General features: G+C 63.5%; 55 protein-coding genes (2 of these 55 cut by a window edge). 18 read left to right on the top strand and 37 right to left on the bottom strand.

Annotated elements, in window-relative coordinates; all coding sequences use genetic code 11:
* Positions 1–386: the end of an IscS subfamily cysteine desulfurase gene (locus tag AWB70_RS12080; RefSeq protein ID WP_053570089.1), read on the top strand. Its footprint begins 826 nt before the window's first position; the window shows 386 of its 1,212 coding nt (coding positions 827–1,212); its start codon lies off the left edge, out of view; its stop codon occupies positions 384–386.
* Between the two features lie 20 nt (positions 387–406).
* Here the strand turns inward: AWB70_RS12080 and AWB70_RS12085 are convergent, their stop codons facing one another.
* Positions 407–949 (bottom strand): MarR family winged helix-turn-helix transcriptional regulator, encoded by a 543-nt coding sequence (locus tag AWB70_RS12085; RefSeq protein ID WP_014193075.1) that lies wholly within the window; start codon positions 947–949, stop codon positions 407–409.
* 81 nt (positions 950–1,030) lie between these two features.
* On the opposite strand from AWB70_RS12085, the gene AWB70_RS12090 reads away from it, so the two are divergent.
* Positions 1,031–1,576, top strand: a complete 546-nt coding sequence (locus AWB70_RS12090; protein WP_053570088.1) for a nuclear transport factor 2 family protein — start codon at positions 1,031–1,033, stop codon at positions 1,574–1,576.
* On the opposite strand, the gene AWB70_RS12095 is transcribed toward AWB70_RS12090, so the two are convergent.
* The gene (locus AWB70_RS12095) at positions 1,573–2,529 is read right to left on the bottom strand and encodes a LysR family transcriptional regulator (protein WP_053570087.1); all 957 of its coding nucleotides are present in this window, start codon (positions 2,527–2,529) and stop codon (positions 1,573–1,575) included. The genes AWB70_RS12090 and AWB70_RS12095 overlap by 4 nt on opposite strands.
* A gap of 141 nt (positions 2,530–2,670) precedes the next feature.
* On the opposite strand from AWB70_RS12095, the gene AWB70_RS12100 reads away from it, so the two are divergent.
* The 5 genes from AWB70_RS12100 to AWB70_RS12120 are packed head-to-tail and all read left to right on the top strand — an operon-like array spanning position 2,671 to position 7,888.
* Positions 2,671–3,336 (top strand): aspartate/glutamate racemase family protein, encoded by a 666-nt coding sequence (locus AWB70_RS12100; protein ID WP_053570086.1) that lies wholly within the window; start codon positions 2,671–2,673, stop codon positions 3,334–3,336.
* Positions 3,333–4,100, top strand: a complete 768-nt coding sequence (gene cuyB, locus AWB70_RS12105; protein WP_053570085.1) for a cysteate racemase — start codon at positions 3,333–3,335, stop codon at positions 4,098–4,100. The genes AWB70_RS12100 and cuyB overlap by 4 nt, the downstream gene beginning before the upstream one ends.
* Before the next feature lie 23 nt (positions 4,101–4,123).
* Positions 4,124–5,626: a dihydropyrimidinase gene (gene hydA / locus AWB70_RS12110; protein ID WP_053570084.1), complete on the top strand. Its 1,503-nt coding sequence runs from the start codon at positions 4,124–4,126 to the stop codon at positions 5,624–5,626.
* Positions 5,627–5,661: 35 nt separating this feature from the next.
* Positions 5,662–6,618, top strand: coding sequence for an N-carbamoyl-D-amino-acid hydrolase (locus AWB70_RS12115; RefSeq protein ID WP_053570083.1), 957 nt, complete (start codon positions 5,662–5,664; stop codon positions 6,616–6,618).
* 52 nt (positions 6,619–6,670) lie between these two features.
* Positions 6,671–7,888, top strand: coding sequence for an MFS transporter (locus AWB70_RS12120; protein ID WP_053570321.1), 1,218 nt, complete (start codon positions 6,671–6,673; stop codon positions 7,886–7,888).
* A gap of 60 nt (positions 7,889–7,948) precedes the next feature.
* On the opposite strand, the gene AWB70_RS12125 is transcribed toward AWB70_RS12120, so the two are convergent.
* The 8 genes from AWB70_RS12125 to AWB70_RS12160 all read right to left on the bottom strand — a co-directional run bounded on the left by AWB70_RS12125 (position 7,949) and on the right by AWB70_RS12160 (position 16,898).
* A complete protein-coding gene (locus AWB70_RS12125; protein ID WP_050878536.1) occupies positions 7,949–9,184 on the bottom strand; it encodes an MFS transporter in 1,236 nt (411 codons plus the stop codon).
* Between the two features lie 44 nt (positions 9,185–9,228).
* Entirely contained in the window at positions 9,229–10,260 is a 1,032-nt protein-coding gene (locus AWB70_RS12130) for a Rieske 2Fe-2S domain-containing protein (RefSeq protein ID WP_041732516.1), read from the bottom strand.
* 80 nt (positions 10,261–10,340) lie between these two features.
* Complete coding sequence (locus AWB70_RS12135) at positions 10,341–11,300, bottom strand: PDR/VanB family oxidoreductase (protein ID WP_063786713.1); 960 nt, start codon at positions 11,298–11,300, stop codon at positions 10,341–10,343.
* Between the two features lie 32 nt (positions 11,301–11,332).
* Complete coding sequence (gtdA, locus tag AWB70_RS12140; RefSeq protein WP_053570081.1) at positions 11,333–12,379, bottom strand: gentisate 1,2-dioxygenase; 1,047 nt, start codon at positions 12,377–12,379, stop codon at positions 11,333–11,335.
* A gap of 12 nt (positions 12,380–12,391) precedes the next feature.
* Positions 12,392–13,249 carry a fumarylacetoacetate hydrolase family protein gene (locus AWB70_RS12145; protein WP_053570080.1) on the bottom strand — a complete coding sequence of 286 codons (858 nt, stop codon included), beginning with the start codon at positions 13,247–13,249 and terminating at the stop codon, positions 12,392–12,394.
* A gap of 26 nt (positions 13,250–13,275) precedes the next feature.
* A complete protein-coding gene (locus AWB70_RS12150) occupies positions 13,276–14,502 on the bottom strand; it encodes a 3-hydroxybenzoate 6-monooxygenase (protein ID WP_053570079.1) in 1,227 nt (408 codons plus the stop codon).
* Between the two features lie 141 nt (positions 14,503–14,643).
* Entirely contained in the window at positions 14,644–15,828 is a 1,185-nt protein-coding gene (locus AWB70_RS12155; RefSeq protein WP_075644277.1) for a porin, read from the bottom strand.
* Positions 15,829–15,929: 101 nt separating this feature from the next.
* Entirely contained in the window at positions 15,930–16,898 is a 969-nt protein-coding gene (locus AWB70_RS12160; protein WP_053570077.1) for an amidohydrolase family protein, read from the bottom strand.
* Positions 16,899–17,011: 113 nt separating this feature from the next.
* Between AWB70_RS12160 and AWB70_RS12165 the strand changes: the two genes are divergently transcribed.
* A complete protein-coding gene (locus AWB70_RS12165; RefSeq protein ID WP_053570076.1) occupies positions 17,012–17,923 on the top strand; it encodes a LysR family transcriptional regulator in 912 nt (303 codons plus the stop codon).
* Positions 17,924–17,956: 33 nt separating this feature from the next.
* On the opposite strand, the gene AWB70_RS12170 is transcribed toward AWB70_RS12165, so the two are convergent.
* From AWB70_RS12170 to kce, 4 genes are read right to left on the bottom strand one after another with little or no spacing between them, the layout of a single operon-like run.
* Positions 17,957–18,748, bottom strand: coding sequence for an SDR family oxidoreductase (locus tag AWB70_RS12170; RefSeq protein ID WP_053570075.1), 792 nt, complete (start codon positions 18,746–18,748; stop codon positions 17,957–17,959).
* 33 nt (positions 18,749–18,781) lie between these two features.
* Positions 18,782–19,522, bottom strand: coding sequence for a 3-oxoacyl-ACP reductase FabG (gene fabG, locus AWB70_RS12175; RefSeq protein ID WP_053570074.1), 741 nt, complete (start codon positions 19,520–19,522; stop codon positions 18,782–18,784).
* Between the two features lie 23 nt (positions 19,523–19,545).
* A complete protein-coding gene (locus tag AWB70_RS12180; protein WP_053570073.1) occupies positions 19,546–20,889 on the bottom strand; it encodes an MFS transporter in 1,344 nt (447 codons plus the stop codon).
* Between the two features lie 47 nt (positions 20,890–20,936).
* Positions 20,937–21,875, bottom strand: coding sequence for a 3,5-dioxohexanoate:acetyl-CoA acetone transferase (kce, locus tag AWB70_RS12185; protein ID WP_053570072.1), 939 nt, complete (start codon positions 21,873–21,875; stop codon positions 20,937–20,939).
* Positions 21,876–22,015: 140 nt separating this feature from the next.
* On the opposite strand from kce, the gene AWB70_RS12190 reads away from it, so the two are divergent.
* A complete protein-coding gene (locus AWB70_RS12190; RefSeq protein WP_053570071.1) occupies positions 22,016–23,041 on the top strand; it encodes an AraC family transcriptional regulator in 1,026 nt (341 codons plus the stop codon).
* 10 nt (positions 23,042–23,051) lie between these two features.
* Here the strand turns inward: AWB70_RS12190 and AWB70_RS12195 are convergent, their stop codons facing one another.
* From AWB70_RS12195 to AWB70_RS12235, 9 genes are all read right to left on the bottom strand, one after another.
* On the bottom strand, positions 23,052–23,669 hold the full coding sequence (locus tag AWB70_RS12195; protein WP_053570070.1) for a DAK2 domain-containing protein: 618 nt from the start codon (positions 23,667–23,669) through the stop codon (positions 23,052–23,054).
* Between the two features lie 16 nt (positions 23,670–23,685).
* A complete protein-coding gene (locus AWB70_RS12200; protein ID WP_053570069.1) occupies positions 23,686–24,696 on the bottom strand; it encodes a dihydroxyacetone kinase subunit DhaK in 1,011 nt (336 codons plus the stop codon).
* Positions 24,697–24,736: 40 nt separating this feature from the next.
* On the bottom strand, positions 24,737–25,738 hold the full coding sequence (locus tag AWB70_RS12205; protein WP_014193057.1) for an ABC transporter permease: 1,002 nt from the start codon (positions 25,736–25,738) through the stop codon (positions 24,737–24,739).
* Complete coding sequence (locus AWB70_RS12210) at positions 25,735–27,270, bottom strand: sugar ABC transporter ATP-binding protein (RefSeq protein ID WP_053570068.1); 1,536 nt, start codon at positions 27,268–27,270, stop codon at positions 25,735–25,737. The genes AWB70_RS12205 and AWB70_RS12210 overlap by 4 nt, the downstream gene beginning before the upstream one ends.
* A gap of 68 nt (positions 27,271–27,338) precedes the next feature.
* Positions 27,339–28,445 carry a sugar ABC transporter substrate-binding protein gene (locus AWB70_RS12215; RefSeq protein WP_053570067.1) on the bottom strand — a complete coding sequence of 369 codons (1,107 nt, stop codon included), beginning with the start codon at positions 28,443–28,445 and terminating at the stop codon, positions 27,339–27,341.
* Positions 28,446–28,495: 50 nt separating this feature from the next.
* On the bottom strand, positions 28,496–29,161 hold the full coding sequence (locus tag AWB70_RS12220; protein ID WP_053570066.1) for a class II aldolase/adducin family protein: 666 nt from the start codon (positions 29,159–29,161) through the stop codon (positions 28,496–28,498).
* Entirely contained in the window at positions 29,158–30,237 is a 1,080-nt protein-coding gene (gene mtnA, locus AWB70_RS12225) for an S-methyl-5-thioribose-1-phosphate isomerase (RefSeq protein WP_053570065.1), read from the bottom strand. The genes AWB70_RS12220 and mtnA overlap by 4 nt, the downstream gene beginning before the upstream one ends.
* A gap of 11 nt (positions 30,238–30,248) precedes the next feature.
* Positions 30,249–31,517, bottom strand: coding sequence for an S-methyl-5-thioribose kinase (gene mtnK, locus AWB70_RS12230; RefSeq protein WP_053570064.1), 1,269 nt, complete (start codon positions 31,515–31,517; stop codon positions 30,249–30,251).
* Positions 31,518–31,562: 45 nt separating this feature from the next.
* Positions 31,563–32,258 (bottom strand): GntR family transcriptional regulator, encoded by a 696-nt coding sequence (locus AWB70_RS12235; RefSeq protein WP_014193051.1) that lies wholly within the window; start codon positions 32,256–32,258, stop codon positions 31,563–31,565.
* Between the two features lie 352 nt (positions 32,259–32,610).
* On the opposite strand from AWB70_RS12235, the gene AWB70_RS12240 reads away from it, so the two are divergent.
* A complete protein-coding gene (locus AWB70_RS12240; protein ID WP_045457757.1) occupies positions 32,611–33,321 on the top strand; it encodes a Crp/Fnr family transcriptional regulator in 711 nt (236 codons plus the stop codon).
* Here the strand turns inward: AWB70_RS12240 and AWB70_RS12245 are convergent.
* Genes AWB70_RS12245 through AWB70_RS12260 form a run of 4 tightly spaced genes read right to left on the bottom strand, consistent with a single transcriptional unit; the run spans position 33,318 to position 37,434 of the window.
* The gene (locus tag AWB70_RS12245; protein ID WP_053570063.1) at positions 33,318–33,977 is read right to left on the bottom strand and encodes an aspartate/glutamate racemase family protein; all 660 of its coding nucleotides are present in this window, start codon (positions 33,975–33,977) and stop codon (positions 33,318–33,320) included. The genes AWB70_RS12240 and AWB70_RS12245 overlap by 4 nt on opposite strands.
* A gap of 31 nt (positions 33,978–34,008) precedes the next feature.
* Positions 34,009–35,517 (bottom strand): sugar ABC transporter ATP-binding protein, encoded by a 1,509-nt coding sequence (locus AWB70_RS12250; protein ID WP_053570062.1) that lies wholly within the window; start codon positions 35,515–35,517, stop codon positions 34,009–34,011.
* On the bottom strand, positions 35,514–36,455 hold the full coding sequence (locus tag AWB70_RS12255; RefSeq protein WP_053570061.1) for a sugar-binding protein: 942 nt from the start codon (positions 36,453–36,455) through the stop codon (positions 35,514–35,516). The genes AWB70_RS12250 and AWB70_RS12255 overlap by 4 nt, the downstream gene beginning before the upstream one ends.
* 28 nt (positions 36,456–36,483) lie before the next feature.
* Complete coding sequence (locus AWB70_RS12260; RefSeq protein ID WP_041732863.1) at positions 36,484–37,434, bottom strand: ABC transporter permease; 951 nt, start codon at positions 37,432–37,434, stop codon at positions 36,484–36,486.
* A 291-nt stretch (positions 37,435–37,725) separates the two neighbouring features.
* Here AWB70_RS12260 and AWB70_RS12265 point away from each other — a divergent pair, with 291 nt between their 5' ends.
* The gene (locus AWB70_RS12265; RefSeq protein WP_053570060.1) at positions 37,726–38,619 is read left to right on the top strand and encodes an NAD-dependent epimerase/dehydratase family protein; all 894 of its coding nucleotides are present in this window, start codon (positions 37,726–37,728) and stop codon (positions 38,617–38,619) included.
* Between the two features lie 17 nt (positions 38,620–38,636).
* On the opposite strand, the gene AWB70_RS12270 is transcribed toward AWB70_RS12265, so the two are convergent.
* On the bottom strand, positions 38,637–39,524 hold the full coding sequence (locus AWB70_RS12270) for a dihydrodipicolinate synthase family protein (RefSeq protein ID WP_053570059.1): 888 nt from the start codon (positions 39,522–39,524) through the stop codon (positions 38,637–38,639).
* Positions 39,525–39,565: 41 nt separating this feature from the next.
* Positions 39,566–40,348: an aldolase gene (locus AWB70_RS12275; protein ID WP_053570058.1), complete on the bottom strand. Its 783-nt coding sequence runs from the start codon at positions 40,346–40,348 to the stop codon at positions 39,566–39,568.
* Positions 40,349–40,428: 80 nt separating this feature from the next.
* On the opposite strand from AWB70_RS12275, the gene AWB70_RS12280 reads away from it, so the two are divergent.
* The 4 genes from AWB70_RS12280 (at position 40,429) to AWB70_RS12295 (ending at position 44,529) form a co-directional block, all read left to right on the top strand.
* Complete coding sequence (locus tag AWB70_RS12280; RefSeq protein ID WP_014193042.1) at positions 40,429–40,995, top strand: helix-turn-helix domain-containing protein; 567 nt, start codon at positions 40,429–40,431, stop codon at positions 40,993–40,995.
* 144 nt (positions 40,996–41,139) lie between these two features.
* Entirely contained in the window at positions 41,140–41,757 is a 618-nt protein-coding gene (locus tag AWB70_RS12285; protein ID WP_053570057.1) for an amino acid synthesis family protein, read from the top strand.
* Between the two features lie 77 nt (positions 41,758–41,834).
* Positions 41,835–43,511: an MFS transporter gene (locus tag AWB70_RS12290; RefSeq protein ID WP_053570056.1), complete on the top strand. Its 1,677-nt coding sequence runs from the start codon at positions 41,835–41,837 to the stop codon at positions 43,509–43,511.
* 118 nt (positions 43,512–43,629) lie between these two features.
* On the top strand, positions 43,630–44,529 hold the full coding sequence (locus tag AWB70_RS12295) for a LysR family transcriptional regulator (RefSeq protein ID WP_053570055.1): 900 nt from the start codon (positions 43,630–43,632) through the stop codon (positions 44,527–44,529).
* Positions 44,530–44,553: 24 nt separating this feature from the next.
* Here AWB70_RS12295 and AWB70_RS12300 read toward each other — a convergent pair whose 3' ends face one another.
* The gene (locus AWB70_RS12300; protein ID WP_053570054.1) at positions 44,554–45,720 is read right to left on the bottom strand and encodes a mandelate racemase/muconate lactonizing enzyme family protein; all 1,167 of its coding nucleotides are present in this window, start codon (positions 45,718–45,720) and stop codon (positions 44,554–44,556) included.
* 112 nt (positions 45,721–45,832) lie between these two features.
* Here AWB70_RS12300 and AWB70_RS12305 point away from each other — a divergent pair, with 112 nt between their 5' ends.
* Complete coding sequence (locus AWB70_RS12305; protein ID WP_053570053.1) at positions 45,833–46,795, top strand: LysR family transcriptional regulator; 963 nt, start codon at positions 45,833–45,835, stop codon at positions 46,793–46,795.
* A gap of 14 nt (positions 46,796–46,809) precedes the next feature.
* Here AWB70_RS12305 and AWB70_RS12310 read toward each other — a convergent pair whose 3' ends face one another.
* The 5 genes from AWB70_RS12310 to AWB70_RS12330 form a co-directional block, all read right to left on the bottom strand.
* Positions 46,810–47,895, bottom strand: a complete 1,086-nt coding sequence (locus tag AWB70_RS12310; protein ID WP_143281632.1) for a porin — start codon at positions 47,893–47,895, stop codon at positions 46,810–46,812.
* A 96-nt stretch (positions 47,896–47,991) separates the two neighbouring features.
* Positions 47,992–49,242, bottom strand: a complete 1,251-nt coding sequence (locus AWB70_RS12315; protein WP_053570052.1) for an MFS transporter — start codon at positions 49,240–49,242, stop codon at positions 47,992–47,994.
* Between the two features lie 98 nt (positions 49,243–49,340).
* Positions 49,341–50,306: a PDR/VanB family oxidoreductase gene (locus AWB70_RS12320; RefSeq protein WP_053570051.1), complete on the bottom strand. Its 966-nt coding sequence runs from the start codon at positions 50,304–50,306 to the stop codon at positions 49,341–49,343.
* 11 nt (positions 50,307–50,317) lie between these two features.
* A complete protein-coding gene (locus AWB70_RS12325) occupies positions 50,318–51,097 on the bottom strand; it encodes an SDR family NAD(P)-dependent oxidoreductase (protein ID WP_053570050.1) in 780 nt (259 codons plus the stop codon).
* A gap of 10 nt (positions 51,098–51,107) precedes the next feature.
* The gene (locus tag AWB70_RS12330) at positions 51,108–52,379 is read right to left on the bottom strand and encodes an aromatic ring-hydroxylating dioxygenase subunit alpha (protein ID WP_053570049.1); all 1,272 of its coding nucleotides are present in this window, start codon (positions 52,377–52,379) and stop codon (positions 51,108–51,110) included.
* 159 nt (positions 52,380–52,538) lie between these two features.
* Here AWB70_RS12330 and AWB70_RS12335 point away from each other — a divergent pair, with 159 nt between their 5' ends.
* Entirely contained in the window at positions 52,539–53,297 is a 759-nt protein-coding gene (locus AWB70_RS12335) for an IclR family transcriptional regulator (protein ID WP_053570048.1), read from the top strand.
* A gap of 370 nt (positions 53,298–53,667) precedes the next feature.
* Positions 53,668–54,762, top strand: a complete 1,095-nt coding sequence (locus AWB70_RS12340; RefSeq protein ID WP_053570047.1) for a hypothetical protein — start codon at positions 53,668–53,670, stop codon at positions 54,760–54,762.
* Positions 54,763–54,826: 64 nt separating this feature from the next.
* On the opposite strand, the gene AWB70_RS12345 is transcribed toward AWB70_RS12340, so the two are convergent.
* Both AWB70_RS12345 and AWB70_RS12350 read right to left on the bottom strand, forming a co-directional pair.
* Positions 54,827–56,134 carry a chloride channel protein gene (locus tag AWB70_RS12345; protein ID WP_053570046.1) on the bottom strand — a complete coding sequence of 436 codons (1,308 nt, stop codon included), beginning with the start codon at positions 56,132–56,134 and terminating at the stop codon, positions 54,827–54,829.
* Positions 56,135–56,199: 65 nt separating this feature from the next.
* Positions 56,200–56,609: the 3' portion of a MarR family winged helix-turn-helix transcriptional regulator gene (locus AWB70_RS12350; RefSeq protein WP_053570319.1), read on the bottom strand. Its footprint extends 10 nt past the window's final position; only the last 410 of its 420 coding nucleotides appear in the window; its start codon lies beyond the right edge, outside the window; it ends in the stop codon at positions 56,200–56,202.

Here is a 56,609-nt window from a genome sequence, read left to right on the forward strand (position 1 = left end):
TGCTCGCGGGCCTTCTGCAACTGGACGAGGTCTTTGTCAACGGCGACCTGACGCAGCGCATCGCGCACAATCTGAACGTCAGCTTCAACTTCGTCGAAGGCGAATCGCTCATCATGGGCATGAAGGGCGTCGCGGTGTCGTCGGGGTCGGCATGCACGTCGGCGTCGCTGGAACCGTCATATGTGCTGCGCGCGCTCGGCCGCAGCGATGAACTGGCGCATAGCTCGATCCGCTTCACGCTCGGCCGCTTCACGACCGAGGATGAAGTCGACGAGGTGATCCGTCAGGTGCGCGAGACCGTGATCAGGCTGCGCGCGCTGAGCCCGCTGTGGGACATGCATCTGGAAGGCATCGACCTGAAGACGATCCAGTGGGCCGAGCACTGATCATGCAGGCCGCGGCGCGGTCACGACTTTTCCTGCCGCGCGATCAGATGCGAGAGATCGAGTGTGGCGCGATCGCCATTGGCGACGAGCCGGTCGACGACCGAACACAGCGCCTTGAATTCGGTCTTCGTCACGCCTTCGAACAGCACGTTGTTGATGCGCTGTTGCGTCGCGGCGAGCTCGCGCAGCAGCTTCTGCCCGTGCGACGTCACGGTGAGGCGCATCTTGCGCTTGTCGTCGGGGTCCGAGCGTTTGTCGATGAAGCCGAGCTTCTTGAGCTTGCCGGTCTCGATGGTGACGAAAGCGCCGCTCAGATGGAGATGGTCCGCCAGCCGGTTCACCGTCACCGCCTCGCCGTGCGAAAGATGCGCGACGGAGACGAGCAGCGAATACTGGATGCCGGTGAGACCGATGAGCGTTCCGAAACCGTCGCGCACGGACAAAAGCCGCGCCGCGAACGGCAGGAGACCGTTGATCAGATGGCGGAATTCCGTGTCCGTCCCGTCGACGAGACACGCTGGATTGGTAATCGTGAGAGCGGATTCGTCGTTCTGCTTCGGCATGACCCTCGAACTCCTCGATGCTAATGTAGTTACCTTTTAAAAATAATTATACGGCAAAGCTTAAACAAGGAGATTTTTGCCATGAATTCCGGAATTCCGACCTCTTCTGTCCGGTCGCTGCTCGAATGTTATATCCGGGCGAAAGATCAGAACCAGCCCGAGCTGATTTTCGACTGCTTCGCCGCCGATGCCGAACTGACGTTCGACATCGCGACCGAAGCAATCGATTTTCCTCGCAGTGTGAAAGGCGCGGCGGCAATCGCCAAAACGCTGGTCGCCGACTTCGGCGAACGCTTCGATTGTTGCCGCACTTATTACGTGTGTGCGGCGCCGGACGTGGATGTTGATGGCGTTTGCGCGATGCCCTGGCTCGTCGCGATGCGGCAGAAGGATAACGGCGCGCTGCGCCTCGGACAAGGCGCGTACCGGTGGCGCATCGCGGGCATGGGTGACGGGTCCGAAAGAATCGTTGGATTGCACATCACCATCGAGAGCATGGACACGATCGACGATCCGGGCTCGGCCAGGCTTCGATCGTTGCAGGACACGCTGAGTTATCCGTGGCTGATGCCGGCGGAACTCGCGCCGCGAATGGACGCTTTCATGAGTGCCGTTCGCGCGAACTAGGCAACCCCCGCGCGCACCGTGCGCCGGGTTGCAAGGTGCTGCTTCAGCACGTCATGCAAAATCTCGACGAAGCGGCGCGCCACGCTCGACAGCGGCTCCACATGCGAATACAGCAGGCTCGTGGTCAGGCGATGATCGGCGTCCGCATGCAGCGGCACGACGTCGAGCGCCGCGCGCATGTCGGCATCGATACAGAACGGATCGACGATCGCCACGCCCACCCCTTCCTTGGCCAGCGTGCACGCACTGATGGCCGAACGGACGCGCACGACCGGCTCCGGCCGGGGAGTACCGGAAAACACCTTGCCGACGATGCGCCCGAGCGGCGTGTCATGCTCGTAGTCGATCCACGGCATGGCCGCGATCTGCTTCGGGTCGAGCGTGCGCCGGCGGCCGAGCGTGCCCTTCTTCCCCACGCACCAGACGCGCCCGCCTTCCAGCGGCACGGTCACGATATTCGGATGCTCCACTTCGAACATCGACACGCCGATATAGTTCTTGCCGAACAGCACGCGCGGCACGAGATGGTTGTGCGTGAGCGGTTCGAACGAGATGGGCAGGTGCTCGAACTCCGCATGAAATCGCGCGATGGCGAGCGGCACGAGATGCACGCCGAGACTCGGGCTGCACACGATATTGAGCTTGCCGCTGGAGCCGTCCGCGAGCGAGCGCACGAGACTCTCCACGCGCTCGATGCCCTCGTAGGCCCGCACCACTTCCTCGAAGATGCGCTTGGCTTCCGGCGTCGGATACAAACGCCCGCGCTTGCGCTCGAACAATAGAAAACCGAGGCGGCTTTCCGTCACCTGCAGCACGCGGCTCACCGACGGCTGCGCCACATAGAGCGAACGCGCCGCTTCGCTGATGGACCCGGTCATCATGATCGCGCGAAACACTTCGATCTGACGCAGGCTCATCGCGCGCGCTTGCGGTACTTCTTCGTCGTAGTTCATGGTTTGCTCGCCGAAATCCTTGCTCCGGAGTGTAACCGAGCCATCCATGCATGCCGTCTATGGGATATGAAATTTGGCCTATTTCACGGCAGATAGTTACTTGCGTATCGTTGAGTCAAGGTCGCAATTCTTCGTCGAGTCATGTCCAATCCCATCTTTTTCCTGAACCCGAACGGCCTCGCCGATGTCACGCGCGAGATCGAAAAATCCGTACGCGCCCTGCGTGTGCAGCAGGACGCGCCCGCCGCGTTCGAGACGCTGCACGCCGTCGCAGGCGGAATCGAAACGCAGCGCGACGCGGATCGCGCGGCCGTTGCCGTCGCCGAGTTCGTCGCGCGCCATGAGGCGAACGCGGCGGCATTCGTGATCGCATGCTATAGCGATCCGGGCCTCTTTGCGGCGCGCGAAGTCACGAAGAAGCCGGTCATCGGTATCGGCGCGGCGGCGATGGCCGTGGCGCTCGCACGCGGATCGCGCATCGGCGTGATCGCGGCGAGCACGCGTGGCATGCCGCGTCACTGGCGTGCGTATCATGCGGCGCGCATCGGCGATCTCGTCGCGGGAGAACGTGCCGTGAACCTCGGCGTCGACGAATCGGGACAACGCGCGCTGGCGCTCGACAAACTCATCGCCACGGGCCGCGCCTTGCGCGACGACGACGGCGCGGATGTCATCGTGCTGGGCTGCGCGGGCATGACGCCACTGCGCGCCGATATCGAAGCCGCGCTCGACGTGCCGGTGATCGATCCGTGCTCGACGGCGGCATCGCTTGCATTCTCGATCTGCCGCGAGCGAGGTGCCGCATGATGAACGACGCGAACGACGCGAACGAAACCATGACCCCGTTGCAGCGGCTCGGCGTGCTGGGCGGCATGGGGCCGCTCGCAACCGCGGACTTTCTCGTCAAGCTGATCCGGGCGACGCCTGCCGAGTCCGATCAGGAGCATATGCCTGTCATCGTGCATAACGTGCCGCAAGTGCCGGACCGCAGCACCGCGTTTCTTGCGGGCTCGGACGCGCCGTGGCCGCATCTGCTCGACGGCTTGCGCACGCTCGAAGCCGCCGGATGCGCGGCGATCGCCATCCCCTGCAACACGGCGCATGTGTGGCATGCGCGGCTCGCGAAGGAAACAGCGCGGCCCGTGCTGCATATCGGCGAAGCGGCCGTCGATGCCCTGTTGCGCCAGTGCCCCGGCGCGCGTCGGGTCGGCATCCTCGCGACGCAGGCGACCTTGCAGGCGCGCATCTACCATGACCCGTTGGCCGCGAACGGCATCGAGTCCATCGCGCCGCACGATCCGCTGCAGGCGACGCATGTGTCGGCCGCCATCGGCGCGGTCAAAGCCGGACGTATCGACGACGCGCGCCTGCTTCTCACGCACGCGGCACGCGTCCTGATCGCAGGCGGCGCGGATGCGCTGCTGCTTGCCTGCACTGAAATTCCCGTGGCGCTCACGGGCGTCTCGCTCGGCGCGCCCGCCATCGATCCGACCGACGCGCTCGCACGCGCCTGCGTCGGCTGGTGGCTCGATGCGCGCACCGAACCCGCGCCACTCGCATCGCAACTTTGAATCTCAAGCGGATGAACAAGACAATGGATCAATTCGACCTGACGATACGCAATGGCCTTATCGCATCGGACAAGGACGTGTTCGAAGCGGACGTGGGCATCGTCGGCGACCGCATCGCCGCGGTGGCGCGCAGCCTGCCCGCGGGCAAGCGCGATATCGACGCGACGGGCAAATACGTGCTGCCCGGCGGCATCGACACGCATTGCCATGTGGAGCAGCGCTCCGGCATGGGCATCATGGGCGCGGACGACTGGTACTCGGCGAGCGTCTCCGCCGCCTGCGGCGGCACCACCATGATCGTGCCGTTCGCGGCGCAGCATCGCGGTCACTCGCTCAGGCAAGTGGCGGAAGACTATGCGGCGCTCGCACAGGCGAAGTCGGTCATCGACTGGAGCTATCACCTGATCGTCTCCGAAACCGATAAAAAGACCTTGCAGGAAGACCTCGTCGAGCAGATTCGCAAGGGCATTACGTCGTTCAAGGTCTACATGACCTACGAGCAACTGAAGATCGACGACTATCAGATGCTCGATGTGCTCGCGCTCGCTTCGCGCGAAAACGCGCTCGTGATGGTGCACGCCGAGAACAACGACGTCATCAAATGGGTCTCGCAAAAGCTGCTCGAAAACGGGCGCACCGCGCCGAAGTATCACGCGACGAGTCACGTCGCGCTGGCCGAAGCCGAAGCGACGAACCGCGTCATTCAACTCTCCAGGCTGTTCGATACGCCCGTGCTGATCGTGCACGTCTCCGCGCCGGATGCCATCGCGACGATCGGCGCCGCGCAGCGCATCGGCGCGCCGGTGTACGGCGAAACATGCCCGCACTACATGCTGCTCACCGAAGACAACATGGATCTGCCGGGCGTCGAAGGCGCGAAGTATTGCTGCAGCCCGCCCCTGCGCGACAAGGCGGCGCAAGAAGCGCTGTGGACCGCGCTGAAGGACGGCGTGCTGCAAACCGTGTCGTCGGATCATGCGCCCTATCGCTACGACCACACCGGCAAACTCCCGCACGGCGATCAGACCACCTTCAAGCAGATGGCCAACGGCATGCCCGGACTCGAAACGCGTCTGCCGCTCATGTTCTCCGAAGGCGTGAACGCGGGCCGCATGACGCTGCCCGAATTCGTCGCGCTGACCTCGACGAACCACGCGCGCATGTACGGCATCGCGCCGCGCAAGGGTTTGATCGAAGCGGGCGCGGATGCGGACATCGCGGTGTGGGACCCGAAGCACGAAGTCGTGCTGACGGCCTCCGGCTTGCACGATCGCGTCGGCTACACGCCGTACGAAGGCATGAAGGTGACGGGCTGGCCGCGCACGGTGGTGAGCGCGGGCCGCGTGATCGTCGATGAAGGCGTATTCGATGCCGAACCCGGCAGCGGCCGCTTCGTCCCGCGCGGCACGCCTTTGCCTTTCCAGAAAGAACGCGAGATCTCCGCGCGCGGCCAGTTCTTCCGCGCGCTTGCCGACGGCCAGGCGGAAGGCCATGCGGGCTTCGGCTACGCCGATCGTCAAAACTGAAACTGAAACTGAAACTGAAATCGAAAGAGGACGTCATGAGCAAGTCACGCAAAATCGGTCTCGCCGTCGCGCAAATGGGACCTGTCCATCTCGCGGACGATCGTCAGGCGGTCGTCAGACGCCTGATCGACATGCTGAAGGAAGCGAAGGCCCGCAGCGCGAAGTTCGTCGTGTTCCCCGAGCTTGCGCTCACGACCTTCTTCCCGCGCTACTGGATGAGCGAGGAAGCCGCCATCGAACGTTTCTTCGAACGCACGATGCCGAATCCGCAGGTGCAGCCGCTTTTCGACGCCGCGCGCGAAGCAGGCATCGGCTTCTATCTCGGCTATGCGGAACTGACCGCGAAGGGCGAAGCGTTCAACACGGCGATCATCGTCGATGACAACGGCCGGATCGTGGCGAAGTACCGCAAGACGCACTTGCCGGGTCACGCGGATCACAAGCCGGACGCGCCCTTTCAGCATCTGGAGAAGAAGTTCTTCGAAGTGGGCAACACCGGCTTTCCGGTTGTCGAGACCATGGGCGCGAAGCTCGGCATGTGTATCTGCAATGACCGCCGCTGGCCGGAAACGTGGCGCGCGATGTCGCTGCAAGGCGCGGAGCTCGGCGTGCTCGGCTATAACACGCCGTCGCTCAACATTCACTGGCCGGAGCCGGTGCACCTGCGCATGCACACGCATCTCGTCTCGCTGCAGGCGAGCGCTTATCAGAACGCGATGTGGATCGCGGCCGCCGCGAAATGCGGCAAGGAAGACGGCTTCCATATGATCGGCGGCTCGGTGATCGTCGCGCCCTCGGGCGAGATCGCCGCGCAATGCGTGACCGAAGAAGACGAAGTGATCTTCGCCAACGTGGATCTCGCGCTCGGCGACACCTTCCGCGAACACGTCTTCAACTTCGCCAAGCACCGCCGCCCGGAACACTACCGGCTGATCGTCGAACGCACCGGCGCGGGCGCGCCGCTGCCGCACGATCCCGATGCACTCAACTGAGCCACTCACGGGAGATCGCACGATGAATCATCACGTTGACCAGAGCGCCCCGATGCAGGGTGTCGCGCAGCCTTCCCTGTTCGGGCCGCCGCATGTCCGCGCCCTGATCGCTTCGATTTCCGGCTACGCGATGGACGGCTTCGACCTGCTGATACTGGGCTTCATGCTGAGCCTGATCTCGGCCGACCTGGGCCTGACGTCCGCGCAAGCCGGATCGCTCGTCACATGGACGCTGGTGGGCGGCGTGGCGGGCGGCATCGGATTCGGCATTCTGAGCGACTATCTCGGCCGCGTGCGGGTGCTGACCTACACGATCCTGCTGTTCGCCGTGTTCACGGGCTTGTGTGCGTTCGCGCAGGGCTATCACGATCTGCTCGCGTACCGCTTCGTCGCGGGGCTCGGTCTGGGCGGGGAGTTCGGCATCGGCATGGCGCTCGCCATCGAAGCATGGCCGGCCGAGAAGCGCGGGCGCGTGTCGTCGTATGTCGGCATGGGCTGGCAGATCGGCGTGCTGATCGCGGCGCTCGTCACGCCGGTGCTGCTGCCGCATATCGGCTGGCGCGGCATGTTCCTGGTCGGTCTCGCGCCCGCGGTGCTGTCGTTCGTGATCCGCAAGGCGATCGGCGAGTCGGAGATTTTCATCGAGAAAGCCGCGCGCAAGAAGCACGAGTTTCCGCTCAAGACCCTGTTTCGCGACGCCAAAACCACGAAGCGCAGCATCGGCATGATCATCATGTGCTCCGTGCAGAACTTCGGTTACTACGGCCTCATCATCTGGATGCCGGGTTATCTGACGAGGCAGTTCGGCTTCACGCTGGCGAAGTCGGCAACGTGGACCGCCGCGTCGATTCTCGGCATGCTCGTGGGCATCTGGATTTTCGGGCAACTGGCGGACCGCATCGGCCGCAAGCCGACCTTCGTGATGTACCAGCTCGGCGCGCTCATCATGGTCTTCGTCTACTCGCGCATGACGACGCCCGAGGCGCTGCTGATCGGCGGCATGGTGGTGGGCGTGTTCGTGAACGGCATGATGGGCGGCTACGGCGCGCTGATGGCCGAACTCTATCCCACGCATGCACGCGGCACTGCGCAGAACGTGCTGTGGAGCATCGGCCGCGCGGTCGGCGGGTTCGGGCCTCTCGCTATCGGCGCGGTCGCGAGTTACTACTCGTTCGGCACCGCAATCGCGGCGCTCGCCTGCATCTATGTGGTCGATGTCATCGCAACGGTCGTGCTGATTCCCGAGCTCAAGGGCGTGGCGCTGGAATAGGCGCAACGAAGCGCTGATCGGGATTGCCGCCCGCAAGCGGCGATCCCGAAACGCGCTTCCCTACCGCCCCTCGGCCGACAAACCGTCCTTGACCCAGACAAGCGCGATGGTCGAGACGATCGGCCCCGCCGCGAGCAGATAGAACGGCGCGTGATACGCATGCGTCCACTGGAACACGAGTCCCGCCGCCGCCGGCGACCACACGCCGGCGAACTGCCACAGCCCGTTGGCCACCCCCGTCGCGAGTCCGACGCGCGACCTGCCGCCCGACTCCGCGACGGTTGCCGTCATCAGCGGAGACCAGGCGAGCGAGAAGAAGCCCACTGCCGCCGCCGCGACGGTCAGCGCGAACGTGCCCTCCACGAAAGAGAACGCGATCATCATCACGGCGAACGCGGCCATGATGCCCAGCATCAGCGGCTTGCGCACGCCGCCCATCGCATCGGAGATAAAGCCGACGATCGGCTTCGATACGAGCGAGGTCGCGCCGAACCAGATCACGACCGCGCCCGCCGCCACGGGCGACAGGCCGTGCTGCTTCACCATCAGCGCGTTGACGAGGAAAGCGAAACCCCACACGGCCCAGTAGCCGCCGAAGCCCGCGACCAGCAACAGCACGAACTGCGGATTGCGCAAGAGCGGCCAGATCGGCATGCGCGGACCCTGATGACGCGCCTCGCGCACCGGGCTATCGCGCACCAGCAGATAGCTCAGCAGGCCGAAGGCCGCCGTGCACACGCCGAGGATCTGATACACCGCGTGCCAGCCCACCGCGCGCATCAGCGAGGGCACGACCGCGTTGGTGATCATCACGCTGCACGGCGCGGCGGTCAGCAGAAAGCCGATCGCCTTGCCGCGATCCTTCACGCCGAACCACGCGGTGACGAGCTTCACGGTCGCCGCGATGTCCGCTCCCGCGGCGAGGCCCATCAACGCCTGCAGCATCATGCCCATGGCGACGCTGGTCGTCATGCTGAAGCAGAACGTCAGCAGGCCGAGGATGAAGATCGTGCTCGCCAGCATCACGCGGCCGCCGACGCGATCGGTAAGCAGGCCGCCGAGCGCGTTGGCGATCACGTAGCCGCAAAAGAACGCCGTGACGAACACGCCCAGCGACATCAGCGGCAGGCCGAGCGAGTCGGACGCCTGCACCGCGACCGTGCCCCACGCGAGGCGATCGACGAACGTGAAGTCGAGCGCAAGCCAGCCGAGAAACACCACGAACCAACGATATGCGCCATGCGTCGCCGCCGTACTGCCCGCGGCTGCATGGACCGACTCCAGTGGACTGCTCATTCTCTCGTCTCCTACGTCGATATAGTTGTGGGCACAGCGGTGTTTTATTGCGCGGGCACGGGCGCCTGCTCCTCCTGAATCAGCTTTCGGATCACGCGGCGGATACGCACCGCGCCCGCGTCGGTTGCGAGCAGCACGGGGCGCATGTCCATCAGTTCGCGCTCGCCGATGATCTTCTGCTGCGCCTCGATCATCGGCTTGTCCTGTTCGTTGAACGCGACCTGCTGCCACTCGCGCACGAGGACATCGGTCGCGGGATCGTCGATCTTGAAGCTGCGCGCGTGGGCATAGAAGTAATGCGTCGAGTGTTCCGTCTCCGGCGTGAGCAAGTGCGTGCCGTACGCCTGAATGCCTTCTTCGCGCGGCTTTCCCGTGGGCGTCGCGCCCGCATTGAGGCGGATGGTCGCGGGCGCGTCCCAGCGAATCTCCGTCCAGCGGTCCACGATGAGTTCCGGGTCGTCCATGTACTTGCCCATCAGCGGCGGCACGCGGCCGTCGGGAAACCAGAACTTGCTGTGCACCGTCGTGCCTTCCTGCATGACCTGATGTTGCGTCTGCTTCACGGCCTCGGTATGCAGAAAATTGCCGTGCAGAAAGTGCGTATGCGTGAGATCGGCAAGGTTATCGACGATCAGTTCGTAGTTCGCCTTCACATGCGTGACGCCCGACAGAATCTTGCGGTTCGAATCGAGCAGATAGCTGAAATCGGGAATGAGCGATTCGTCGGCGCGTTCGGGTTCTCCCATCCAGAGCCAGATGAGGTTGTACTTCTCGACGAGCGGCCAGCTTTTTACTTTCGCGGCGGCGGGCACCTTCTTGTCGATCGGCGTGCCGGTGCATTTGCCCGAGCAGTCGAACTGCAGGCCGTGATAGCCGCACTGCACTTCGTCGCCGACGAGCTTGCCCATCGAGAGCGGCGCAAAGCGATGCGGGCAGATGCCGCCGATCGCCGCCGCGCTGCCGTCCGTCTTGCGATAGAACAGCACCGCTTCGTTGAGGATGGTGCGCGGCGTCAGCGCGCGCGTGACTTCGCTCGCCCATGCGCCGACATACCACGCGTTTTTCAGAAAGCTCATGATCCGTCTCCTTGATGATGTGAACCCTGCGTCGTTCGTTGCGCGCGTCGGTGCTCTTATGTTCGATACGTTCTCTCAGGTCACAGGTCCAGCGTGATGGCGGCCGAGCATGCGCGCGACACGCACGGCAACATGCTTTGATTGGCGGCGCGTTCTTCGTCAGTAAGGTACAGGTCGCGGTGATCGGGCACGCCGTCGAGCACCTGCACGAGGCACGTCCCGCACACGCCCTGCTCGCACGACGATTCGATCTCGACGCCCGCCGCGCGCAATGCGTCGAGCGTGGAGCATCCCGGCTGCACGCTCACCGTGCGTCCGCTCCTCGCGAGTTCGACGGTGAACGCGGCGTCCGCGTCCTGCGTATCTGACGATACTTGCGGCGCTGCGCCGAAGTATTCGAAGTGCACGGCGTCATCCGGCCACGCCGCCTGGGCGGTCTCGCGCACGAGCGTCATGAAGGGCGCGGGACCGCACAGATAAAGATGCGCGCCTTCGCGCCGGCCGCGCAGCATGCCGTCGAGCCGGTCATGCAGTGCAGCGCCTTCGAGCGCGTGATGAAAGCGCGTGAAGTTGCGCAGCCCGCCCGTGCGGATGCGCTCGTGAAACGCCGTATGCCCGACCGAGCGCGTGAAGTAATGCAGCTCGAACGAATGCCCGCGCGCGTGCAGATGACGCGCCATCGACAGAATCGGCGTAATGCCGATGCCGCCTGCGACGAGCACGGAATGCGGCGCGTCGAAGTCGAGCGGAAAGTGATTACGCGCCGCCGAAATCTCGATCACGCGGCCCGGCAAGAACTCGTCGTGCACGCGCTGCGAGCCGCCGCGCGACTGCGCCTCGCGTTTCACCGCGATACGGAACACGCCGTCGTCCTCGGGACCGTTCCACAACGAATACTGCCGCACGATGCCCGGCGCGATCACGACATCGATATGCGCGCCGGGGCTCGCACCCGTGAGCCGCGCGCCCGAGGCGGCCGCGAGCAGCAGCGACTTGATGTCGGGCGCCTCGTCGACGATCTCGCGAATCTCCACTTCCATGCGTTCCACCCCTGTCTCCTCGCGCGATGCCGTCAGCGCGTCTCGCGCCACAAGCCGAGCGCCTTTTGCGCGGGCCGGTCCGAAAAGCTGAAAAGCACCGAATCCGTCTCCGCCCGATGCGACACCGGCAACCACGACGGCGCAACGAACACGTCGCGCGGCCCCCAGTCGAACGACTGGCCGCCTATCGTCGTCGTGCCGCGGCCTTCGACCGCGCAGAACACGGTCGAATCGGTCGCGCGAACCGGCGCGCCCGTGAAGCCCTTCGGCAGCCATTGCACGAATGCGCCGATGGTGGGCATCGGATAGCCGCCGGAAGCCGGATTGACGTACTGCATCTTCACGCCGTGCACGTCGTCGACCGGACCGTGCGCCGCGAGCCACGCAAGCGCCTCGCGCGTGCGCTCGTAGGGATAGCAGAACGTGGGCGCGGACAGACTGCCGCTGCGATACTCGACCGGCAGCAGGTTCGCGCCGAAGCGCGCCAGCGCATCGCCTTCCTGGCGCGAGAGCGGCTGCGACTCTTCGCCATACGGCTCGGCGAAGCTGCTGTCGAACAGGTTGACGATGGGCACGTCGAGGCCGTCGAGCCACACCACGGGCTCGCTGCCTTCGTTGCCGTGATCGTGAAAGGTCCAGGACGGCGTAAGGATGAAATCGCCCGGATGCATGCGCGTGCGCTCGCCGTCGACGGCCGTATAAGCGCCCTCGCCTTCGATCACGAAACGCAGCGCGGACGCCGCATGCCGATGGCTCGGCGCGACTTCGCCCGGCAGGATCAGTTGCAGCCCCGCGTAGAGGCTCTGCGTGATCTGCGACACGCCGCGAATGCCGGGATTTTCCAGCACGATCACGCGGCGCTCCGCTTCCTTCGCGGTGATGAGCGCGCCCGCTTCCATCAGCAACGGGCGCACCGTCTCGTAGTGCCAGATGGCGGGCAGGCACTTAGAGGCCGGCTCGCGCGTGACGAGCCCGCTCATCACTTCCCAGAGCGGCGTCGTGTTGCGCGCATCGAGGCGCGTGTAGAACGCGCGCCGCGCTTCTTTCACCTCATGGGTGGGCTCTTCGCGTGATTGCATCGAGGTCTCCTGTCAGGCCGCCGTTACCGCAACCTGCATCGTGCCGATCCGTTCGATCGTCGCCTTCATGGTATCGCCAGGCTGTATCGAACCGACACCTTCTGGCGTTCCGGTGAGCAGAACGTCGCCGGGATTGAGCGTATAGAACGACGACGCGAACGCGATCAGCGCGGGCACATCGAGAATGAGATCGGACGTATTGGAACGCTGGCGCGCTTCGCCGCCCACATCGATCGACAGATCGAGCGCGGACGGGTCGGGCAGTTCGTCCGCTGTCACGAGCCACGGACCGAGCACCGTGTAACTATCCGGCGACTTGCGAAAGCTCCGCTCTTCCGGCCCGCGAATGGTGATGTCGAGCCCGATGCAATAGCCCGCGACATACGAAAGCGCCGTTTCGCGCGACACGTTCTTCGCCCGCCTGCCGATGACGACCGCGAGCTCCACTTCGTGATCGTTGCGCCGGTCCGCGTGCACGAGGCGCACGCCTTCGGACTGCCCGACGAGCGAGCTCGTCGCCTTGAGAAAGAGGCCCGCGCGCTCGATCTCGTTGATCATGTTGCCGTGATGCAGGTTCGCGTCCTTGCGCACTTCCTGCAGATGCTTCTGGTAGTTGACCGGCGCGGCGACGATCTTGCCCGGATTCGCGAGCGGCGACAGCAGCTTGCAAGCGGCGAGCGGAATGGCGCGCGCATTCCTTGCAAGCCGTTCGATCTCGCCGCGCAGATCGGGCAGCGAGGCGATGAGCGCATCGAACATCGGATACGGATAGTGCTGCGCGGGCAGCTTCGCGAGCACGTCGGTCACGTCATGAACGTCGTCGCCGGACACGACGCCCAGGCGGTTGTCATCGAAACGGCACAGCTTCATTGCAGAGTCTCCAGTACGTGTTTTGATCAGACGCGCTCGAGCGCCTCGTCGACTTGCGGCAGCGGCGTCTTCGTTTCGCCGTAGAGCCATTCGAGACTGTCGTACGCCTGTTGCGACGTGCGTCCGCGCAGCATGTTGTTGCGCAACTCGCGCGCGACGCCGCTTGCGTGATACACCTCGCCATAAAGACGCGCCATGAGCTGCGTGCGGCCGGTGCGCAGATAACGCTCGCGCTCGTAGGACTTGAACGCCTGCGCGACATCGTCGCCGTTCGCCTCGATTCGATCGGCGAGGCACACCGCGTCTTCCACCGCCATGCATGCGCCCTGCGCCATGTATTGCAGCATCGGATGCGCAGCGTCGCCCAGGAGCGTCACACGGCCCCGGCTCCACGCCTTGATCGGGTCGCGGTCGCACAGTACCCACATGCGCCACGTTTCGACACGGGAGAGCAACTCCTGCACTTGCGGCTGCGTGCCCTCGAAGCGGCGATGCAGTTCTTCCGGATCGCCGCGCGTGTCCCAGCCTTCGTCGTAGCGGTCGCTATGAAACACGGCGACGAGGTTGAAGAGCTTTCCGCCGCGCAGCGGGTAATGCACGAGATGATTCTTCGGCCCCGCCCACAGCGTCATCGTGTTGGAGCGCAGATGCTCAGGCACCTGCTCGATCGGCAGCACGCCGCGATACGCGATGTGCCCCGACACGCGCGGCTTGCCGTCGTTCACGAGCCACTGGCGCACGCTCGACCACAAGCCGTCCGCGCCGATCAGTGCCGCGCCTTCATAACGCCCGCCGCTGTGCGTCGTCACGACGATGCGGTCTTCCAGTTCCTCGAAGCCCGTCACCTTCTGCGCGGTCGTCATGCGGATCAGCGGCGAGGCCGCGCACGCGTTCGCCAGCACCGCATGCAGGTCCGAACGGTGAATCAGCGCATAGGGATGGCTGAAGCGTTCGACGAAAGCGTCGCCGAGCGCGATGCCGGTCACTTCCTCGCCGCTCAGCGCGTCCATCATCACGAGGCGCGACGGGAACGCGGCAAGCTGCTTGACCGCATCCGTCACCCCGAGCCGGTCGAACATGCGAAAGACATTGGGGCCGAGCTGAATGCCCGCGCCGATCTCGCGAAACTCGGCCGCCTGTTCGAGCAGATGCACGGACCGGCCCTTCGCCGCGAGCGCGAGCGCCGCGGCCAGGCCGCCGATGCCGCCACCGACGATAAGCACCGGTTGCGCCTTGTGGGTTACGTCGAGCATGAGTCCTTCCTCGTTGAGTTGACGGGTTGCATCGAGCCTCGCAAGGCCCGGGAAAAAGTATAGGTTTGCACCTTTATGCCGTTAATCAGGCACCGACAATCCGATCTATTGACGTACGCAATAAAGGTCGGGCGGCGGGTGTCAGAAGGTCTGGCGCAGGCCGACCACCACGCCGATCTGCTTGTACGAGTTGCTGCCCGAGACCGCGCCGTCGTAGTTGATGGCGGCCACGGTCGCATCGCGGGTCGCGAATTGCGCGACGGTCGCGAAGTGCAGCGTCGTGCGCTTCGAAAGCAGATACTCCACGCCGAAGTCGATCTGATGCCACGCCGGACTGTTGCCGGTCGCGAACGGCTTGATGCTCATGCCGCCGTTCGCGCTGCCGTCGGTATAGATGTAGCCGAGGCCGACGAGCCACGCCGGGCCGATCATGACCTTCGCGTTGACCTCATAGTTGTTCAGATGCAGCCGCGAGCCGTCGACATAGTCGAGCTTCGTGTCGCTGAAGATGAACGCGACGGTGACGGGCGCGATGTTGTACGCGCCGCCCGCGCTGATCACGGCCTGCCTGCTCACCGGTGACGTGTTGTAGAAGATGCTCGAACCGCCGAGCGTGTATTGCCCGACCGCGCCGTCCGGGTTCGTCGTGCTTGCTGAAGACGGATGATCCATGCGCAGATAGTTGGCCGCCATGCGCACCGGCCCGTTCGCAAACGCGATTCCGATGCTGTAATCGCGGTTGTTCGCGAAGCCGCGCCCGTCCGGTCCCGCTGCCTGATTGCTGAAGCCGTACAGCGCGCCCGCCGTGAAGCCGTACCAGGTCGGCGTCTGGTACTTCACCGAATTGTTCGAGCGGATCGTCTGGTAGAAGTTGTCGTTGTCGCCCACGTGCGCGCCGAACGGACCCGTGAACTGCGTCCACGACATGAACGGCGCAAGGAAGTCGTAACCGAAATCGTACTGGCGGCCCATCGTGAAGGTGCCGAACGTCTTACTGGCGAGGCCGACGAACGATTGCCGCCCGAACAGGCGTCCGCCCTGCGCGGCCGCGCCCGTATAGCCGCTGAAGCCGTTTTCCAGCGTGAAGATGGCATGGACGCCCGCGCCGAGATCTTCGTCGCCCTTGAAGCCCCAGCGGTCGCCGGAGAGGCCGCCGGTCAGGGTCTTGAAATTGCGGTGGCCCGGCTTGCCCGCGGCGGGCGCTTCGTTCGATACATACGCGAGGGCCTCGTCCACGATGCCATACAACGTCAGGCTCGATTGGGCATGGACGCCCGCCGCCGCGCCCAGCGACGCCAGCATGACGCAACAATGCGCTTTCTTCAACGCCGTCTCCTTGTTTGCAGTTCTAACTATTATCGTTTGCCGTCGAACGCAGATGGAGCGCACGACGTGTTCGCTATCCGGCCAGCGCGTTCGCTATCCGGTCAAACACCGGCGAGGCGCGGGAAAAGCGCCAGCGCATTGCCGCGCATGATGGCCGCGCGTTGCGCGTCGTCGAGAAGCGGCGACGCATCCAGCGCTTTCGACGTTTCCGCGACCACGCTTTCCGGACAATACGGCCAGTCGCCGCCGAACACGATACGCGCAGGATCGGCCACCTGCATGAGCGAGCCCATGGACTGCGGCCCGGCCGATTGCGCCGTGTCGTACCAGAAGCGGCGCAGCGTCGAGAACACGCCTTCCTGCGACAGATGCGCGACGCGCTCGTCGATCATCGGCGCGACCGAGAGCCGCCACGCGACATACGGCAGCGTCGCACCGGCATGCGCCAGCACGAAGCGAATGCGCGGATAACGCTCGAACGTGCCGCTCACCAGCATATTGACGACGGCACGCGTCGTATCGAAGAGAAATTCCACCATGAATGCGGGCGCGACGAGCTTCAGTCCGCGGCTCGACGGATGGAAGTTCGGATGCAGAAAAACCACGGCCTCGCGCGCATTCAGTTCGTCGAGCAGCGGATCGAACCACGGGTCGCCGAGAAAGCGTTCGCCGTAGCTCGCGAGCAGGCAGACGCCGTCCGCGCCAAGCGTATCGAGCGCGTAGGCGGCTTCTTCGCGCGCGCCTTCGACATCGGGAAGCGGCAGCGTCGCGAACGCGCCGAAGCGTTGCGGCATGTCGCGCACGAGCGACGCGGCGAACTCGTTGCACTGGCGCGCGAGCAGGCGCGCTGCGCGGTCGTCGCCGAAATGCACGCCCGGCTGCGAAATCGAGGTAATGGCCGTCGCGATGCCCTGACGGTCCATCAGTTCCAGCGCGAGACCGGGCGTCCATTGCGGAAAGCCGCCGCTGATGGTCGGCAGCTTGCCCGCCGCGCGCGCCGCGTCCGTATAGAACGCGGGCAGCATGTGGAAATGGATGTCGATTGCCGAACGCGGCGCGGCTGCGGGCATGGTGCGTGTCTCCGTCATATCGTTTTGAGGCATTCTAGGGTTGCCACCATTATCACGACAACCTGAAGCGGATAATATGACTCATTGTCGATAACAATAATGGTGCGGCGGCAATGGGTCTCGACATCAAGGATCTGAAGATCATCGACGAGGTCTACAAGACGCACAACGTGTCGGAAGCCGCGGCGACCATCGGGTTGAGCCAGCCTTCCATCAGCGTGCGTCTGTCGAATCTGCGCCGCTATTTCGACGATCCCCTCTTCGTGCGCACCTCGCTCGGCATGCAGCCGACACCGCGCGCGGACGAAATCATTCATCCCGTGCGGCAGGCGCTGGAACTGCTCGAAGGCAATCTCGGCCGGCGCGAGGCGTTCGACCCGATGGCGTCGGAGCGCGCGTTTCGCATCTGCATGACCGATGTGGGTCAGATGGTCATCATGCCGCGCCTGCTCGACCGTCTGAGCGTGCTTGCGCCGCATATCCGCGTGGAAACGCACAATCTCGACGAGCACACGTCACGCATGCTCGAAAGCGGCGAAGCGGACGTCGCGATGGGATTTACGCAGGCGATTCAGGCAGGGTTTCACGAAAGAAGGCTCTTTCGCGAGGAAATGGTGTGCATGGTGAGCCGCACGCATCCGCGCATCGGCGACGCGATCACGCGCGAACAGTTTCTGAACGAGCGCTATATCACGGTGCACACGCCGGGCACGGCGCACTGGATCGTCGATCGTGCGCTGGAGCAGCAGCAGATCGTGCGCAACGTCGCGGTGCGCGTGCCGTCGTTTCTGGGGCTTTCACTGATCGTCGCGAGCACGCCCTTGCTTGCGCTCGTGCCGATGCATCTCGGCGAGATCTTCGCGCGCGGCGGCGACGTGAAGCTGCTCGCGCCGCCGGTCGCGCTGCCCGCTTACGATGTCGTGCTGTACTGGCACGACCGGTATCATCGCGATCCGCCGAATCAGTGGTTGCGTGGCGTGATCGCCGATGCGTTCTTCGAAACGCAGAAAGCGCGCGGCGGATGATTGACCGTTCGCGCGTCAGCGTAAAGAACGCGATCAGAGATATTCGACGTTCCCGTCGACGCTGATCGACTGCCCGGTGATGTTGCGGGCAGCGGGCGAGGCAAGGAAAAGCGCCGTGGCCGATATGTCTTCGACCGTCACCATGCGGCGTAGCGAGATCTTGCCGAGGTACTCATCGCGCATTGCGTCGACTGTCACGCCCAGCGATTCCGCCCGCGCGGCGATGACGCGATCCATCCGTTCTCCCTCCACGACGCCCGGCAGAATGGCGTTGACGCGTATGTTGCTCGGCCCCAGTTCGATCGCGAGCGATTTAGTGAGCCCGACCAGCGCCCACTTAGTCGCCGCATACGGCGTGCGAAACGCATAGCCGAGCCGCCCCGCAACCGAAGACATCGTGATGATGCTCGCCTGCCCGGATGTCGCTTTCATCAGCGGCACTGCCTTGCGCAGGAAGTTGAATTGCCCGTTCAGATTCGTCGTGACCGTCCGCTCCCATTGCTGCGCGTCGATCTCTTCGATGGCGCCTGTCGGCCCTGCGATCCCGGCGTTGTTGATCAGCAGATCCAGTCCGCCCAGGGTGCGCTCCGTGAACGCAACGGCCTGATCGACCTGATTCGGGTCGCTCACGTCCGCGACGCAGCCATATAAAGACGTGCTCGTCGAGGTGAACGCGTCGACGGCCGCGGCATCGACGTCGCAGATCACGACTCTGGCGTCGGCCTGAACGAACGCCCGGGCCATCGCGGCGCCAATGCCGGAGGCCGCGCCGGTGATCAACACGCGCAGACCGGGCTGCGGTTTCAACAGTTCAAAAGTATTCATGTCGGCAAGGTTGGACTTTCGGTATCGCAAGGCTCAGAGCGTCATGCCGCCGGACACTTCGATGACGGCGCCATTGATATAGCTCGCCTCGTCGCTCGCCAGAAACGCATAGACGTTCGCGACTTCTTCCGGCGCACCGAGGCGGCCTAGCGGCACCTGTTCGCGCATCTTGCTCAGCACGTCTTCGGGGATCGTCGACAGGATCGACGTATCGATGAAGCCGGGCGCCACCGCATTGACGCGAATGCCCTTGGGCCCGAGCTCGCGGCTCCATGTCTTCGTGAAGCCGATCACGCCGAATTTCGACGCGGCATAGTTGGTCTGGCCGAAATTCCCGTAGATGCCCACGACCGAGCTCGCATTCAGGATGACGCCCGAGCCGCGCGCGACCATCCCTTCCGCGACGGCCTGGCTCGCATGGAACACGGCTCGCAGATTCACGTCGATGACCGCGTCGAACTGATCGAGCGTCATCTTCTGAAGACGCGCGTCGCGCGTGATACCGGCATTGTTCACGAGCACGTCGATGCGGCCGAAGCGCTTGGTCACACTCGCAACCAGTTCGCTCACGCCCAGCTTGTCGGTCATGTCGATGCAGTACGCCGCGGTGTCCGCACCCGCTTTCCGGCACGCTTCGGTCGCGTCCTTGAGCGACGCCTCATTGACATCGCACACGACGACGGCCGCGCCTTCCTGCGCGAACTTGGAGGCGGTCGCGGCGCCGATTCCCTGTCCCGCGCCTGTGATCAGCGCTACCTTTCCTTGTAGTTTCATCTTTTCCTCTTTGCGTGGATCGTTCAGGAATGCGCGCCGGCCGCAGTGCCGTTGCCAGGCGCGGGCGACGCTTCGGTCTCGCGTCGAATCGCCCTGGCGAACACGGGCAGAAGCAACAGGCCGAGCAGCGACGCCACCAGAATGATGTAAAAGCCCGAATCGCTTCGTCCAGTCACGGTTTCGGCCATGCCGAACAGATAAGGCCCGACGAACCCGCCCATCAGACCGATCGTGTTGATGAACGCAAGACCTGCCGCCGCCTGAATGCCGTGCAGCCGCTTCATCGCGATGGCCCAGTACGACGGCAACACGCCGCCCGCAAAAAATGCCGTGACCGCGAGCAGCACCATGCGCGCCGCCGGATTCGGCGTGACGATGAACGCGCACGCACCGGCGATCAGGCCCATCGTGAGAATGCCCAGGTAGGCGCAGTCGTTGCCGTATCGGCGATGAATCCGGGGAAGCACCATCACGCCCACGAGAAAGCCAAGGCCCACGCTCGCGGCAAGCACGCCGACGAGAAGCGGCGACTTGACATGCATCTGCTGAATCATCGAAGGCGCAAAGAAGTACAGCCCGACGAACGCCACCTGATTGAGGAAGTAAATGAGGCCCATCAGAACGGTGGTGGGACGCTTCAACGCAGACATCCAGTCCGAAGACGTCAGTTCAGGATGCCCTTGCGCGTCGGCAACGGCGCGCGATTCCAGCGCGCGAGCTTCATCGGCGGACAGCCAGCGGGCATCGCGCGGGCGCTCCGGCATCTTGAAGAACAGCAGAATGCCGACCAGAACGCTGGGGATGCCTTCGATCATGAACATCCATTGCCATCCATGCAGGCCACCGAGCCCATCCATCTGCATGAGCGCTCCGCCGAGCGGGCTGCCGAGCATCAGCGCAAGCGCCGGCGCGATATAGATCCAGCCCACGGCGACGGGCTTGTCCTTCGGTGCGAACCAGAGCGTCACCATATACATGAGCGCCGGAAACAGTCCGGCCTCGGCGATGCCCAGCAGCACACGGAGAATGTAGAACGACCACACGCCTTGCACGAACATCATCGCGGTGGAGAGAATGCCCCATGTCACCGCGATTCGCGCGATCCATCTGCGCGGACCGACTCGATGCGCGGCAAGATTGCTGGGCACTTCCAGCAAGGCATAACCGATGAAGAAGATGCCCGAACCCAGGCCATAGGCGGCGGCGCTGATGCCGACGTCGACGGCCAGTTGAGCTTTCGCCAGCGCCACGTTCGTGCGATCCAGAAACGACATGAAGTAGATCGCACACATGAGCGGAATGAGTCGCCGCATCGCCTTGAGCGTCGCGGTACGGTGTAGCTTGTCGAGATCGTCGATGATGTTCATTTTGTCTCCGGGATGGGTCTGCGCCCTGTCTACGAATAGCGAAATACTTACGGTGTTACCTTGTCGCGTCCCTTCAAACCGAGCATGGCGCGCGCTTCGTCGGGCGATGCGATCTCGAACGAAAGCTCTTCGAGAATGCGGCGGATCTTGCGCACTTGCTGCGCGTTCGACTCGGCCTTGACACCCTTGGCGATATACACGCTGTCCTCAAGCCCCACGCGGACATTGCCGCCAAGAATCGCGCTCATGGTGACGAGCGGCATCTGGTGACGGCCCGCGCCGAGCACGGAGAAGTGATAGTTCTCGCGTCCGAACAGGCGGTCGGCCGTTGCGCGCATCACCGTCATGTTCTCCGGATCGGCGCCCATGCCGCCCAGAATGCCGAACACCGACTGAATGAAAAACGGCGGCTTGATCAGGCCTTGATCGACGAAATGCGCGAGATTGTAGAGGTGCCCGAGGTCATAACACTCGAACTCGAAGCGCGTGCCTCGACCGCCAAGCTCCAGAAGAATGCGCCTGATGTCCTTGAAGGTGTTCCGGAAGATCATGTCTTCCATGCCCTCGACATAGCCCTTCTCCCATTCGTAGCGCCAGGACGATACCTTCGACGCGAGCGGATGAATCGAGAAGTTCATCGACCCCATGTTGAGCGAGCACATCTCGGGCGCGGCATGCAATGGATAGGCGAGCCGCTCTTCCAGGCTCATGCGCGTGCTGCCGCCTGTCGTGATGTTGATGACCGCGTCCGTCGCCTCCGCAATGGCGGGGACGAACTGACGGAAGATGGCGGGGTCGGGCGTCGGCCGGCCATCGTTGGGGTCGCGTGCATGCAGATGGATGATCGCGGCGCCCGCTTCGGCGGCGTCGATCGCCTGGTCGCGGATCTGGGCGGGCGTGATCGGCAGATGCGCCGACATCGTCGGAACGTGCGTGGCGCCCGTGACAGCACACGAAATGATCACCTTGCGGCTTGAATCGCTCATCGGGAAATGTCCTCGTCTCCGTTCTGTTCGACGCACTGCCGATACGCAATGGCGCCTTGTGACCCAGATCTTATTGAGGTAGCATTTTCGAGAAAAGGTCTTTTCCGGACAGCCGCGAGTCATCAAAGGACAATTGAGCCATGGCCACCCTCCGACCTCCGCTGAACGAGCGCATGTTCGCGCCCTACAAGATCGCCGCGCTGGTCGAGGTGCTTGCGGAGCAAGGCATTGCAGCCGAAGCCAGCCTGAACGGCTCGGGCGTTACCGTTGCCGAATTGCAGGACGCGTCGGTGCTGACTTCCGTGGGCCAGTACGCAACGGTCTGCAGAAATGCCGTGTCATTGGGCTGCGAGCCGGCGACGCCCTTCAAGGTCGGGCGCAAGCTGCATCTGTCCGCCTACGGCATGTATGGCTACGCGCTCATGTCATGTTTATCGTTGCGCGACTATTTCAAGCTCGGCGTGAAGTATCACAGGCTCGCGACGCCGACTGTCGCCATCGAATGGACGGAGTATCCGGATCGCATGGTCTGGACCTTTCCCGACGCGTTCACGTCGAGCCCCTCGCGCGAGCTGCGCGAATTCATCATCGAGCAGCAGTACACCCAGCACGTCACGCATCTTCAGGACGTCGCCGGCGGCGTGTGTCCGCCGGTGCGCGCGTGCTTCTCGTATCCCGCGCCCGCGCATGCGGACATCTACCGCGACTATCTCGGCTGCGAATGTCTCTTCGAGCAGGCGCAATGCGAACTGATCTACGACAGTTCGATCCTCGATCGCAAACCGCAACTCGCGCACCCGCTCACCACGACATTGCTGCAGGAGACGTGCGACCGTTTGATCGGGCAGGCGAAGACATCGAGCGGCGTCTCCGGCGAGGTGTATCAGAGCCTGATGGCCACGCCCGGTTCCTTTCCCGACATGGAGAGCGTGGCGAAGTCGATGCATCTCACGTCGCGCACGCTCAGGCGGCGGCTGGACGAAGAAGGCTCGTCGTTTCAGGCGATCGTGGACGATGTCAAACGCTCGCTCGCGCTCGAATATCTCAAGACGACGAAGATGAGCACCGAGGACGTCGCGATGCTGCTCGGATTCAGCGACGCGGCGAACTTCCGCCGCGCGCTCAGACGCTGGACCGGCAAAGGCACCGAGGAGCTGCGTCAGTGAAAGACACGCGTCAGTCCAGCGCCTTGCGCAACGCCTCCAGAAAGCGCACATAGGCCGTCGCGCCCGGGTCCGGACGACCGATGCTGCGTTCGCGCACCCACGCCGCGCGGCCCTTCTGCGACTGCATATGCGCGGTCTCGGCGACGCGCTCGCTGGCCGTGGCGATCATCGCATCGAGGGTATCGGCAGCGCCGGCCTGCGATGCTTCGAGCACGTCGAGGCTTGGCTCGAGCGCATCGAGCACGGTCTTGTCGCCGATCTTGCTCTTGCCGCGCTCGCCGATGCGCGCCGCCACCGCCCGCCCGATCGCCAGTGCTTCGTCGCGGCCGATCTCGTGCTTGCCCTGCGCCGTCTTGGCCGCGGCAAGCAGGCCGCCGCCCACCAGCGCGGCGAACGTCGATGGATTGGCCGTCGAAAAGGCCTTCCCCGCGGCGAGCAGCACGTCGCCGATGCTCGCCTCGTCCGGCAATGCGCCGATCACCTTCACGACCGCTTCCGATCCCGAGCGCACCGTGATGCCCAGATCGCCGTCGCCGAGCGCGGCATCGAGATCGCGCAATTCATCGGCATGTGCCGGAAGCGCGCTCAACGCGCGGGCCAGCACGTCCCGCATCTGCTTCGTTTCCATTATTTCGTGATCCTCATCATGCGCGCGTGCCTTCGCGAAAGAAGGGCGAATGGGCCGGCGCGGCAAGCAGCGCTTCGAGCTCGTCGTCGAGCAGCATGACCGTGATGGATGCGCCCGCCATTTCGAGGCTCGTCACATATTCGCCGACATACGACCACGCGATCGAGAGGCCATCGCCGTCGATGATTTTCGCCGCGCGCCGGTACAGCAGATAGAGTTCTTCGAGCGGCGTCGCACCGAGTCCGTTCACCAGCAGCGCAAGACGCGAGCCCTTCGGCGCGGCGAGATCGTCGAGAATTTCGCGCATCAGACTGTCGGCGATGGCATCCGCCGGTTGCAGCGCCCCGCGATGCGTGCCCGGTTCGCCATGTATGCCGATGCCGATCTCCATCTCGCCATCGGGCAGCGTGAACGTGGGCTTGCCCGCCGCGGGCAGGATCGTCGGCGAAAGGCCCACGCCCATGGTGCGGCAATTCGCATTGGCCTTCGCGCAGATGCGCGCCACTTCGTCGAGCGAATCGCCGCGCTCGGCCGCCGCGCCCGCGCACTTGAAGGCGAACACCATGCCGGCAACGCCGCGCCGGTCGTCGGCGCGTTCCTTCGGCGCCGAGGCGACATCGTCGGTCAGGACCACCGTCTTGATGTCGATGCCTTCGGCATCCGCGAGGTCCGATGCGAGATCGAAATTCAGCACGTCGCCGCCGTAGTTGCCGTACACGTACAGCACGCCCGCCCCGCCGTTCACCCCTTTGGTCGCTTCGAGAATCTGCTCCGACGAGGGCGACGAGAACACGTTGCCGACCGCCACGCCGCCGCACAGCCCTTCGCCCACGTAGCCGAGAAAGCCCGGCATATGGCCCGAGCCGCCGCCCGTCACGATGCCCACGCGGCCCTGTTTCGGCGCGTCCGCGCGCACGAGCGCGCGCTTGTCCGCATTCGCCGCCTTGATCCATTTCGGATGCGCGAGCAACAAGGCGTCGATGATTTCGTCGACGAAGGTTTCAGGATCGTTGATGATCTTCTTCATCTTCCAGTGTCTCCGTTGTTTGCGTTGGTTCGAATGCGTGTTACGGCTTGCGGCGCTGGCTCAAGGCGTCGAGCAGCACCGCGGCAAAGATCACGCCGCCCTGGATGAACTGCGTCCAGAACGGATTCACGCCGAGCAGCGAGAGGCCCACGTTGATCACGCCGATCAGCACCACGCCGATGAAGGTGCCGACGATCGAGCCGCGTCCGCCCGCGAGCGACGTACCGCCGATCACGATGGCCGCGATCACCTGCAGTTCGAGCCCGTTCGCCGCCGACGGCAACGCGGAATTCAGACGCCCCGCGAGCACGATGCCCGCGATCGCCGCCGTCGCGCCCGCGAGCATGTAGGTGAAGAACACGACGCGACGCACAGGAATGCCGGCGAGGCGCGCGGCCTCCTGATTGCCGCCGACCGCGAACACCTGATGGCCGAAGGTCGTCTTGCGCAGCAACACATGGCCGATGACGAAGACGACGAGCATCACGATCATCGGCATGGGCAGGCCCGCAATGGCCTTCGCGCCGAACACGGTGAACGCGTTGGGAAAGTCGAACTTGGTTCGCCCATCGGAGATGGCGAGCGTGAGGCCGCGTCCCATCGCCATGGCGGCGAGCGTGACGATGAAAGGCACGAGCCGCAGCCAGGAAATCGCGAAGCCGTTGATCGCGCCGACCGCGGCACCGGTCGCGAGCGCAATGAACAGCCCGCCGATGCCGAGGCCGACCGCATCCGGACTGGAGCCCGCCATGAAGGTCGCGGCGACCATGCCGCTCAGCGCGACGAGCGAGCCCACCGACAAGTCGATGCCCGACGTGATGATCACGAACGTTCCGCCCACCGCCGCAATGCCCACCACGGAGACCTGCACCATGATGTTGGTGAGCGTGCTCGTCGTGAGGAATTCGGGCGATGCGATCGACAACGCCACGCAGATGATCACGAGCGCGGCGAACAATGGCCCGATGCCGCTTCTCAGTTGACGGATCACGCGGCGCGACAGCGCTTCCGTGTCCGCCCGGTTGGCTGCCGTGGATGTCATGCGCCTGCTCCTGTCGTTGCCCATTGAATCACCGTTTCGGAGTCCGCCTTGTCGCGCGCGATTTCGGTCACGATGCTGCCGCGATACATTACGAGCACGCGATCCGACATGCCGAGCAGCTCCGGCAGTTCCGAACTGACCATGACGACCGCCGCGCCCGCGCGCGCCATCGTCACCATGTGCGCGTAGATCTCGGTCTTGGCGCCCACGTCGATGCCGCGCGTCGGTTCGTCGAGCATGATGACCGCGGGATTCGTCGCGGTCGCGCGGCCGAGAATGACTTTCTGCTGATTGCCGCCCGAAAGCGTGCCCGTGATCTGCAGGACCGACGACGACCGCACGCCGAAGCGCGCGCTCGCTTCCTGCGCGAGCCTGCGCTTTCTCGCGCCGCGCACGAAGCCGCCACTCGCGAGCGCCTTCAGGCTCGACAGCGCAATGTTCTCTTCGATGGTGGCATCGAGCACGAGCCCTTCGAGCTTGCGATCCTCCGACGTATAGACGAGCCCGTGACGCACGCCCTCGGTCGGCGAATGATTCGCCACTTTGCGGCCTCTCACGAAAATCTCGCCGCGCGTCGCGGGCAAGGCGCCGAAGATCGTCTTCAGCAACTCCGTGCGTCCCGCCCCCGCGATGCCCGCAATGCCGACGATCTCGCCCGCGCGCACCGTGAAACTCGCATCGCGCAGAAGCGGCGCGCTCGCGAGCTTGCGCACGTCGAGCACGACGTCGCCGTAATCGCGCGGCTCCCACGGATAGAACGATTCGAGATTGCGCGCGACCATCGCCTGCACGAGCTCGGCCTCCGTCCATTGCGACATGGGACGCGCGCCGACCGTCGCGCCATCGCGCATCACCACGGCCGAATCGGCCAGCTCGAACACTTCTTCAAGGTGATGCGAGATGAAGATGATGCCCAGGCCCTCTTCCCGCAAACGCCGCACGACCGCGTATAGATTCTCGATATCGTGGCTTTGCAGCGCGGCGGTGGGCTCGTCCATCACGAGAATGCGCGCGTCGCGCGCGATGGCCTTGGCCACTTCCACGAGCTGACGCTTGTTGAGCGGCAGATCGCCCAGGCGCATCCACGGCGGCACGTTGTCGAGGCCCACGCGGGCCAGCGCCTCGCGCGCCATGGCATTGGCCTCGCGCCGCATCACGAAGCCCTTTCGCGCGGGCATGCGGCCCAGGAAGAGGTTCTCCGCGACCGTCATGTCGTTGATGAGCGAGAGCTCCTGATAGATCACGGCCACGCCCGCGTCGATGGCGGCGTTCGTGCCGCGCGCGAGCGGCTTGCCGTCGATCTCGATGTGGCCTTCGTCCGGCTCGTACGCGCCCGAAAGCGTCTTGACGAGCGACGACTTGCCCGCGCCGTTCTCGCCGACGATCGCCATGACGTGACCCGCGTGCAGTTCGAGGCTGACGCCGCGCAGCGCTTTCACGCCGGGAAAACTCTTGACGATGCCCTGCATGCGCAGAAGCGGCGCCTTCGTGCTCGAAGGCGGCCGTGTCCGCGCGTCGGTTTCCGCTGTCATGTTCGCATTCCGCTCGCACGCCGCGCGTCTGATGTTCGCGCGGCGCGCCGGTTGGCTTATTGCTTCAGTTACTGCTTCACTTCTTCCGACCACAGGCCGTATTGCTTGACCGCATCCGAGTCGATGTTCGACTTGTCGATGAGCATGGTCGGCCACGCATAGTTCGCGGGCACGTCCTTCTTCGCGTTGTAGTCCGCGATGAACTGGAGCGACTTGGCCGCCATCTTGATCGGATTCTGCGAAATGGTCGCGTCCTGCTTGCCCGCGCGGATCGCGGAAAGCGCCTGCGCCGTGCCGTCCGCGCCGATCACCATGATGTGCTCCTTGTCGCCGAGCGGCTTATAGCGTCCCGCGTTATCGATGGCCTTTTCCGCGCCCACGGTGTTGTCGTCGTTCGCGCCGAACACCGCGTCGATCTGCGGATACTTCTGCAGGATATTGGTCATCGCATTGAGCGACTTCTCCTGATCGAACGCGCCCTCCTGACGCGCGACGACCTTGATGTCCGGATACTTCGCGATCTCGTCGCTAAAGCCTTTCTCGCGGTCGGTCGCCGCCGTGGTGCCGACAAGCCCGATCAGATCGACGACGTTGCCCTTCTCCGAGCCGTAGCGCTTCTTGAGCTGCTCCGCGATCCACTTCGCCGCGGTCTGGCCGAGCGCCACGTTGTCCGACGCGACGAACGACGTCACCTTGCCGCCGTCGGAGCCACGGTCGAGCGTGAAGACCGGGATGTTCATCTGATTCGCTTTTTCGACGGCGGGAATGATCGCCTTCGAATCGATCGGGTTCAGCACGAGCGCGGTCACGCCCTGGCTCAGCAGATTGAGCGCATCGTTGACCTGCTGTTGCGCGTCGCCGTTCGCGTTGGTCTGCACGAGGTCGAAGCCCTGATCCTTCGAGCCGCGCTCCACGCCCGCTTTCAGGCCGACGAAGAACGCGTTGTTCAAGGTCGCGATCGAGAAGCCGATCTTGGGCTTGCTGCCGGTGGCCGTCGCCGCGGGCGCGCTCGCCGGCGCGCTGGCGCTTTCGCTCGCGCTCTGTGCGGAACTGCTGCCCGACGACGTGTTCTCGCTCTTGTTGCATCCCGCGAGCGCCGCCGCGCAGATCAGGAATGCGCCGGTGGATTTGCCGAACCTTCCCCAACTATCGAATCGTGCTGAACTCCAGGCCATGACTGTCTCCGTTGTACGAGTTGTTCGTTGCAGTTGCTTTCGTTCCTGCTTCATTCGTTCTTGCGCCTGCCGTACGTCTTGAATCGCTCCAGCACTTCGTCCATCTGCTCGTCCGTCAACACCGGCGGCACGCCCAGTTGCGACGCGAGCAGATACTGCCTGGCGAGCACTTCCACTTCATGCGCGAGCCACACGGCGCGCGCAAGATCCACGCCCAGCGCCACGACGCCGTGATGCGCGAGCAGACACGCGCGGCGTCCTTCGAGCGCGGCGAGCGCATGGTCCGATAACGCCTGCGTGCCGAACAGCGCATACGGCGCGCAGCGAATCGAGCTACCGCCCGCGGCCGCAACCATGTAATGCACGGCGGGAATCGCGCGGCCCTGAATGGCGAGCGCCGTCGCGGCGCTCGAATGCGTATGCACGACCGCGTTCATCTCCGGGCGCGCGCGCAGCAGGTCACGATGAATGCGCCACTCCGATGAAGGCCGTCCGTTCAGGATCGCTTCGTCGTCGCTGCGCACGTCGAGCGGCAAGTACACGATGTCGGCGGCGTCCAGCTCACGTGCGGGCGTGCCACTCGGCGTGATCAGGAGACCATCGCGCAAGCGCGCGCTCACGTTGCCCGACGTGCCTTGATTGATGCCGAGCCGCTCCATCTCGAGCGCCGTATCGACGATCCCGCGACGCAGCGCGCTTTCGTCCGTCGCGCTCATGCTGCGTTGCACTCGGCGGCGAAGAGGCGCTTCAGCGAGCGCTCGAACGGCGCATGCACGATGCCGCGCTCCGTGACGAAGCCCGTGACCAGCGCATGCGGCGTCACATCAAACGCCGGATTGCGCGCCTTGATGTTCTCGGGCGCGATGCGCCGCCCCGCAAGATGCGTGACCTCGGTCTCGCTCCTTTCCTCGATTTCGATGTCATGGCCCGTCGCCGTATGAAAATCCAGCGTCGAAGACGGACACGCGACATAGAACGGAATGCCGTAATGCCGCGCGGCGATGGCCAGTCCCAGCGTGCCGATCTTGTTGGCGAAGTCGCCATTCGCGGCCACGCGGTCGGTGCCCACGATGACGATATCGACGAGCCCTTGCGACATGATCGACGCCGCCGCGCCGTCCATGATGAGCGTGACGTCGACGCCCGCCTGCTGCAATTCGAATGCGGTGAGGCGCGCGCCCTGCAAGAGCGGCCGGGTTTCATCCGCGAAGACGTTGAAGCGAATGCCCGCGCGGTGTGCCGCATAGATCGGCGCGGTCGCCGTGCCGAGACCCGTGGTCGCGAGCGCGCCCGCATTGCAGTGCGTGAGCACGCCGTTGCCCTCTGCGATGAGCGGCATGCCATGCTCGCCGATGCCTTCGCACAGCGCGATGTCTTCGCGATGGATGCGAACGGCCTCTTCGACCAGCGCATCGTAGAGCGCCGCGGCGTCCTGCGCGTTGCATTCGCGCGCGGTCTTCGTCATGCGCCTGAGGCTCCAGCTGAGATTCACCGCCGTGGGCCGCGCCGTATCGAGCCAGGCCGCGCGTTTTTCAAGCTCCGCGCGAAACTGCGCGATGGGCAACGCCCGCGCATCCTGCATCGCCACGCACAAGCCATAGCCCGCCGCCACGCCGATGGCCGGCGCGCCACGCACGCGCAGTTCGTGAATCGCGCGCCATACCGCGGCGGCATCCGCGACATGTTCCACGACGATCTCATGCGGCAGGCGCGTCTGATCGAGCAGCAGCAGCTTGCCGTCACGCCATTCGATGGTCGGCGCAAGCGTCGGAAACAAGGGCTGAGAATCCATTCGTGCTCCAGTCAGCGTTGTGCAACGGCATCGCGGCGCATGTCGCGCGCGAGCATGACGACCTGTTCGATGTCGGTCAACGCGGCGCGCTGCACGAGCAACGCTTCGGCGCAGCGCAGGCAGCGCACTTCGATTTGCGCGCGTAAATCAGCATCGGGAATGCGCGTGATCTCCGCGACCTTCGCCATGCCGACGATGCGCCTGATCATCTTGCAGCCCGCGAAGCCCAGCGTATCTGCGAGGAGGCGCCGCATGAAATGCGCGCGATACGCGTCCGCCGCGCGGCTATCCGCCGGGCCACCGATGAAAGGTCTGCCGCTTCGGTGCTCGTGATCGCGCCACAGCGCGAGAAACTTCGCGCCGAAGCCGTTCCAGATGCGCATGGTCTCGTCGAGCAGCCACTCCTGATACGGCTGCGGATCGCCGCCATCGATCCGGCCGTGATAGTCGCGTGAAAAGTAGGCCAGCAACAGATTGGCAATGAGCGCGCCGATATCGAAGCCCATGGGTCCGTAGAAGGCGAACTCCGGGTCGATGACATAAGTCTCGCGCTCGTTGACCATGATCGAGCCCGTGTGCAGATCGCCGTGCAGCAGGGTCTCGGCGTGATTCATGAACGCCCACTTCATGTCGGCCGCCGCGAGGCGCAATGCTTCGTTGGTGCGCAAGCGCGCGAGCGCCTCCTTCGGCAAGGCCGCGCTATAGACGTTCGACGGATGATCTTCGAAAGGAAACGTGAAGACCAGATCCTCGGTGATCTTGCATAGCTCGGCATTGACCGCCGCGCCCATCGCCTGCTTCTTGATGTCGGGCGCAAGATAGAGATCGGAGCCGAAAAAAAGCGTATGCGCGAGATAGGTCGAGAGATGCTCGGCCATCAGCGGATACGTGACGCCCCGCATCAGCCCTTGCCGCAAGATGCAGTGCGACGAGAGATGCTGCATGACCATCAAAAAGCGCTTGCCGTCGGCGTGATACACCTGCGGAACGTGCTGCGGGCATAGCGCGCCGAAGCGGCGCAACGCCGCGACTTCGTGATCCATGCGCTGGCACGACAGCGGCCAGTTCTTGCCGACGAGCCGCAGAAACGGCGGCGCCTGCTTGACGACGACGCTGCGCTCGCGCGCCTTCGTGTTGGTCACGAAGTACACGAAGTTGAGATTGCCGTCGCCGACTTCGGCGATCTCGAGATCGTCGGGATCGCCCAGACGCGCGCGCACCTCGGCGATGCCGCCCAGATAATCGGCCAGCGCCGATGCGGTAAATGCTTCGAACTCCATCGGTGTCTCCTCCGATGTGTTTCAGCGCGCAGATCATCGAGCGATTCAGCGACGTTTGCGCACCAGATCGAACTTGAAGATACTCGTGTTGTAGTAGTCGTTGCTGTAGCAAAGCGGCTGGCCGCTCTGATCGAAATCCACTTCGTCCAGCAGAAGAAACATGCCGAAGCCATCGCCCAGTTCGGGCAGATCGCGCGGCGTGAGAATGGTCGGCTGTATCGACGTATGCGTATGCGACAGACGCCTTCCGGTTCGCGCGAACATGCCGAACAGCGATTCGCCCAGCACGCCGTCCGCGGCATCCAGCAGCGTCTTCGGAATCGTGTCGATGCAATACGCCGCGATGGCATCGTCCGCGCGGCGCACCCGCTCGATACGCACGCAGGCATCGCCCGCGTTGATGCCCAGCTTCTCCGCAAGACTCTCCGATGCCGCGATGGTCTCCATCTGAATCCGGCTCGTCGAAGGCACCGCCCCGACGCTCTTGATCATGTCGGTCACGGACATCAGATCATCGAGGCCGCCTTGCAGCTTCAGCGAAATTTGTCTGATGAAGGTGCCCCTGCCCTGCACGCGTTCGAGCAGGCCATGCGAAATCATCTGCGCGACCGCTTCCCGCAAGCTCGAACGTCCGACGCCCAGCAGCTCGCATAGCTCGATTTCCGTGGGAATCTGATCGCCCGGCTTGAGCTTGCGCTCGCGGATCATCGTGAGAAGCGACTCCTGAATCTTGTCGCTCATCGAACGCTCGACGCTTAGACGCATGGTGCTCTCGCAGTGTGATCACGTCAAATATACATCAGACGTCTGATGTTTTTCTCAGGACTTTCCCGTATGCATGGATCGATCGTTCATCAGGAATCGGCCTTCGCATGCGCAGCAAATTCGTGTGCCCAGCGCCGCGCGGTCGCGCTTTCGCGCGTGTGGCAATGCGATAGCACGGGCTTCTTTCAGGCGTTGGCGTCATCCACCAAGCGGCATTAGGCGACCATGCGAGAAATACTTCGGTGTGTAGAATGAGAGCGCTCGAGATAGCGGGCTTCATCGCGCGCAAATAGAAGGCTTATAGCAAGGCAACTTTAAGGAGACGGCAATGTGGTTTGTCGGCAAGAGCGAACTGCTCTCTCTCATTCAACGACATTGCCTTGACGAGGTAATGCCCGCCTTCAGCGACCATCGCACGCTGCGCAAGAACAGCATCGTTTATCGTCCGGACGAATCGAGCGAGCATGTGTATCTGCTAAAGAGCGGCAGCGTCAGGCTTTATCGGCTGACAGAGGACGGCCAGGAAATCACGCTCGCGTTCGTGAAAGCCGGCATGATCTTCGGCGATGGCGACGTGCTGAATCAGGCAAATTATTCGCATCACGCGCAGACGCTCGCGCCGAGCATGGTCTGCTATATCCGCAAGCAGGACTTCAAGAACCTGCTCGCGCGCTATGACGTGATCAACCAGTTCGTGTTGCGCAATCACTATCTGCGCTGGCAGGAAGCGCAGCAGCTGATCGAAAATCTTTCGCTGCACGACGTGCGCAAACGCCTCACGAACATTCTCGTGATGTTCTCCGGACAGGTCGGCGCCGCGTGCGATTACGCGGATCAGGGCGATGCGATTCTTATCGACCTGCCGATCGCACAGGACAAGCTGGCGGAATTCATCGGCACGTCGCGCGAATCGGTGAACCGGCATTTCAGCGATCTCAAGGCCGAAGGTCTCGTCGATATGCGCGAACGCAGGATCGTACTGACGCCCGCGTTCGTTGCGCGCTTCATCGGCAAGACACAGGCTCTCGTGACGGCCTAGGCGGCGCGCGACAGCGCGTGCCTGACCGCGCCCACGCCGCTTTGCGGGCTCGACAGCACCGGCACGGGCAGCGAACCGAGCGCGGGCACGAGCCGCGCCATCGAGACTTGCGCGAGCACGATCACATCGACATGATCGGCCAGCTCGATGATCGCGCGGCGCAGTATGTCGTCATGCTTCGCCGAATCGCCCGCGAGCAGCGCCTCGAACGCGCCCTGTGCGATGCATTCGGTCACGTCGATCGTGCGCCCCTGCTCCGCGGCCTTCTTGCCGATCAGACGCACGGTGGGTTCGAGCGTGGTCGATACCGTCGCCACGACGCCGATACGCGCGCCCAGCGCGCTCGCTTCCTCGGCCATCGCTTCGTCCACTTTCACGATGGGCGTGCGGATCATGCCGCGCAAGAGGTCCGTCGCTTCGCCGACCGACGAGCACGCGTTCAGGATGATGTCCGCGCCCATGCTCTGCGCGTTCGACATGTAGGTGTAAAGACGCTCGGTCACTTCGGGCGTGAGATAGCCGGCGGTGCGCACGTCCGCGAGCAGGCTGTCGTCGACGATATTCACCACGCGCGCATCCGGCAACTGCTGCGCGAACTGTGCCTTGAGCGGCTCGACGGTAACGGGTCCGGTATGCACTACGACGATCTTGGTCATGTTTCGCTCTACGTTGGTTGCTATGAATGAGTCAGACGGTGGCGAGCGCCATCACTTTTTCCTGCGTGGCCTCCTCGCGGCGTAACGCGCCGCTGATGCGGCCTTCGCGCACGGTCAGAATGCGATCGCTCACGGCGAGCACTTCGAGGAGATCGGAAGAAATCACGATGACGCCGATGCCGCGCGCCGCGAGCCGCGCAATGAGCGCATGCACTTCCGCTTTCGCGCCCACATCGATGCCGCGCGTGGGTTCATCGACGATCAAGACTTTCGGGTTGCGCGCCACCCACTTCGCAATCACGATCTTCTGCTGATTTCCGCCGCTCAGATTGACGACGCGTTGTTCGACGCCCGGCGTCTTGATGCCCAGCATGCGCACGTATTCGAGGCAGCTCGCACGCTCGCGCCCATGCTGCACGAACTGAAACGGCGAATAGCGCGACAGATGCGTGAGGCTGAAGTTCTCGCGCACGCTCATGCCGAGCACGAGGCCTTGCGCCTTGCGGTCTTCGGTGACGAAGCCGATGCCCGCGCGAATCGCGTCGTGCGGGTTGCGTATCGCGACCGGCGCGCCGTCGATGCGAATGGAGCCGCTTGCTGCGCGCATGCCGAAGATCGCCTCCATGATCTCCGTGCGCCCCGAGCCGACCAGCCCCGCGATGCCCAGAACTTCCCCGCGATGCAGCGTGAAGCTGATGTCGCGGATGCGCGCATCGGACGCCCTGTTGAGCCTGAGCGACAGGTTGCGCACGTCGAGCACGGGCTGATCGGTCGCATGCGATTGCGGCTCGCCGTACAGCTCGCTCAGTTCGCGGTCCACCATCTGCCGCACGAGCGTCTCCCGCGTGACCTCCGCGATGGGCAGCGTGCTGACCGTGCGGCCATCGCGCAATACCACGACGCGATCCGCCAGTTCCAGAATCTCTTCGAGCCGGTGCGAGATATAGACGACCGCGATGCCGCGTTCGCGCAGACGCCTGACGAGCTTGAGCAGCACGCCGGTTTCGTGATGACTCAACGAGGCGGTCGGTTCGTCCATGACGATGACTTTCGATTGCGCGGACAAGGCCTTCGCAATCTCGATCATCTGCCGCTGGCCCACGCTCAGTTCGCTGACGCGCGTGGCCGGGTCGATATCCATCTCGATCGTTTGAAGCAGCGCGCGCGCTTCCCGAGCCATGCGCGGACGATCGATGAAACCGAATCGCGAACGCGGCTCCTTTGCCAGAAAGATGTTCTCGCTCACCGTCAGATTCTCGACGACGGCCAGTTCCTGATAGATGATGTTGATGCCGAGCGCGCGCGCATGATTGCTGTCCGCGATCGTCACTTCGCGGCCTTCCACGACGATGACGCCGCCGGGGTCGGGCGCATACACGCCCGTCAGGATCTTCATGAGCGTGCTCTTGCCCGCGCCGTTCTCGCCCGCGAGCGCGAGCACTTCGCCGCGATGAATCGCGAGATCGACGCGATCGAGCGCCTTCACGCCGGGAAAGGTTCTGGAGATGCCGCGCATCTCCAGAAAGGGCGCGGACGTCATTTCGTGTAGCTGCCGATATTGTCTTTCGTCACCACCGTCACGCCCGTGTCGATATCCTTCTCGTGGGTCTCCTTGTTCTGAATCTGCGCGACGAGATGCTCCACCGCGAGCGAGCCCATCGTCACCGGACGCTGCACCATGATTCCCTGGATGTAGCCGTCTTTCAGCCCCTTGAGCGTATCCGGCAGATCGTCGAAAGCGAGCACTTCGAGCTTGCCTTTCATCGCGCCGAATTCCTTCGTGTTGAGCACCTTCGCGACCGCCGGCCCGCCCACCTGACTCACGCCGAAGATGCCGCTGAGATTGGGATGCGCGCGCAGCGTGGTTTCCACGACGGATACGCCGCGCGCGAGGTCGTCGTCGGTGCCTTGCGTCTCCACGATCTTGATGCCCGGATATTTCGCGAGGCCCTTCTTGATGCCCGCGATGCGCTCGTTCAGGTTCACCGCGCCGAGCTGCCCCGTGACGATCGCCACTTCGCCCTTGCCGTTCAACGCGCGGCCCATGGTGTCGGCCATCGTCTCGCCGGCCTGCACGTTATTCGTGCCGATGTACATCGAGCGGCCGCTGTTGGGCGAATCCGAATCGTAGGTCAGCACGGCCACGCCGTTCTTGGCGGCGCGCTTCATCACGCTTTCGACGGACTTCGGCTCGTTCACGGAAATGGCGATGCCATCCACGTGCCGCGAGATCAGGTCTTCGATGATCTGCACCTGCGTCGAGCCCTGCGTGTTCTGCGGCACGACCCATTGATACTTGACGCCGGCCTTGTCGGCGGCGGACTGCGCGCCCTTGTTGCAGTCGTCGAAGAACGGCACCGCGACCTTCGGCACGACGGCGACCGAAATGTCCTTGGCGTCCTTCGCATGCGCGCCGCCGCTGAGCGCGGCGCACAGCGCGAGGGTCATGCCTGCGATGATCCGTGGCGTGGTTTTCATGTTTCGTCTCCTCTTTGGATTGGACGGCTCAACGTCCCTTGCGGCGCACGCGCCAGATGTCGATGCTGACCGCGATCAGGATCACGCAGCCGGTAATGGCCTGCTGCGCATAGGTATCGATGTTGAGAAGCACCACGCCGTTGGTGATGATCCCCGCGAGCGCCGCGCCGATGATCGCGCCCTCGACGCTGCCCGCGCCGCCCGACAGGCTCGCGCCGCCAATGGCCGCCGCCGCGATGACGTCGAGTTCCGCGCCGAAGCCGGAGGCCGGCTCCGCCGACACGAAGCGCGAAAACGCGATCACGCCCGCCATCGACGCGATAAGTCCAGACAGCACGTAGACCACGAATTTCACGCGCGCGGTGCGCACGCCCGACAGGCGCGCCGCGACTTCGTTGCCGCCCGTCGCGTAGACATGCCGGCCGAAGCGCGTCTGCCGCATGACGACCGCGAACACGGCCGTCATGACGAGCAGAATGACCACCGGAAACGGCACGAAGCCGATATAGCCCTGACCGATGAACGTGAACGCATCGGGCACGTCCGGCGTGACCGGCACGCCCTTCGTGACGATGTACATCAGCCCGCGCCCGATGGACAGCGTGCCGAGCGTCGCGATGAAGGGCGGCAACTGGATCCAGGTGATCATGAAGCCGTTGAACCCGCCGACGATCACGCCCACCGCAAGCCCCGACAGGACCGCGGCGAACGCCGGCAGGCCGTGCTGGAAGGCCAGCGCGGTGACGAGCGACGAGAGGCCCATCACGGAGCCCACGGAGAGATCGATGCCGCCCGTGATGATTACGAGCATCATGCCGATCGACATGAGCGCGACGAGCGAGAACGAACGGAACACGCCCATCAGATTGTTGGTGGTGAGGAAGTACGGCGAGAAGAGGCTGATCAGAAAGCCCACCAGCAACAGCACCGACAGCACGTTCAGTTCACGGATGCGCAGACAGGCGCGCAGGAACGCGATGCCGCGCGACGGCTCGGCCTGCCGCGTGTCGGGGGCTTCGTTCGGCTCCTTGTTTGAACCATCGCTTGCGGCTTTGTTCGACGATAGTGCGCGCACCGGTCACTCCTCCGTTCAGGCTGAGGCCGATCATAGAGGCGCGCGAAACCGGAAATCTGTGACGCGCGTCATAGTCGGGCATCGGGGTAGACCCGTAGAAGATCGCGCATGCCGCTATGACGCGCGTCACAGAAATCGCCTGCCGAGCGGGGCTACGATGCGTTCGTACACTCTCTAAACGAAAGGAGCCACAGCATGACGAAGCGAGTGATCGTGACCGGCGGAAGCGGACTGGCCGGCAAGTGGGTGGTCGAAGACCTGGTCGCACATGGCTATGAAGTGCTCAACGTGGACCGCGTGCCGATGGCCAAAGCGACGGCGCGCACGCTCATTACGGACATCACCGACGCCGGGCAGGTTTTCAACGCGCTCGCCTCGACGACGACGGCCAAAGAGTTCGATGACGACATCGAGCCGAAACCGATCGACGCGATCGTGCATTTCGCGGCGATCCCGCGCATTCTCGTCACGACCGACAACGAAGTGTTCCGCATCAACGTGATGGGCACGTACAACATTCTCGACGCGGCGTCGAAGCTCGGCATTCGCAAGGTGATCGTCGCTTCCAGCGAAACGACGTATGGCGTGGTGTTCGCGCACCGGCATCGCGATCCGGTCTATTTCCCGCTCGACGAAGACTATCCCGTCGATCCGATGGACAGCTATGCGACCTCGAAGGTCATCAACGAGGTAACGGCCAAGGCGTTTCATGCGCGCACGGGCGCGGATATCTATTGCTTTCGCATCGGCAACGTGCTCGATCCCGTCGACTATCAGAAATTCCCGGCGTGGCTGGAGAATCCCGCGTTGCGCAAGCGTATCGCGTGGAGCTATATCGACGGGCGCGATCTCGCGACGGCGGCGCGCCTCGCCATCGAGAAGGACGGTCTCGGATTTCAGGTGATGAATGTGGCTGCGGACGACGTCTCGTCCGATCTGCCCACGGCCGAATTGCTGAAGCGCTTTTATCCGGACGTGCCGCTGAAAAAGCCGCTGGGCGAATCCGAAACCTTGCTGAGCAATGACAAGCTCAAGCGCCTGCTCGGCTGGCAGCAGGCGTATAAATGGCGCGAGCAGACGGCGCGATAGACGTCGGTCTTTAACGCTTATTGCACGGCTTCGAGCAATGCGCCGAGCCGTGCGGTCGCGTCGTCCGATAGCGCCATCAACGGACGGCGCGGCGCACCGACGTCGTGTCCTTTCAGTTTGAGGCCCGCCTTGATCGTCGTCGGCAGACCGCCCTTCAGGATGAATTCGAGCACCGGCAACTGTCTGTAGAACAGCGCGCGCGCTTCATCGAGCTTGCCCGCCTGGATCGCGGCGTAAAGCTCCAGCGTGAGCCGCGCGATCAGATTGGGCGCGGCCGTGCACCATCCGCTCGCACCCGCGCAGAAGGCTTCGAGCGCGAGCGGATTCGAGCCGTTGTAGAACGGAATCTCGCCATCGGCCAGTTGATGCAGCACGTGCATGCGCTGGATATCGCCGGTGCTCTCCTTGACCATCGTGACGTTGTCGATCTCGCGCACCATGCGCGCGATCAGTTGCGGCGACATGTCCACGCCGCTCGTCGCCGGGTTGTTGTACAGCATGATCGGAATGTCGATTGCATGCGCGATCTCGCTGTAATGCCTGACGATTTCCGCCTCCGACAACTTCCAGTACGAGATCGGCAGCACCATGACCGCATCCGCGCCGGCGCTTTGCGCGAAGCGCGCGCGGCGAATCGCGTTGCGCGTCGTCAGATCCGAGATGCCGACGACCACGGGCACGCGTTTCGCCACGTGTCCGATCGAGATTTCAGCGGCTTCGTCCCATTCCGCGTCGCTCAGATACGCGCTTTCGCCCGTACTGCCGAGCGGCGCGATGGCATGCACGCCGTCGTTCACGAGCCGGTCGATGCTCGCGCGCAGCGCGGGGCCGTCGATGCCGTCCGTCTCCCGATCGAACGGCGTGATCGGGTACGCGATGATTCCTTTGAAAAGCGCTTGTGACATGAGTTTTCCTTCGATGTGGGTCGGGGAGCGTAAAGACAGGTTCACTTGAGGCAATCGGCGTGCTCGCGCAGCGCGCGCCGCGCGTAGTACGCGAAATTCACCGCATGGCGTTTCGGCGTGGACGTCCAGTCGTGCGCTTCCTTCGCCAGTTGCGCTTCGATCGGCTGGATCGCGCCCGCCTGCATCGCGATGAGTTGCATGCGCGCGGCGCGCTCCATCAGCAAGGCGAGCGTGCAGGCTTCCTCGATCGTCTTGCCGGTGACGAGCATGCCGTGATGCGCGAGCAGCACCGCGCGTTTGTCGCCGAGCGCGGATGAGATAATCTCGCCCTCTTCGTTGCCGACGGGAATGCCCGGCCACTTTTCGAGGAACGCGCAGTCGTCGAAGAGCGGCGTCATGTCCATATGCGAGACCTGCAGCGGCACTTCGAGCATCGACAACGCCGAGACATGAAGCGGATGCGTGTGAATGATGCAGTTGACGTCCGGTCGCGCCCGATACACCCACGTATGAAAACGATTCGCGGGGTTCGGCATGCCCTTGCCGTCGAGCGTCCTGAGATCCTGATCGACGACCAGCAGATTGCTTTCCGTGATCTCGTCGAAGCCGTGGCCGAAGGGCTGCGTGTAAAACGTGTCCGGATCTTCGGCGCGGCACGTGATCTGGCCCGCGAGCCCGGAGTCATGGCCGCCGTCGAACAGGATGCGGCACGTGAGCGCGAGCTTCTGGCGCGCGGTCCAGGCGTGTTCCGTCAGCTCGGCGTTCATCTGCGAAAGCGAACGCGCGACGATCTGCGATTTTGATAGATTGAGTGTTTCCGGCATGGCTGAATCCCGTTGTCGTGTCCTGATGTGTAGTTTATGACACTTGGTGTCATTTACGGCAAGCTTTTTTTGGAGGTGTCGTGGTTGCTGTTCGTCTGAAGCTACTTCGCAAGCAGCTCGGCATGAGCCTGCAGGAACTGGCGGATCGGTCCGAGATGACCAAGAGCTACCTGTCCAAGGTCGAGCGTGGACTCAGCACGCCGTCCATTGCGGCGGCGATGAAGCTCGCGCAGGCCTTGCATATCGACGTCAACGAGCTTTTTTCCGTGGCTGGCGGCGAGGAGGCGATCTCGGTCGTGCGCGCGTCGGAGCGCGTGGAAGTGGGCGGAGACGGCGACGAGTCGCAGCCGAAGTACGAGATCATTTCGCCGAAGGGCGGACATCGCGGGCTCGTGCCGTTCATGATCACGCCCGCCGCCGATTTCGTCGCGACGGATTTCAAGGAGCACGAAGGCGAGGAGTTTCTTTTCGTGCACCGCGGCAAGATCGAGATCGATTTCGCCGATCACAAAGTCGCGCTCTCGACGGGCGACAGCGTGCACTTCAATGCGCGCATTCCGCACCGCATCCGCTCGGTCGGCGCGACGCGCGCGCAGGTGCTGCTCGTCGTCAAAGGCGAGCCCACGGACGGCGACGCCGACGCGTAACACGTAGCGCGCCGACTCGCGCAAACCGACCACGGATAAATGCAAGCTGCCTTGCAGCTTTGCTGAGTGACCTCGTTCTCCGAGCCGTTTAACTTGGTGTCAGGCCCGTCGGCCCGATTCCAACATTCAAAACCGGAGATGCAAATGAGCGATTCACTCGGCCTGTCAACGATCCGCCAGATCCACGTTTTCGAGCGGGACATTCTCAGCGAAGCGGGCGAGAAAGCAAGCCGTCCGTCCCGTCATGTGATTGCCGCGGCGATCTTCAAAAATCCCTACGCCGGTCGGGGCGCGGCATCGGCGGACGATCTCGCGCGGCTCGCCGGCTTGTCCGTGGAAGTGGGCGCCCTGCTCACCGAGCGCGCGCTGAGCCGATTCGCCGGCGGCGAACGCCCGCGCGCATACGGCAAGGCGGTCATCGTCGGCACGCAGGGCGAGTCCGAGCACGGCGCGGCGCTGATTCATCCGCGCCTGGGTCTCGCCATGCGCACTGGCCTCGGCGCGGGCCCCGCCCTGATTCCCGGCAACGCCAAAGTGGGCGTGGCGGGTTCATCGATCGATCTGATCTTCGGCGGCGCCGACGATGCCTGGGACTATGACGCGATGGACGGCATCACGCTGTCCGTGCCCGGCGGCCCCGCGCCCGACGAGTTCGTGCTCTTCGTCGGCTTCGGCACCGTTCGGGTGAATGCGCGCGTTCAAGGCGCAAGCGCCGATCAGGTCGCGAAGGTCGTCGCCGAAATCCGGTCTTCGCGCAAGTGATGCGATAGCGGAGCGCGCCGCGATCCCGAACGGACTCGCGGCGCGCAGGGCAGCATTCATACAAAACAGGAGACAGCATGGCCACCCCTCTTGCCGCTACCGAGAAACTTAGCATGACTGATGTTAGAAAGGTCATCGTCGGTTCTTCGGTTGGCGCGATCATCGAGTATTACGACTTCTTCCTCTACGGCTCGCTCGCCAATATCATCGCCAAGCAGTTCTTCTCCGGGCTCGATCCGACCTCCGCGTTTATCTTCGCCTTGCTCGCGTTTGCGGCCGGCTTCATCGTTCGGCCTTTGGGCGCGGTCCTGTTCGGCCGGCTCGGCGACATGATCGGGCGAAAGTACACGTTCATGATTACCTTGCTGCTCATCGGCTTTTCGACCTTCGTCGCGGGCCTGCTTCCGAACTACGAGGCGATCGGCATTGCCGCGCCCGCGATTCTCATCGTGCTGCGGCTTTTGCAGGGGCTGGCATTGGGCGGCGAGTACGGCGGCGCGGCGACCTATGTCGCCGAGCATTCTCCCACCGAGAAGCGCGGCGCTTACACGGCCTGGATTCAGACCACCGCGACGCTCGGATTTCTTCTCTCGCTCATCGTCATTCTGAGCGTGCGCAGCATGCTGAGCGCCGAGGAATTCGATGCCTGGGGATGGCGCATTCCCTTCGTGGTCTCGCTCGCGTTGCTGGGCCTGTCCGCTTACATTCGCGTGTCGATGAAGGAATCGCCCGTGTTTCTGCATCTCAAGCAGAGCCGCACGGTCAGCAAGGCGCCCATTCGCGAAGCATTCGGCGAATGGAAGAACCTGCGCGTCGTGCTGATTTGCCTCTTCGGCTTGTGCGCGGGACAGTCGATCGTCTGGTACACGAGCCAGTTCTACGCGCTGTTTTTCCTCACGCAGGTGCTCAAGGTCGAGCCCGCCTACGCCAACATGTATTTCGCGACTGCGCTCATTCTGTGCATGCCGCTGTTCATTTTCTGCGGCGCGCTCTCTGACAAGATCGGCAGAAAATGGATGATCATGTTCGGCATCCTGGTCGCCGCGCTGAGTTACAAGCCGATGTTCATGGCGCTCACGCACTACGCGAATCCCGCGCTCGAACGCGCACAGGCGCGCGCGTCGATCGTGCTGGTCGCGGACCCTAAAGCGTGTTCGTTTCAAGGCAATCCGATCGCACGCGAAGTCGATTTCCACACCTCCTGCGACATCGCCCGGCGCGCCCTTGCGAAACGCGGCGCGAGCTATACGGTTCAGGACGGGCCGGCGCAATCGCTCGCGCACGTGCGCATCGGAGACCGTTCGATCGAGTCGATCGAAGGCAAGCGGACCGCCGATGGACAACGTTTCGATCCGGCAAGCAAGATGGCGATCGAGCGGTTCCAGAAGAAGATCGCAGCGGAGATGGAAGGCGGCGGATACCCCACGACCGCCGATCCCGCGCAAACGAACGCGTTCATGGTGGTCCTCATCCTGTTCGTGATGATGGCGTTCGTCGCGCTCACGTATGGCCCGCTCGCCGCCTTGCTCGTCGAAATGTTTCCGCCGAGGATTCGTTATACGTCGATGTCGCTGCCGTATCACATCGGCGCGGGGTGGTTCGGCGGTCTCCTGCCGACGATCTCTTTCGCGCTGGTCGCGCAGCGCGGCGATATCTACGCGGGGCTCGCGTATCCGATCGCCGGGGCGCTCATGACCTTCGTCATCGGTTCGCTGCTGCTGAAGGACACGAAAGCGACGCGGTCCGTGAGTTAGACCCGATGCGCGATGCGTGAAGGTCCGGCCGGGCGCGCGTTGTTGCCGATTGAGCGAGGCATGCGAATCGTGTAACTTAGATTGCCATGCTCAATCGGCGCGCGCCGCTTTTACCCGTATGGTGACAAAGGCATTCTCTCTCGATCAACTCGGCTGGGACCATTTGCGCGCGCTGCTCGAAGCGGCACGCGGCGGTTCGCTCGCTGCAGCCGCCAAGAAGCTCGGCGTGGATCAGTCGACCGTCAGCCGCCGTCTCGCGCAGGTCGAATTCAGCGCGGGCGAAGCGCTCTTTCGCCGCTGCCGTACCGGCCTCGTGCTCACCGCGCTCGGCCGCGAAGTATTCATCCGCGTCGAGCGAATGGAAGCGGCGCTGCACGAAATTCAAGGTTTGACCGCGCAAGGACAGTCGGTCAACGGCCGCGTGACCGTCGCGTCGATGGAAGGCGTCGGCTCGCTGCTCATCGCGCGCGCCGTGAAAGGCCTGAAGGAGCGTCATCCGCTCGTACAGGTCAATCTCGTGACGACATCGAGTTACGTGGACGTCGCCAAACGCGAGGCCGATATCTTCGTCAGCTTCTTCGAGCCTTCCTCTGCGTCGCTGATCACGCAAAAGATAGCCGACGTGCCGTTCTATCTTTACGCGAGCCCGGCGTTTCTCGAGCGCCGTCCCGTACCGAACGCGCAGGCGCTCGCCGACGAGGAGTTCATCGGTTATATCGACGATCCCGCCTACCTTCCTTCCGCGCGATGGATGGACGGAATCGTCTTGAACCCGACGTTCGGTTTCCGTGCGACCAGCATGTTCTCGCAGATGTACGCCGCGCAGGAAGGACTCGGCATCGTCATGTTGCCGTCGTATGCCAATGCCGAGTCGATGGGCCTGAAAAAGGTCATCGAAGAACGGTGCACGGAAGTGCCGTTGTTCATCAGCGTTCAGCATGACCTGCAGTATCTTCCGCATATACGCGCCACCTTCGAAGCGCTTGCGGCGTACCTCGGCAGCAGAATTCCTCGCTGATGCCGAGCAAAACGCCGCTGGAAGTTAGGCGGAGAGCTTCTTCATCTCGACGATGAGATCGGCCTTGCCCTCGAAGCCGATGCCCGGAAGCTCGGGCATGGTGATGTAGCCGTTATCCACTCTCACGCCATCCGGGAAGCCGCCGTAAGGCTGGAACAGGTCCGGATACGATTCGTTGCCGCCAAGCCCGAGCCCCGCCGCGATGTTGAGCGACATCTGATGGCCGCCATGCGGAATGCAGCGGCTCGGCGACCAGCCGTGTTCGCGCAGCATGTCGAGCGTGCGCAGATATTCGACGAGGCCGTAGCTCAGCGCGCAGTCGAATTGCAGCCAGTCGCGGTCGGCGCGCATGCCGCCGTAGCGAATCAGGTTGCGCGCGTCCTGCATGGAGAACAGGTCTTCGCCGGTTGCCATCGGCTTGGCGTAGTAGTTGCGCAGCGTAGCTTGCAGTTCGAAGTCGAGCGGATCGCCCGGCTCTTCGTACCAGAACAGGTCGTATTGCGACAGCGCCTTCGCGTACTGAATCGCGGTATCGAGATCGAAGCGGCCGTTGGCATCGACGGCGAGCTTCTGGCCGTCCTGCAGCACGCTCAGAATCGAGTCGATGCGGCGCAGGTCTTCGTCGAGCGATGCCCCGCCGATCTTCTTCTTCACGACCGTATAGCCACGGTCGATATAGCTGCGCATCTCGTCCTTCAGCTTCTCGTGATCCTGACCGGGATAGTAGTAGCCGCCCGCCGCGTACACGAAGATCTTCCGGTCGGGCTGGCCATTGCCGTAGCGGTCGGCGAGCAACTGAAACAGCGGCTTGCCTTCGATCTTCGCGACAGCATCCCAGATCGCCATGTCGATCGTGCCGATGGCGACCGAACGCTCGCCATGACCGCCGGGCTTCTCGTTCGTGAACATCGTCGCCCAGATCTTGTGGGGATCGAGGTTATCGCCGGCGTCGTTCACGAGCGAGGCCGGATCGGCTTCGAGAATGCGGGGAATGAAGCGCTCGCGCATGAGCGTGCCCTGACCATAACGGCCGTTCGAGTTGAAGCCGTATCCGACCACCGGCTTACCGTCGCGGATCACGTCCGTAATGACGGCGACCAGGCTCAGCGTCATCTTGCTGAAGTCGATATAGGCATTGCGGATAGGGGAACTGATAGGTACGGTCTTTTCGCGGATTTCAACGATTCTCACGGCACGGGCTCCAGAGTTTGTATTGCATTGCGTCGGCTGCAAGCTGGGACGTAGCTTAACCGTGAAAAACGTTGCTACACTGCACTTTCCTTCATTTCATTTTTCACTTTCAGTGAATACTGAAACGCAAACCGCGAGCGATTTCGAGTTCTTCATTCTGCTCGCGAAGCTTCGCAGTCTGTCCGGCGCGGCGCGCGCGCTCGACCTGTCTCCGCCGGCGGCAACCAAGCGCCTCGGCGTGATCGAGCAGCGGCTGGGCGTTCGTCTGGTGAATCGCACGACGCGAAGCGTGAGCCTCACGCCCGAAGGCGAAACGTACCTTCGATACGCGTCGCAGATCGTCGGACAAGTCCGCGAGATGGAAGAAGCGATCTCCGGAGCGAAGCGCGATCCGCAGGGGCTGTTGCGCATCAACGCGACGCTCGGCTTCGGCCGCACGACCATCGCGCCGCTCGTGTCGGAGTTCGCGAAGCGTTATCCGAGCGTCGAAGTCCAGTTCGAGGTCACGGACCGCCCTATCGACCTGATCGAAAGCGGGTTCGATATGGCGATCCGGTTCGGCGAACTTCCGGACAGCCGCCTGAGCGCGCGGCGCATCATGAGCAATCGCCGCTTTCTGTGCGCGTCGCCGAAATACCTCGAAAAATACGGCACGCCGGAGCGCGTCGAAGAACTGGCGGAACACCGCTGCATCATCCATCGGCAAAACGACGACGCCTACGGCGTGTGGCGCTACATCTTGAACGACCACACCGAGGCGATCAAGGTCAAAGGCGCGCTATCCAGCAACGACGGCGATATCGTGCTTCGCTGGGCGCTGGACGGACACGGCATCCTGATTCGCTCGGAATGGGATCTGGCGAAGTACGTGCAAAGCGGGCGGCTCAGTCTCGTGTTGCCGAACACCGTTCTTCCGTCTGCCGATCTGTTCGTCTATTACCCTCGGCAGAAGAACCAGACGACGCGAGCGCGGGCGTTCATCGACTTCCTGGTGAGTCGGTTCCAGGCGCCCTTCACTCCGGTCGAAACAGGCAGCGAGACGCGCGAACGAAAGAAACGAAGCGTCCGGAAATGAGTCGGCGGAGTGGCTCAGAACGCGTGCACGATACCCACCGCCACCGCGAGCTGATTGGCTCCGGTCGCAACGGCGGTCGTGGACCCCGTCGCGCTCAATGCCGACTTCGCGCTGTTGATGACGTAAGTGACATCCGTGTACAGCGTGGTCCGCTTCGATAGCGAATAGTCCGCGTTCACGCCAGAACTGATCGCATGCGCCGAGACCGTGCGAAACGCGTGATAGTACGATGCCGCGGATACCTGAAACGCGGGCGTTATCTTGTAGCGAAGGCCGCCGAACGCCATCGTCTGCGGCGGCGAGGCAGCAAGCGTCGCAGCGATGTCGTTCAGGAGAAGCTCGTAGCCCGCGTACAACGTCGCGTTGCCGAGGGTCCACGATCCGCCCGCGAGATAGCGCCGCTCGCTGTCGCCGGACGAGGCGGCGGTCGTGCCTTGACGCTGCTCGTAGACGAAGGTCAGATTGAACGGTCCCTGACGATACCGCGCGCCGATGTCGAATTGCTTGCCGACGCGAAACGCGCCCGGCACTTGTGCGCCGTTGGCGATGGTCGAATCGTAGCCAAAGCTGTATAGCGCATTAAGCTCGAACGGACCGGCATGGCCGAGATATTCGAGCGCGTTATCGGCGCGCCCCACGAATTGCGCGTCCTGCGCCGACAAGCCGTAGCTGGAGTAGTTGAGCGGGTCGAGCGCCAGGAAAAAGCGGTACATAGGCGTCATCTGGCGGCCCGCCATCACCGCGCCGAATGTGTCGCTCTCCAGGCCGACGAACGCCTGGCGGCCGAACAGCCGGCCACCCTGTTGCAGCGTGCCGTTGTTGGTCGCGAAGCCGGATTCGAGCGTGAAGATCGAGCGCAGACCGGCGCCGAGATCTTCCTTGCCCGTGAATCCCCAGCGCGAATTGATGCGATTGCCGGTGTTGAGACGAAACAGCGTGCCGGAGCCCTGTTTCGCGGCATGCGTCACGTACTCGACGCCCGAGTCGAGAATGCCGTACAGCGTCACCGACGACTGAGCGTGAGCCGCGATACTCGCCGATGCGCATATCGTAGCGGCGAGCGCGGTCCTTACCCGCCGCGTAACGTGGTTCGATTTCAAGCAACGTCTCCTTACTTACATTTTTTAAGCATGACTAACTTAATGAAGCCGAAAACGCAAATCGATCGTTCGACTTGCGTCCGGCTTTGCGCGGATTCAGACCTGGGCGATGCGCTTGCTCACGAACAACATCGCGATCAAGCCGATGACCGGCCCGACGGCAAGCGTAAGAACGGCGAGCACGATCGAATGCGTCCCGCCGTAGACATGCCCGACGGCCAGCGGCGATACGGCGCTCCCCATCTGCCATATGGCGTTCGTCCAGCCAGCGCTCGCACCCGCGAGACGCTTTCCGGAAGCATCGCTCACCTGCGCCATCAGCACCGGCAGATAGCCGTATGAAAACGCGCCCAGAACCGGTGCGACGATATAAAACTGCGTGACCGTCGAGCACATGCCGAACACCATCAGGGTCAAGGCGAACGCGATCAGCACCAGAATCGACATGAGCCGGCGCGAGATGCCGGGCAAGTCGGAGATCCATCCGAGCGTCGGTTTCGCGATGACCGCGCCGATGCCGAAGGACGCGATGATCGATCCAGCCACGACGGGTGAAATGCCATATTGCCGCGTCATCAGCGCATTGCCCCATGCGCCGAAGCCGACGGTGGCCCATAGCCCGCCGCAACCCGCGATCGACAGAAAGATCAGATTGCGGTTGCGCAAGAGGCCGAGCATTTCTTTCGCGCTGTTGCGGGCCGGCGCGCGCTCGCCGTCCGGGCGATTCTTGAGAAACAGAAGCGAGACGATGCCCCACGCGAAGGTGGCCACGCCCAGCATGCGAAACGCGCTCGACCAGCCGTACTGCGCCGAAACGGTAGGCACGATGGCGTTGGCGAGCACGACAGCGAGCGATGTCGCCGTGGTGTAGATGCCCATCGCCCGTCCGCGGTCGCGCGTGAACCAGGCGGGGATCACCTTCATCCCGGCCGAATAGTCCGCGCCGGCCGCGAAGCCCATCGCCAGTTGAATCAGGATGCCCACGCTCAGCGACGTCGTCTCGCCGAAGAAGAACGTGAAGACGCCGAGCGGAAGCAATGCGAGCGTCATCATCGCGCGGCCGCCGAGAAAGTCGGTCAGCATGCCGCCGATGATATTCGCCACGACATATCCCGCATAGAACGCCGTGACGAACGCGCCCAGCAGCGAGACCTGGATGCCGAGCGACGCGCCGACCGGCGCCGCCACCGTGCTCCATGCGACGCGGTCCACATAGCTCAGCAGAAATGCCGCCCAGACGATGAACAACGCGACCCAGCGGTAAGGGCTCGCTTCCGTCTCACCCGCGTTCGACGCGGCCCATTCCGCGCCCGATGCGTCACTCGATGACGCCAGGTTCTTTTCCACGACTCCTCCATGCAGGGCGTGCGTACGCCGCCCTATTCTTGTCCGTTTAGTCTTCCGGCGCACGAGGCGCGCCGGGCGCGTATTGCGGGATTGCGGCGCTACAGGTCCAGCACGAGTCTTCTCGATTTCGAGCGCGAGCAGCACGGCAGAAACTGATCGTTGCGCGCCTGCTCTTCCGGAGACAGGAACAGATCCCGATGCTCCGGTTCGCCGTCGAGCACGCGCGTGATACAGGTTCCGCAAATGCCCTGCTCGCACGACACCGGAACGTCGATGCCGGCATCCGCGAGCGCCTGCGCCACCGAACGGTCGGCCGGAATCGTCACGGTCTTGCCGCTGCGTGCGAGACAGACGTCGAACGCGCCGTCGGACGATGTATCGACGGCGGGCGCCGAGAAGAACTCATAGTGCAGCCGTTTTTCCGGCCATCCTTTCGCGCGCGCCGCATCGAGCACCGCGTTCATGAAGCCCTGCGGCCCGCAGACATAGAGATGCGTATCCGCGTGCGCATCCTTGAGCAGCGCATCGAGATGAAGCCGTTGATGCGCGTCCTCGTCGTCGAAGTGATAGCGGACACGCTGCGCCCAGGACGCGTTCGCGAGCCGCTCGACGAAGGCCGCGCGAGAACGCGAGCGCGCGCAGTAATGCAGTTCGAAATCGCCGCCGCTGCGATCGAGTTGCTGCGCCATGCAAAGCAGCGGCGTCAGTCCGATTCCCCCGGCCAGCAGCAAATGCCTCGCGGGACCGGCGACGAGCGCGAAGTGATTGCGCGGCAGACTGACGCGCAGTGCGTCGCCCTCCTTGATCACGTCGTGCATGCCGGCCGAGCCGCCGCGCGACTGCGCTTCGCGCAACACGGCAATCTGATAGCGCGAGCGTTCATGCGGCGCGCTGCACAGCGAATACTGCCGCACGTGTCCCGCCGGCAGATGAACGTCGATGTGCGAGCCCGCATCGAATGCCGGCAGATCGCGGCCATCCGGACTCGCGAGTTCGAAACTGACAATGCCGTCGGCCTCGATAGTGCGCCTCGCCACGCGCACGGTCATGGTGGAATCGTTCATGGCTGCCGCCTTCACATGATCGACAGGCCGCCGTCGACCATCAGCGTCGCGCCGGTGATGAACGATGCCTCGTCGCTCGCAAGCCAGAGGATCGGCCATGCGACTTCTTCGGGAGACGCCCATCGTCCGAGCAACGACGTGTCCTGCCTCTGTGTCTTGAGCGTTTCCACGCTTTTTCCGGCCGCCTGCGCGCGATTGACGTGGAAATCGGTCAGCGTCGAGCCCGGGCATATCGCGTTGGCGCGCACGCCGTGGGCCGCCTCCTCGAAGGCGAGCGTACGCGTCATGGCGAGCATGCCGGCCTTGGTCGCATCGTAGAGGCCCATGCCTTTGCGGCCGGTCAGCGCATAACACGACGATACATTGACGATGCTCGCCGATCCCGCCTGGCGCAGGAACGGCAACGCCGCCTTGCAGTAGTTCGACGTGCCCACGAGGTTCACCGACACCATGCTGTGCCATTCCTCCGGCGTCGCGTCGGCGAGCGCGCTGTAGTTGCGCATCGCGGCATTGTTGACGAGCACGTCGAGCCGGCCGAACGCCTGTACGGCCAGCTCGGCTGCCGCGCTCGCCTGATCGGGATTCGCGACATCGGCGACATGGGTTTGCACCTTCGCGGCGGGGTCGCGGCTCTGCAATGCATCGGCGACGTTCGCGAGCGCCTGCGCATTCGCATCGACGAGAACGACCGCCGCGCCTTCGTCGCAGAATACGCGGGCAGTCGCGGCGCCGATGCCGCCTCCGCCGCCCGTGATCAACGCGACCTTGTCTCTTAATCTTGAGGCTTGCATTCGGGCTCGCTCAGATGGAGTAAATCGGCTGGCCCTTGCCATCCGAAAGATGAATGACGGCCCACTCTTGCGGCTTCTGCTCGCGCGGAAGCAATGCGCCGGCTGCGCGCACGCGCTGCTGGTTGGCATCGATCGCGGGCGGATCGGTGTCGATCTGCAAGGCGGTGGCGGCTTCATACAGCATGCGTCGAGCCATCACGATGGCGCGGTCCGTCGGCAGCAGCTTCTCTTTGCTGTGGTCCTGAATGGGGCCCATGCTTTCCTGCAGCGACGCGTCCTGCATCGCGAAGCCGAAGACGCCGGAATAGGCGCGCTTGTCTTTCTGGGCCTGACGGTCGATCAGATAGTCGTTGTCCTTGTTCGCCTTCGGACGGAACGTGCCCGGCTCGTATTCGCAGTGAATGCCCTTGCCCGCGTTCAGGTCGTTCATCTCCTCCCCGGACAGCGGCCGGTCCGGTCGGAAGTTGATGCTCCATGCCCAGCAGGTGTGATCGTCGATCGGCACCCAGACATGACCCGCCAGGGAATGATCGCCGAACGGCGGAATCAGCGTGTACCACGGGAAAAGGTATTGCGTGATGCGCCAGTAGTAGGAATCCGGCTCGCCATTGCGACGTCCGAAGAGCGTAAGGCCGAACGGCTGCTTCTCGATCTCGAAGATCACGTTGCCGTCCGCCTTGATGTATTCGAGCGCCTTGGTGCCCTGGTGCATCGGGTCTTCGTCGACTTCATAGCGATGCACGTACGAGACGTGACTGGTATCGATGCCGCCTTCCATCGCCTGCAGATAGTTCGACTCCTGCAAGCGCTTGGACACGAAAACGTGGTCCGCGGGCAGGTTGCACCATTCGAGGTCCGGCGGCGCGGGTTGCTTGTCCTTCGGACCCATGTACGCCCAGACGATGCCGGCGCGCTCGATGCACGGATACGCGGTGATGCTCATGTGCTTGCACGCCTGCGGCGCCGACGGCACGTCCACACAGTTGCCGTCCCGGTCGAACTTGAGACCGTGATACGAGCAGCGGATGCCGTTCTCCTCGTTGCGTCCGAAATAGAGCGACACCCCACGATGCGAACAGAACTCGTCGATCAACGCCGCATTACCGTCCGAGTCCCGAAAGGCCAGCAGCTTCTCGCCGAGAATCTGCACGCGCACCGGCGGGCAATCCGGTTCGGCGACTTCGCTCGCGAGAAGAATCGGCACCCAGTAGCGCCGCATGAGATTGCCCATCGCGGTGCCCGGCCCGGTGCGCACCAGCGTTTCCGACATGTTCCTGTCCATCCTCAAACTCCGATTCGTATGTGGGTTGTTGTCCGCATGATGAAACTGTGATTTCATTCTACGGACAACGTTCGCGAAGTTCAAGCATGGGCGCATAGGGGATTTCTCTACAATGGCGCTGAACGGAAGTCCGAAGAGACAAAAAGGGATCGGAAAAAAATGGAAGAAAAGAAGGCGCACGAAAGCGTTCGTGCGGTCGAGCGGGCGCTGGACATCCTGCTGGCGTTCAAGCCGGGCGATAAATCTCTGACCGTCGCGGAACTGGTCACGCGCGTGAATCTGAGCCGTCCGACCTTGTATCGGCTATTGAATACGCTGGAGCAGGCGGGCTTTCTGGCGTCGTCGGGCGAGCCGCAGCGCTTTCATCTCGGCAGCTCCATCGCGCAGCTCGCGCATGTCTGGCTGAGCGACCATCGAATCGCCGAGCTCGCGCAACCGGTGCTGCGCGAGTTGTGGGAAGCCACATCCGAAACCGTGGCGCTCTTCGTTCCCGACGACACGTACCGGCTTTGTGTCGCGGAACTGGAAAGCAATCAGCCGCTCAGCTTCCGGCGCGGCATCGGCTATCGGGAGAAGCTCGTGCGCGGCGCGAGCGGCCGCACGATTCTTTCGCAGATGCGGCTCACGCCCGAGACGGTGCAGCGTTATCTCGTCGATCCCGAACAGGACGTGACGGCGCTCATGAGTGACTTCGAGCGAATTCGTGCGCGCGGCTTCGGCACGAGTCAGCACGAATTGATCGAGGGCGCGGTGGCGGTCGCCGCGCCGTTCTTCAACGGCGCCAATCAGGTAGCCGGTTCCCTATGTATTTTCGGTCCCAGCGTTCGGGTCACGGAAGCGCGCGTCGAGCAGTTCGGGGAGCTGCTCAAGCGCGCGAGCAAGGATTTGTCGCGGCTGCTCGGACAGCAAAGCGCATAAGAAGACGATAACGCGCGCGCGCTCGCTTCCTGGCGAGCCGCGCCTCTCGGCCTGCTGGCGACGAACCAGAGGCCGGAAAAATCTACCCGACCGTCACGTCCGCGACGTGTAGCAACTTCCTGATTGGTCTAAAGAAAGCCGTAGCCTTTGCCGTAAAAGTATTCATAAGGCAGAGGCGTTCGGTAAATCCTCCCCCTCCTTAGTTGTTCTCCCGGCCAAGCTGAAGCGCAAGCCTCTCGCGGCCGGAACCGCCAACTCGGCTGCCGTGCCGCGCGAGCCGATTGCGTCGAACCATCGATCGGGATGAATCCGTACGGGGACCCTACGGAGGCATAGATGCGGCATATTTTGATACGTATTCCTAAATTATATGAAAACTCGAAATACAACAGGCCAATCCCTGCTCGAGCGTTTTTCGTTCGGCAAAATCCCGGCGATCACCGCCGCGGTCGTCACGAGCCTGATGCTTGCGGCATGCGGCGGCGGCAGCGAAGGCATCGCCGATGCCACGGTCAAGACCGCCGATGTGCCCGAGGCGACCGCGAAGGCCGGCACTACCGGTTCGATTTTCTATGGCATGAACGGCCACATCACGAACGGCGGCACTTACGACAACACGCCCTACGCGACGCAACTCTCGCAACTGCAGGATCTCGGCGTAAAGATCTTCCGCAACGACGTGTACAACCTGGCCTCCGCCAAGGTGCTCGCGACGGTCGCCAAGCAGTTCGCGGCGGGCGGGGTTCAGGTGTATCCGGTGATGCTGCTTGGCCTGGGATTCGACACCGAGGAAGCGGCCTATAGCGCGGGCTACACGATGGGTCAGCAGACGGCGCAAACGTACAAGTACGCCTACTACGAAGTCGCCAACGAACTGGACTCGGCCGCGCTCGCCGGCAACTACGACGGCAACATCTGGTATCAGTACAGCAACAAGCCGTTCACCATCGCGCGGGGCGTGATTCGCGGCATGATCGCGGGCGTGAAGTCGGTGGATAGCTCGGCGAAGATCATCGTCGATGGCACGTGGAAGCACATTGCGTTCTTCCAGATGCTGCTCGACGGCTCGCAACCCGACGGCACGCACGGCCACCCGACGGTGAGCTGGGACATCACCGCATGGCACTGGTACTCCGACCAGGGCGACATGACGAATGCCTGCGGCGGCACGGGATGTCACGACATTCTCGGCATCATCAGTTCGTTTGGCCGGCCCGTGTGGATCAACGAGTTCGGCGTGCGTCCGGAATACGGCTCGAACGACGCCATCGCTTCCTATCTGACCGGCAACCTGATGATGCAGCAGTACTACACGCAGGCGTCGAAGTACAACATTCAGTCCATCCAGGGCTTCGAGTTGTACGACTCTCAGGAAGGCAATTACGGCATGCTGCAAAGCGACGGCAAGACGAAGAAGGCGGCGTACACGGCGTTCAAGAACTTCATCGCGAGCAACCCGAAATAAGCGGCATGGTCGACCCGGCGGCGCAATCGATCGCCGGGTCCGCCTCGCGGTTTGGGCCGCGCCGTCACTTGCGCATGAATCTCTGTCCAAGCGCCTCGTACAGCGGCGGCGCAAACAGCCTCGACACCTGACTCGAAATCAATGCCGTGGCCATCAGCGACAGCACGAGCGCGTGACCGTCGATCATCTCGATGACGATCACGAATGCGGTGATGGGACTCTGCGTGACCGCCGCGAGATAGCCGACCATGCCCAGCGCGATCAGCATCGGCAACTGCATGCCGCCGAAGACGAGGTGGAGCGCGTTGCCGATGCCGGCGCCGATTGCGAGCGAGGGCGCGAAGAGCCCGCCCGGCGCGCCGGGAAGATAGGAGCCGACCATCGACACCATTTTCAGCAGCGGATAGCTCGCGCCGAGCTGCGAATCGCCTTCGAGCATGCCGCGCGCTTCCGCATAGCCGCTGCCGAAAGTATGGCCGCCGGCGGCGACGCCAATCACGGCGATCAACAGACCGCATCCCGCGCCGAACGCAACCGGATGCGCATGACGCCAGCCGATGAGGCGCGCGGGCATCCAGCGCTGCGTATTCAGGAGCAACCAGCAGAATATTCCGCCCGCGACGCCCGTCACCGCGCCCAGCAGCACGACGGCAAGTGCGAGCGAGCGGGGAAAATAGCCATCGAGACTGATTGTGCCGAAGTAGGTGTAGTTGCCTTGCAGCGCGAGCGAGACGACGCCCGCAAAGATGATCGCCGTAATCAGCACGCCGCTCGTGCGCTGCTCGAAGCCGCGCGTGAGCTCTTCGATGGCGAAGACCACGCCGGCCAGCGGCGCATTGAACGCGGCCGACAGGCCCGCCGCCGCGCCCGCGAGCGCCAGGTTACGTTCCAGCACGCCGCCGCGCATGCTGCGCAGACGCGGTGGATAGAAACGGCGCAAGCTGTACATGAGCGCCGCGCCGATATGGATGGTAGGCCCTTCCCGTCCGATGGTGAATCCTCCGAGAATCGACAGGAACGACACAGCGATTTTCCCGATGAGGATGCGAATGGTGAGCAGGCGCGGTCCGAGCTCGCGTCCGTCATGCAGCATGGCGATGACCTGCGGAATGCCGCTGCCCTCCGCGCCCGGAAAGAAGCGGCGCGTCACCCAGACACCGATCGCGCCGATCGCGGGCGTGAGCAGCAACGGCAGCCACCAATAGAGCGCGGTGATGCGCAAGAAAGTCTCGTAGCCGAAATCGATGAGCCGCGCGTACATCACCGCGACGAGCCCGGTCGCGACCGCGCCGAGCCAGAACACGCCGTAGTGCAGCCACAGCCGCCTGCCGCGCAAGATCGTGCGTCGGTCGATGAATCCAGGAAAGCGCATCAGGAATGGTCGAAGCAAATTTAAGGCACATTGTGACATAAATTGGATTCGCTCCGCTGATTGGCTCACTCGTCCCTTGCGCCGAACACCCAGCCGAACGATCCGTAGTGCGCCTTGTGCTCGGCCGCGAGCCTGAGCAGACACCGCTCGCCTTTCGCAGTCAGATGCACCTGCACCTGGCGTCTATCCGTCCTGTCGGCTTTTCGTGTGACGAGGCCGGCCGTCTCGCAGCGGGACACCAGGGCAGCGGTGCCATTGGGTGCGGCCTGAAGGCGTTCCGCAAGTTCGCCGACCGTGGCCCACTGCCGCTCCGGAAATCCCCGTATGTGCAGGAGCAGCTGGTATTGAAGCGTCGTGATTCCGGCTGCATTGGCTATTTCTTCCGACACGCGCAGGAACTTGCGCAATTCATAGCGGAAGATCGACATCGCTTCCAGATCCTGCTTGTCCGGAAGACTGGTTTTCTGCTTTGCAT

The sequence above is a fragment of the Caballeronia cordobensis genome (assembly GCF_001544575.2).
In the GTDB taxonomy this organism is placed as follows: Bacteria; Pseudomonadota; Gammaproteobacteria; order Burkholderiales; family Burkholderiaceae; genus Caballeronia; species Caballeronia cordobensis.

Coding starts and splice junctions, on each gene's coding strand:
- AWB70_RS12085 (WP_014193075.1), bottom strand. CDS start 949: ATGCCGAAGCAGAACGACGAATCCGCTCTCACGATTACCAATCCAGCG.
- AWB70_RS12090 (WP_053570088.1), top strand. CDS start 1,031: ATGAATTCCGGAATTCCGACCTCTTCTGTCCGGTCGCTGCTCGAATGT.
- AWB70_RS12095 (WP_053570087.1), bottom strand. CDS start 2,529: ATGAACTACGACGAAGAAGTACCGCAAGCGCGCGCGATGAGCCTGCGT.
- AWB70_RS12100 (WP_053570086.1), top strand. CDS start 2,671: ATGTCCAATCCCATCTTTTTCCTGAACCCGAACGGCCTCGCCGATGTC.
- cuyB (WP_053570085.1), top strand. CDS start 3,333: ATGATGAACGACGCGAACGACGCGAACGAAACCATGACCCCGTTGCAG.
- hydA (WP_053570084.1), top strand. CDS start 4,124: ATGGATCAATTCGACCTGACGATACGCAATGGCCTTATCGCATCGGAC.
- AWB70_RS12115 (WP_053570083.1), top strand. CDS start 5,662: ATGAGCAAGTCACGCAAAATCGGTCTCGCCGTCGCGCAAATGGGACCT.
- AWB70_RS12120 (WP_053570321.1), top strand. CDS start 6,671: ATGCAGGGTGTCGCGCAGCCTTCCCTGTTCGGGCCGCCGCATGTCCGC.
- AWB70_RS12125 (WP_050878536.1), bottom strand. CDS start 9,184: ATGAGCAGTCCACTGGAGTCGGTCCATGCAGCCGCGGGCAGTACGGCG.
- AWB70_RS12130 (WP_041732516.1), bottom strand. CDS start 10,260: ATGAGCTTTCTGAAAAACGCGTGGTATGTCGGCGCATGGGCGAGCGAA.
- AWB70_RS12135 (WP_063786713.1), bottom strand. CDS start 11,300: ATGGAAGTGGAGATTCGCGAGATCGTCGACGAGGCGCCCGACATCAAG.
- gtdA (WP_053570081.1), bottom strand. CDS start 12,379: ATGCAATCACGCGAAGAGCCCACCCATGAGGTGAAAGAAGCGCGGCGC.
- AWB70_RS12145 (WP_053570080.1), bottom strand. CDS start 13,249: ATGAAGCTGTGCCGTTTCGATGACAACCGCCTGGGCGTCGTGTCCGGC.
- AWB70_RS12150 (WP_053570079.1), bottom strand. CDS start 14,502: ATGCTCGACGTAACCCACAAGGCGCAACCGGTGCTTATCGTCGGTGGC.
- AWB70_RS12160 (WP_053570077.1), bottom strand. CDS start 16,898: ATGCCCGCAGCCGCGCCGCGTTCGGCAATCGACATCCATTTCCACATG.
- AWB70_RS12165 (WP_053570076.1), top strand. CDS start 17,012: ATGGGTCTCGACATCAAGGATCTGAAGATCATCGACGAGGTCTACAAG.
- AWB70_RS12170 (WP_053570075.1), bottom strand. CDS start 18,748: ATGAATACTTTTGAACTGTTGAAACCGCAGCCCGGTCTGCGCGTGTTG.
- fabG (WP_053570074.1), bottom strand. CDS start 19,522: ATGAAACTACAAGGAAAGGTAGCGCTGATCACAGGCGCGGGACAGGGA.
- AWB70_RS12180 (WP_053570073.1), bottom strand. CDS start 20,889: ATGAACATCATCGACGATCTCGACAAGCTACACCGTACCGCGACGCTC.
- kce (WP_053570072.1), bottom strand. CDS start 21,875: ATGAGCGATTCAAGCCGCAAGGTGATCATTTCGTGTGCTGTCACGGGC.
- AWB70_RS12190 (WP_053570071.1), top strand. CDS start 22,016: ATGGCCACCCTCCGACCTCCGCTGAACGAGCGCATGTTCGCGCCCTAC.
- AWB70_RS12195 (WP_053570070.1), bottom strand. CDS start 23,669: ATGGAAACGAAGCAGATGCGGGACGTGCTGGCCCGCGCGTTGAGCGCG.
- AWB70_RS12200 (WP_053570069.1), bottom strand. CDS start 24,696: ATGAAGAAGATCATCAACGATCCTGAAACCTTCGTCGACGAAATCATC.
- AWB70_RS12205 (WP_014193057.1), bottom strand. CDS start 25,738: ATGACATCCACGGCAGCCAACCGGGCGGACACGGAAGCGCTGTCGCGC.
- AWB70_RS12210 (WP_053570068.1), bottom strand. CDS start 27,270: ATGACAGCGGAAACCGACGCGCGGACACGGCCGCCTTCGAGCACGAAG.
- AWB70_RS12215 (WP_053570067.1), bottom strand. CDS start 28,445: ATGGCCTGGAGTTCAGCACGATTCGATAGTTGGGGAAGGTTCGGCAAA.
- AWB70_RS12220 (WP_053570066.1), bottom strand. CDS start 29,161: ATGAGCGCGACGGACGAAAGCGCGCTGCGTCGCGGGATCGTCGATACG.
- mtnA (WP_053570065.1), bottom strand. CDS start 30,237: ATGGATTCTCAGCCCTTGTTTCCGACGCTTGCGCCGACCATCGAATGG.
- mtnK (WP_053570064.1), bottom strand. CDS start 31,517: ATGGAGTTCGAAGCATTTACCGCATCGGCGCTGGCCGATTATCTGGGC.
- AWB70_RS12235 (WP_014193051.1), bottom strand. CDS start 32,258: ATGAGCGACAAGATTCAGGAGTCGCTTCTCACGATGATCCGCGAGCGC.
- AWB70_RS12240 (WP_045457757.1), top strand. CDS start 32,611: ATGTGGTTTGTCGGCAAGAGCGAACTGCTCTCTCTCATTCAACGACAT.
- AWB70_RS12245 (WP_053570063.1), bottom strand. CDS start 33,977: ATGACCAAGATCGTCGTAGTGCATACCGGACCCGTTACCGTCGAGCCG.
- AWB70_RS12250 (WP_053570062.1), bottom strand. CDS start 35,517: ATGACGTCCGCGCCCTTTCTGGAGATGCGCGGCATCTCCAGAACCTTT.
- AWB70_RS12255 (WP_053570061.1), bottom strand. CDS start 36,455: ATGAAAACCACGCCACGGATCATCGCAGGCATGACCCTCGCGCTGTGC.
- AWB70_RS12265 (WP_053570060.1), top strand. CDS start 37,726: ATGACGAAGCGAGTGATCGTGACCGGCGGAAGCGGACTGGCCGGCAAG.
- AWB70_RS12270 (WP_053570059.1), bottom strand. CDS start 39,524: ATGTCACAAGCGCTTTTCAAAGGAATCATCGCGTACCCGATCACGCCG.
- AWB70_RS12275 (WP_053570058.1), bottom strand. CDS start 40,348: ATGCCGGAAACACTCAATCTATCAAAATCGCAGATCGTCGCGCGTTCG.
- AWB70_RS12285 (WP_053570057.1), top strand. CDS start 41,140: ATGAGCGATTCACTCGGCCTGTCAACGATCCGCCAGATCCACGTTTTC.
- AWB70_RS12290 (WP_053570056.1), top strand. CDS start 41,835: ATGGCCACCCCTCTTGCCGCTACCGAGAAACTTAGCATGACTGATGTT.
- AWB70_RS12295 (WP_053570055.1), top strand. CDS start 43,630: ATGGTGACAAAGGCATTCTCTCTCGATCAACTCGGCTGGGACCATTTG.
- AWB70_RS12320 (WP_053570051.1), bottom strand. CDS start 50,306: ATGAACGATTCCACCATGACCGTGCGCGTGGCGAGGCGCACTATCGAG.
- AWB70_RS12325 (WP_053570050.1), bottom strand. CDS start 51,097: ATGCAAGCCTCAAGATTAAGAGACAAGGTCGCGTTGATCACGGGCGGC.
- AWB70_RS12330 (WP_053570049.1), bottom strand. CDS start 52,379: ATGGACAGGAACATGTCGGAAACGCTGGTGCGCACCGGGCCGGGCACC.
- AWB70_RS12335 (WP_053570048.1), top strand. CDS start 52,539: ATGGAAGAAAAGAAGGCGCACGAAAGCGTTCGTGCGGTCGAGCGGGCG.
- AWB70_RS12340 (WP_053570047.1), top strand. CDS start 53,668: ATGAAAACTCGAAATACAACAGGCCAATCCCTGCTCGAGCGTTTTTCG.
- AWB70_RS12345 (WP_053570046.1), bottom strand. CDS start 56,134: ATGCGCTTTCCTGGATTCATCGACCGACGCACGATCTTGCGCGGCAGG.